The organism is Kitasatospora purpeofusca (assembly GCF_036010405.1).
In the GTDB taxonomy this organism is placed as follows: Bacteria; Actinomycetota; Actinomycetes; order Streptomycetales; family Streptomycetaceae; genus Kitasatospora; species Kitasatospora purpeofusca.
Genome location: NZ_CP108561.1, coordinates 8187408 through 8245078, shown reverse-complemented (window position 1 = coordinate 8245078; position 57671 = coordinate 8187408). Strand labels below are relative to the sequence as shown.

The 57671-nt window shown below is 75.1% G+C and carries 45 protein-coding genes (2 of these 45 cut by a window edge); 24 read left to right on the top strand and 21 right to left on the bottom strand.

The window, feature by feature from the left end:
- Both OG715_RS35940 and OG715_RS35935 read left to right on the top strand, forming a co-directional pair.
- A protein-coding gene (locus OG715_RS35940; protein WP_438268130.1) for a class III lanthionine synthetase LanKC N-terminal domain-containing protein crosses the window boundary here: on the top strand, positions 1-1975 show its 3' portion. 809 nt of this gene lie to the left of the window's left edge; the window shows 1975 of its 2784 coding nt (coding positions 810-2784); its start codon lies off the left edge, out of view; its stop codon occupies positions 1973-1975.
- A gap of 306 nt (positions 1976-2281) precedes the next feature.
- Complete coding sequence (locus OG715_RS35935) at positions 2282-3250, top strand: cytochrome c oxidase assembly protein (RefSeq protein WP_266273092.1); 969 nt, start codon at positions 2282-2284, stop codon at positions 3248-3250.
- Between the two features lie 123 nt (positions 3251-3373).
- On the opposite strand, the gene OG715_RS35930 is transcribed toward OG715_RS35935, so the two are convergent.
- Positions 3374-4081: a TetR/AcrR family transcriptional regulator gene (locus OG715_RS35930; protein WP_266273093.1), complete on the bottom strand. Its 708-nt coding sequence runs from the start codon at positions 4079-4081 to the stop codon at positions 3374-3376.
- A 142-nt stretch (positions 4082-4223) separates the two neighbouring features.
- Here OG715_RS35930 and OG715_RS35925 point away from each other — a divergent pair, with 142 nt between their 5' ends.
- On the top strand, positions 4224-5723 hold the full coding sequence (locus tag OG715_RS35925; protein WP_266273094.1) for an MFS transporter: 1500 nt from the start codon (positions 4224-4226) through the stop codon (positions 5721-5723).
- Positions 5724-5844: 121 nt separating this feature from the next.
- On the opposite strand, the gene OG715_RS35920 is transcribed toward OG715_RS35925, so the two are convergent.
- The 3 genes from OG715_RS35920 to OG715_RS35910 form a co-directional block, all read right to left on the bottom strand.
- The gene (locus tag OG715_RS35920; protein ID WP_266273095.1) at positions 5845-8067 is read right to left on the bottom strand and encodes an NADP-dependent isocitrate dehydrogenase; all 2223 of its coding nucleotides are present in this window, start codon (positions 8065-8067) and stop codon (positions 5845-5847) included.
- Positions 8068-8198: 131 nt separating this feature from the next.
- The gene (locus tag OG715_RS35915; RefSeq protein ID WP_266273096.1) at positions 8199-8624 is read right to left on the bottom strand and encodes a DUF4180 domain-containing protein; all 426 of its coding nucleotides are present in this window, start codon (positions 8622-8624) and stop codon (positions 8199-8201) included.
- The gene (locus OG715_RS35910) at positions 8617-9096 is read right to left on the bottom strand and encodes a helix-turn-helix domain-containing protein (protein WP_266273097.1); all 480 of its coding nucleotides are present in this window, start codon (positions 9094-9096) and stop codon (positions 8617-8619) included. The genes OG715_RS35915 and OG715_RS35910 overlap by 8 nt, the downstream gene beginning before the upstream one ends.
- Before the next feature lie 235 nt (positions 9097-9331).
- Here OG715_RS35910 and OG715_RS35905 point away from each other — a divergent pair, with 235 nt between their 5' ends.
- Complete coding sequence (locus OG715_RS35905; RefSeq protein WP_266273098.1) at positions 9332-9724, top strand: SAV_915 family protein; 393 nt, start codon at positions 9332-9334, stop codon at positions 9722-9724.
- Positions 9721-10032, top strand: a complete 312-nt coding sequence (locus tag OG715_RS35900; RefSeq protein ID WP_030396286.1) for a hypothetical protein — start codon at positions 9721-9723, stop codon at positions 10030-10032. The genes OG715_RS35905 and OG715_RS35900 overlap by 4 nt, the downstream gene beginning before the upstream one ends.
- 88 nt (positions 10033-10120) lie before the next feature.
- Here the strand turns inward: OG715_RS35900 and OG715_RS35895 are convergent, their stop codons facing one another.
- Positions 10121-11437: a DUF2254 domain-containing protein gene (locus OG715_RS35895; RefSeq protein WP_266273099.1), complete on the bottom strand. Its 1317-nt coding sequence runs from the start codon at positions 11435-11437 to the stop codon at positions 10121-10123.
- A gap of 437 nt (positions 11438-11874) precedes the next feature.
- Here OG715_RS35895 and OG715_RS35890 point away from each other — a divergent pair, with 437 nt between their 5' ends.
- Entirely contained in the window at positions 11875-13434 is a 1560-nt protein-coding gene (locus tag OG715_RS35890) for an APC family permease (protein ID WP_266274577.1), read from the top strand.
- 90 nt (positions 13435-13524) lie between these two features.
- On the opposite strand, the gene OG715_RS35885 is transcribed toward OG715_RS35890, so the two are convergent.
- Positions 13525-15150 carry an FAD-dependent oxidoreductase gene (locus OG715_RS35885; RefSeq protein ID WP_266273100.1) on the bottom strand — a complete coding sequence of 542 codons (1626 nt, stop codon included), beginning with the start codon at positions 15148-15150 and terminating at the stop codon, positions 13525-13527.
- 303 nt (positions 15151-15453) lie between these two features.
- On the opposite strand from OG715_RS35885, the gene OG715_RS35880 reads away from it, so the two are divergent.
- The 7 genes from OG715_RS35880 to OG715_RS35850 all read left to right on the top strand — a co-directional run bounded on the left by OG715_RS35880 (position 15454) and on the right by OG715_RS35850 (position 20893).
- Positions 15454-16620: a SchA/CurD-like domain-containing protein gene (locus OG715_RS35880; RefSeq protein WP_266273101.1), complete on the top strand. Its 1167-nt coding sequence runs from the start codon at positions 15454-15456 to the stop codon at positions 16618-16620.
- A 162-nt stretch (positions 16621-16782) separates the two neighbouring features.
- A complete protein-coding gene (locus OG715_RS35875; RefSeq protein ID WP_266273102.1) occupies positions 16783-17217 on the top strand; it encodes a cupin domain-containing protein in 435 nt (144 codons plus the stop codon).
- Positions 17214-18473, top strand: coding sequence for a beta-ketoacyl-[acyl-carrier-protein] synthase family protein (locus OG715_RS35870; protein ID WP_266273103.1), 1260 nt, complete (start codon positions 17214-17216; stop codon positions 18471-18473). The genes OG715_RS35875 and OG715_RS35870 overlap by 4 nt, the downstream gene beginning before the upstream one ends.
- A gap of 5 nt (positions 18474-18478) precedes the next feature.
- Entirely contained in the window at positions 18479-19720 is a 1242-nt protein-coding gene (locus OG715_RS35865; RefSeq protein ID WP_266273104.1) for a beta-ketoacyl synthase N-terminal-like domain-containing protein, read from the top strand.
- Positions 19721-19806: 86 nt separating this feature from the next.
- A complete protein-coding gene (locus tag OG715_RS35860; protein ID WP_266273105.1) occupies positions 19807-20067 on the top strand; it encodes an acyl carrier protein in 261 nt (86 codons plus the stop codon).
- Between the two features lies 1 nt (position 20068).
- Positions 20069-20524, top strand: coding sequence for an SRPBCC family protein (locus tag OG715_RS35855; protein WP_266273106.1), 456 nt, complete (start codon positions 20069-20071; stop codon positions 20522-20524).
- Between the two features lie 39 nt (positions 20525-20563).
- Positions 20564-20893, top strand: coding sequence for a TcmI family type II polyketide cyclase (locus tag OG715_RS35850; protein WP_266274578.1), 330 nt, complete (start codon positions 20564-20566; stop codon positions 20891-20893).
- Positions 20894-21036: 143 nt separating this feature from the next.
- Here the strand turns inward: OG715_RS35850 and OG715_RS35845 are convergent, their stop codons facing one another.
- The 9 genes from OG715_RS35845 to OG715_RS35805 form a co-directional block, all read right to left on the bottom strand.
- Positions 21037-23910 (bottom strand): condensation domain-containing protein, encoded by a 2874-nt coding sequence (locus OG715_RS35845; RefSeq protein WP_266273107.1) that lies wholly within the window; start codon positions 23908-23910, stop codon positions 21037-21039.
- Complete coding sequence (locus tag OG715_RS35840; protein ID WP_266273108.1) at positions 23907-25823, bottom strand: non-ribosomal peptide synthetase; 1917 nt, start codon at positions 25821-25823, stop codon at positions 23907-23909. The genes OG715_RS35845 and OG715_RS35840 overlap by 4 nt, the downstream gene beginning before the upstream one ends.
- 79 nt (positions 25824-25902) lie before the next feature.
- Positions 25903-27789, bottom strand: a complete 1887-nt coding sequence (locus OG715_RS35835; protein WP_266273109.1) for a non-ribosomal peptide synthetase — start codon at positions 27787-27789, stop codon at positions 25903-25905.
- 39 nt (positions 27790-27828) lie between these two features.
- The gene (locus OG715_RS35830; RefSeq protein WP_266273111.1) at positions 27829-29061 is read right to left on the bottom strand and encodes an acyl-CoA dehydrogenase family protein; all 1233 of its coding nucleotides are present in this window, start codon (positions 29059-29061) and stop codon (positions 27829-27831) included.
- Positions 29058-32243: a non-ribosomal peptide synthetase gene (locus tag OG715_RS35825; RefSeq protein ID WP_266273112.1), complete on the bottom strand. Its 3186-nt coding sequence runs from the start codon at positions 32241-32243 to the stop codon at positions 29058-29060. The genes OG715_RS35830 and OG715_RS35825 overlap by 4 nt, the downstream gene beginning before the upstream one ends.
- A gap of 233 nt (positions 32244-32476) precedes the next feature.
- Entirely contained in the window at positions 32477-33835 is a 1359-nt protein-coding gene (locus OG715_RS35820; RefSeq protein WP_266273114.1) for a non-ribosomal peptide synthetase, read from the bottom strand.
- A 71-nt stretch (positions 33836-33906) separates the two neighbouring features.
- The gene (locus tag OG715_RS35815) at positions 33907-35274 is read right to left on the bottom strand and encodes an MFS transporter (protein ID WP_266273115.1); all 1368 of its coding nucleotides are present in this window, start codon (positions 35272-35274) and stop codon (positions 33907-33909) included.
- A gap of 397 nt (positions 35275-35671) precedes the next feature.
- Complete coding sequence (locus OG715_RS35810; protein ID WP_266273117.1) at positions 35672-36610, bottom strand: hypothetical protein; 939 nt, start codon at positions 36608-36610, stop codon at positions 35672-35674.
- Positions 36611-36749: 139 nt separating this feature from the next.
- On the bottom strand, positions 36750-37202 hold the full coding sequence (locus OG715_RS35805; RefSeq protein WP_266273119.1) for a PPOX class F420-dependent oxidoreductase: 453 nt from the start codon (positions 37200-37202) through the stop codon (positions 36750-36752).
- 251 nt (positions 37203-37453) lie between these two features.
- Between OG715_RS35805 and OG715_RS35800 the strand changes: the two genes are divergently transcribed.
- Positions 37454-37879: a hypothetical protein gene (locus OG715_RS35800; protein ID WP_266273120.1), complete on the top strand. Its 426-nt coding sequence runs from the start codon at positions 37454-37456 to the stop codon at positions 37877-37879.
- A 139-nt stretch (positions 37880-38018) separates the two neighbouring features.
- A complete protein-coding gene (locus OG715_RS35795; protein ID WP_266273121.1) occupies positions 38019-38753 on the top strand; it encodes a class F sortase in 735 nt (244 codons plus the stop codon).
- 85 nt (positions 38754-38838) lie between these two features.
- Here the strand turns inward: OG715_RS35795 and OG715_RS35790 are convergent, their stop codons facing one another.
- On the bottom strand, positions 38839-39870 hold the full coding sequence (locus OG715_RS35790) for a methyltransferase (RefSeq protein WP_266273122.1): 1032 nt from the start codon (positions 39868-39870) through the stop codon (positions 38839-38841).
- A gap of 81 nt (positions 39871-39951) precedes the next feature.
- A complete protein-coding gene (locus OG715_RS35785; protein WP_266273123.1) occupies positions 39952-41049 on the bottom strand; it encodes a right-handed parallel beta-helix repeat-containing protein in 1098 nt (365 codons plus the stop codon).
- A gap of 236 nt (positions 41050-41285) precedes the next feature.
- On the opposite strand from OG715_RS35785, the gene OG715_RS35780 reads away from it, so the two are divergent.
- Positions 41286-42254 carry a deoxyribonuclease IV gene (locus OG715_RS35780; RefSeq protein ID WP_266273124.1) on the top strand — a complete coding sequence of 323 codons (969 nt, stop codon included), beginning with the start codon at positions 41286-41288 and terminating at the stop codon, positions 42252-42254.
- Positions 42255-42324: 70 nt separating this feature from the next.
- Here OG715_RS35780 and OG715_RS35775 read toward each other — a convergent pair whose 3' ends face one another.
- Positions 42325-43743, bottom strand: coding sequence for a lamin tail domain-containing protein (locus tag OG715_RS35775; protein WP_266273125.1), 1419 nt, complete (start codon positions 43741-43743; stop codon positions 42325-42327).
- 347 nt (positions 43744-44090) lie between these two features.
- Between OG715_RS35775 and OG715_RS35770 the strand changes: the two genes are divergently transcribed.
- Both OG715_RS35770 and sph read left to right on the top strand, forming a co-directional pair.
- On the top strand, positions 44091-46187 hold the full coding sequence (locus OG715_RS35770) for an MMPL family transporter (protein ID WP_266274579.1): 2097 nt from the start codon (positions 44091-44093) through the stop codon (positions 46185-46187).
- A gap of 72 nt (positions 46188-46259) precedes the next feature.
- A complete protein-coding gene (gene sph / locus OG715_RS35765) occupies positions 46260-47297 on the top strand; it encodes a sphingomyelin phosphodiesterase (RefSeq protein ID WP_266273126.1) in 1038 nt (345 codons plus the stop codon).
- A 25-nt stretch (positions 47298-47322) separates the two neighbouring features.
- On the opposite strand, the gene OG715_RS35760 is transcribed toward sph, so the two are convergent.
- The 3 genes from OG715_RS35760 to OG715_RS35750 form a co-directional block, all read right to left on the bottom strand.
- Positions 47323-47577, bottom strand: coding sequence for a hypothetical protein (locus tag OG715_RS35760; protein ID WP_266273127.1), 255 nt, complete (start codon positions 47575-47577; stop codon positions 47323-47325).
- Positions 47578-47582: 5 nt separating this feature from the next.
- Complete coding sequence (locus tag OG715_RS35755; protein ID WP_266273128.1) at positions 47583-50861, bottom strand: DEAD/DEAH box helicase; 3279 nt, start codon at positions 50859-50861, stop codon at positions 47583-47585.
- 136 nt (positions 50862-50997) lie between these two features.
- On the bottom strand, positions 50998-52635 hold the full coding sequence (locus tag OG715_RS35750) for an FAD-dependent monooxygenase (RefSeq protein WP_266273129.1): 1638 nt from the start codon (positions 52633-52635) through the stop codon (positions 50998-51000).
- A gap of 234 nt (positions 52636-52869) precedes the next feature.
- Between OG715_RS35750 and OG715_RS35745 the strand changes: the two genes are divergently transcribed.
- From OG715_RS35745 to OG715_RS35720, 6 genes are all read left to right on the top strand, one after another.
- The gene (locus OG715_RS35745; RefSeq protein WP_266273130.1) at positions 52870-53052 is read left to right on the top strand and encodes a hypothetical protein; all 183 of its coding nucleotides are present in this window, start codon (positions 52870-52872) and stop codon (positions 53050-53052) included.
- Positions 53053-53199: 147 nt separating this feature from the next.
- A complete protein-coding gene (locus OG715_RS35740) occupies positions 53200-53391 on the top strand; it encodes a YegP family protein (RefSeq protein ID WP_266273131.1) in 192 nt (63 codons plus the stop codon).
- Positions 53392-53536: 145 nt separating this feature from the next.
- Positions 53537-54829 (top strand): glycosyltransferase family 4 protein, encoded by a 1293-nt coding sequence (locus OG715_RS35735; RefSeq protein ID WP_266273132.1) that lies wholly within the window; start codon positions 53537-53539, stop codon positions 54827-54829.
- Positions 54826-55980 carry a glycosyltransferase gene (locus tag OG715_RS35730; protein ID WP_266273133.1) on the top strand — a complete coding sequence of 385 codons (1155 nt, stop codon included), beginning with the start codon at positions 54826-54828 and terminating at the stop codon, positions 55978-55980. Before OG715_RS35735 ends, OG715_RS35730 begins: the two co-directional genes overlap by 4 nt.
- A gap of 104 nt (positions 55981-56084) precedes the next feature.
- On the top strand, positions 56085-57029 hold the full coding sequence (locus OG715_RS35725) for an SGNH/GDSL hydrolase family protein (protein ID WP_266273134.1): 945 nt from the start codon (positions 56085-56087) through the stop codon (positions 57027-57029).
- A 190-nt stretch (positions 57030-57219) separates the two neighbouring features.
- Positions 57220-57671, top strand: the 5' portion of a protein-coding gene (locus OG715_RS35720) for an NUDIX hydrolase (RefSeq protein ID WP_327064182.1). The gene runs 703 nt beyond the window's last position; the window shows 452 of its 1155 coding nt (coding positions 1-452); its start codon is at positions 57220-57222; its stop codon lies off the right edge, out of view.

The following is a 57671-nucleotide window of genomic DNA, read 5'->3' as shown; positions in this document are numbered from 1 at the left end:
GGTGCCGCGCGCACTGGACTACTTCGGGCACGGGGCCGACGAGTACCTGGTGCTGACGGACTGCGGCGATCGGAACCTGCGACGGGACGTCCGGGACGAGGGACCCTACCGGGACCCGGGGCCGCGCCCGGACAGCGGGCCGAACCCGGACAACGAACGCGAGTCGAACGGGCCTCGACGCGACGGGTCCGGCCGGGACGGCGTGCGCCGTCGGGACGGGGATGCCCGACCCCCGCGCGGGCTGGGCGAGTTGGCCCTCGGGCTGCTGTCCGTCCTCGACGAGGTCCACGGACGGGGTGTGGTCGTCCGCGATCTGAAGCCCGACAACGTCGTGCTCGACGCCGCAGGCCGGTGCCGGCTGATCGACTTCGGGATCGGCGAACTGCACGGCGTCGGTCCGGACGGCGCAACACCCGGGTACAGTCGGCCGGTTCGTGCGACCGGACCCGCCGAGGCCGCCGACGACTACTACGCCCTGGGGGCGACCCTGTACTTCGCCGCCACCGGTCTGGATCCGGTGATCGTCGATACGGACGCCGGGGTCAACCGGGAGCGCACCCTGGAGAGCCTGGCATGGGTCCTCCCGGGTGACCAGCACCGGTGGGTCCGTTCGGTGATAGGGGAGTTGACGAGTCTCGACCCCGCCCTGCGCAGGGCCTGCGCCGAGCGACTCCGCGCCGAGAGGAACGAGGCCGCAGTCGGGGCACCCCCCGGGGCGGCGGATGTGCCCAGCGCCCCCGAACCGCCCGCAGCCCCCGCTGTCCGCGCCGCCCGGGAGACGCGCAGGACGCCCGAGGGTCCACGACGCCTGCGGCTCGATGCCGGACTGGTCGAGGAGATCGTCGAGCACACGACGGCGTTCTGCGTCGACGAGGCATTCAGGATCGTTGATCCGGCGCTCGCCGCCCGCGCGGACGTCCCGACACCGATCGACGTCTACGGCGGCAGCTCGGGGCTCGGACTGGAACTGCTGCGCCATGCGGACCGGCCCGCCGTGCGCGAAGCCGTGAACGTGCTGGCGCGGTGGACGGCGCAGCAGACCCGGAGCCCGTCCACGGGCTTCTACACGGGCCGCACCGGCGTCGAGCTGTTCCTCGCGGAAGCGGAGGAAGGCGCGGTCGACAGGGCGCGAGCGCCGCGCGCCGACGAGCCGGCGGACAACGCCACGCTGCCCGCCCGGGGCCCGGACGGCGGACCGCCGGAAGCGGACATGATCGAGGGTGTCGCCGGCATCGGCGTCGGCCGCCTGCTGCTCGCACATCAGGCGCGGGAAGCAGGCGACCCCGGCCTGGCCGACAGGCACCTCGCCGTCGCCGCCGAGTGCGACCGGATGCTGGCCGACGGCCGGGCCCGGCTGACGCCCGCAGGCATTGAGCGGGCCGGTGACGCCGCGCTGCGCGAGGGCCTGGCCCACGGCACGGCGGGTGTCGCGTACTTCCTGGCGGAGTACGCCGGTGCGACCGGGGATCCCGGAGCGACCGACAGAGCCCGGCTGGCGTGCGCACGTCTGGCGGCCGTCACAACGGACATCGTCGCGCTGGCGACCGCGCCGACCGCGACGCGACGCTACGGCTCCTGGTGCCGCGGGCTGGCGGGAATCGGGGCGGTACTGGTCCGGGCCGCCGACCGCCTGGACGAGCCGAAGCACCTCGCCCTCGCCGAGCGGACTGCGCGCACCTGCGCCGTACTGGCGCCGCGGATGCCGTTGGTCACCCAGTGCTGCGGGCTGTCGGGTGTCGGTGACCTGATGGTGGACGTGGCGCTTGCGACCGACTCCGAGGAGTTCTGGGAGTCGGCCGGGACCGTCGCGGCGATCATCCTGAGCCGCAGCGGCGGCACCCGGTCCCGTCCGGTCTTCCCCGACGCGAACCTGGCCGGAGCGAGCGCCGGCTGGGCCGGCGGTTCCGCCGGTGTGCTCGCGTTCCTCCGGCGCCTGCACGAGCAGGGCGGACCGCGGCTCGGGATGATCGGCTGACGCCCCGGAACCGCGCGGCGCCGGCCCACGCGTTCCGGCGGCGGGACGGAGGACCGGGAGCGGGTCCCACGCCGAGTACCCGCGGTGGCGACCGCTCCGGCGGTTCACCGGACTGGCCCTACGGCTTCCACGGCCTCACGGACGAGAACCTCGCCGATTCCACCCACGCGGACGGCTGACCCCGGGGAGAGGCCCCGGGTAAGGCCCGCCTAGGCTGTACGACGAAGCAAAACGGGCGAACCGGACCCACCCAGGGACCGCGAGGACGGAAAGCAGGACCCGCCGATGGGCGACGGAATGTCAGGCATGCACCACCACGGCGGGATGACCGAACTAGGACCGTTCTCGTTCTCCAATGTGCTCACCTGGTCCCCCGACTGGGTGTTCCTGGCCGCCGCCCTGGCCGGGCTCGCGCTGTACCTGCTCGGCGTGGTGCGGCTGCGGCGGCGCGGGGACAGCTGGTCGGTCGGGCGCACGGTGGCCTGGGTACTGGGCGTCGGCTCGGTGATCCTGGTCACCTGCACCGGGCTGAACGACTACGGCATGGTGCTGTTCAGCGCGCACATGATCCAGCACATGGTGCTCTCGATGCTGTCGCCGATCCTGCTGCTGCTCGGCGGGCCGATCACCCTGGCGCTGCGCGCGCTGCGGCCGGCCGGCCGCGGACGTCCGCGCGGGCCGCGCGAGCTGCTGGTGGCGCTGCTGCACTCGACCTATGTGAAGGTGGTCTCGCACCCGGGCTTCACCATCCCGCTGTTCATCGCGAGCCTGTACGGCGTCTACTTCACCCCGCTGTTCGACTTCCTCATGCAGTACCGGCTCGGGCACATCGCCATGATGGTGCACTTCCTGGCGACCGGGCTGGTGTTCTTCTGGCCGATCATGGGCGTGGACCCGGGCCCGCACCGGCCGGGCCATGTCATGCGGATCATCGAGCTGTTCATGGGCATGCCGTTCCACGCCTTCTTCGGCGTCGCGGTGATGATGGCCAACCACCAGCTGGTCAAGACCTTCACCACCGAGGGGGCGCCGCCCGGCACCGACCTGCTGGCCGACCAGAAGCTGGCCGGCGGCATCACCTGGGCGTTCGGCGAGATCCCGACCGCGATCGTGCTGATCGCGCTGGTCTACCAGTGGATGCGCTCGGAGGCGCGGCTCTCGCGCCGCCAGGACCGCGCCGAGGAGCGGAGCGGTGACGCCGAGCTGGCGGCGTACAACGCCTATCTGGCCTCGCTGGACCAGCGCAACCGGCGGCCGGCGGCCGACGCCGGCTGATCCGACCCGACCTGCCGAACCGGCCGAAGACCTTCGACGAGCCCCCGTCCGATCGCGGACGGGGGCTCCGTCGTGTCCGGGAACGGGGACGGGGACGGGGCGGGGACGGGGACGGGGACGGACTCAGGCGCCGCGCGGGGCCTGCCGGGCGAGGCCGGCGACCAGGATGTCCAGGCCGAACTCGAAGCGCTCGTCGCCGACGTTGCGGGTGAGCGCGGCGGCCATCGAGGTGATCATCGGATAGCGCTCGGTCGGGATGGTCGCGAAGTACTCGTGGATCCGCTCGGTGAACTCCTCGGTGTTGCCCCCGCCCCGGGTGGACGCCTCGAAGGCGGTCGCGGTGGTGTACAGGCCCAGCAGGTCGACCCCGTAGGCGGCGGTCTGCTCGTCGAGTCCGCCGGCCCGCAGCACGGCGAGCATGGCCTCGGCGATGTCCATCGCGTGCGGGGTGGTCGGGACGTTGGCGACCACGGCGGCCTTGGCCAGGTCCCGGTGCGAGAGCAGCGCCTCGCGGGAGCGCCGCAGCAGGCCCTTGATCTGCTCCTCCCAGCGGGCCGGGTCGGCTTCCTCCAGCTCGATGTCGGCGTAGGCGAGGTCGAGGACCAGCTCGACCAGCTCCTCCTTGGAGCCGACGTGGGCGTAGAGGCTGGCCGCGCCGGTGCCGAGCTCCTGGCCGACCCGCCGCATGCTCAGGGCGTCCATGCCCTCGGTGTCGACGATCCGCAGCGCCGCCTCGACGATCCGCTCCCGGCTCAGCGGCTGCCGCCGGGGTGCCCGCTCCCTGTCCTGCCAGTGCTCGGGCCAGCCGGAGCGCGGGGCGGCACTGGTCATGGGGGCTCCTTCGTGGTCGGTGACAGGACCCACAGTACTTGACACGAACACCGTTCCATGGGAGAACACTGTTCGTTCAAGAAAACAGTGTTCGTAATGACGAACGCCGTTCGTCACTGGCTCTCGCTCCGGAGACCTCCCCATGACCAGTCAGATCGCCCCGCCCGCGCCCACCGGAACGCCGTCCACCGGCTACCGGCTGCGCTGGGCGGGACTCGCCGTCATCCTCGCCGCCGAGGTGATGGACCTCCTCGACACCACGATCGTCGGCGTCGCCGCGCCCGCCGTCCGGCAGGACCTCGGCGGCAGTGACGCCCAGATCCAGTGGATCACCGCCTCCTACACGCTCGCCTTCGCCGTCCTGCTGATCACCGGCGGCCGGCTCGGCGACCTCTTCGGCCGTAAGCGCCTCTTCGTCCTCGGCGCGGCCGGCTTCACGCTCGCCTCGGTGCTCTGCGCCGCCGCGCCCGGCGCCGGCACCCTGGTCGCCGCCCGTACCGTGCAGGGCCTGTTCGCGGCGCTGCTCATCCCGCAGGGCCTCGGACTGATCAAGGCGATGTTCCCGCCCAAGGAGCTCGGCACCGCCTTCGGCCTGTTCGGCCCGATCCTCGGGCTCTCCTCGGTGCTCGGCCCGACGCTCGGCGGCTACCTCACCGGGGCCGACTGGTTCGGCCTCGGCTGGCGGGCGGTCTTCCTGATCAACCTGCCGGTGGGCCTGCTCGCCGTGTTCGCGGCCGGGCGGATCCTGCCCGCCGACCGCCCCGACCGCGCCGGCCGGAGCACCACCGGCACCGACGCCGGCACCGGTACCGGTACCGGTACCGGACGGATCGACCCGGTCGGCGTGCTCGTGCTCGGCCTGGCCGTCCTGCTGCTGGTCTACCCGCTGGTGCAGGGCCGCGAGCTCGGCTGGCCGCTGTGGACCTTCCTCTCGATGGCCGCCTCGGTGCCGACGGCCTGGCTCTTCACCGTCCAGCAGCGCGGCGTCCTGCGGCGCGGCGGCACCCCGCTGATCGAGCCCTCGCTCTTCGGCAAGCGGGCCTTCGTCTCGGCACTCGCCACCGGGCTGGTGTTCTTCGCCGCCCTCTCCGGCCTGATGCTGGTCTTCACCCTCCACCTCCAGCTCGGCCTGGGCTGGACGCCGCTGCACGCCGGGCTGTCGATGATCCCGCTCTCGATCGGCGTGGTCGTCGGCGCCGTGCTGTCCGGCGCCCTGCTGGCCCCCCGGTACGGCCGCCGGGTGCTGCACCTCGGCATGGTGCTGGCCGCCGCGGGCGCGCTCGGCCTGTGGGCCACCGTGGACGGCGCCGACGGCCTCACCTCCTGGCAGCTGGCACCGGCGCTCGCCCTGGCCGGCCTCGGGCTCGGCCTGATCATGGCTCCGTTCTTCGACATCGCGCTCGCCGGGGTCGAGGAGTCCGAGACCGGCTCCGCCTCCGGTGTCCTCAACGCCCAGCAGCAGCTGGGCGGCTCGATGGGCGTCGCCCTGCTCGGCACCGCGTTCTTCGGGTGGGCCCGGACCGACGGCTTCGGGCACGCGGCCGGCCTGACCTACGGCCTCGTCGCCGCGCTGCTCGCGGCGGCCTTCGTGATCGCCTTCCTGCTCCCCCGGCAGGCCCGCCCGGACGGCGAGGGGCACTGAACCCGCCGCCGGCCCCCCACTCCCCCCGCCGCTCCCGGGCGGCCGGGGGAACGCCGGGAGGCCCCGGGGTCCGTCGTGACGGACCCCGGGGCCTCCCGGGTCGTGCGCGCTGCGGGCGGGATCAGCCGAGGTTGGCGATCGCCTCGTTGAGCGTCTTCGAGGGACGCATCACGGCCGCGGCCTTGGCCGGGTCCGGCTGGAAGTAGCCGCCGAGCTCGACCGCGGAGCCCTGCACGGCGCCGAGCTCCTCGACGATGGCCGCCTCCTGCTCGGTCAGCGTCTTGGCCAGGCCCGCGAAGGCCTCGGCCAGGGCGGCGTCCTCGGTCTGGCCGGCCAGCTCCTGGGCCCAGTACAGGGCCAGGTAGAAGTGGCTGCCGCGGTTGTCGATGCCACCGAGGCGGCGGCTCGGCGACTTGTCCTCGTTGAGGAAGGTGCCGGTGGCGCGGTCCAGGGTGTCGGCCAGCACCTGGGCACCGGCGTTGCCGGTGGTGCGGGCCAGGTGCTCGAAGCTGGCGGCCAGCGCGAAGAACTCGCCCAGGCTGTCCCAGCGCAGGTAGTTCTCCTTGACCAGCTGCTGGACGTGCTTCGGGGCGGAGCCGCCGGCGCCGGTCTCGAACAGGCCGCCGCCGTTCATCAGCGGGACGACCGACAGCATCTTGGCGCTGGTGCCCAGCTCCAGGATCGGGAACAGGTCGGTCAGGTAGTCGCGCAGCACGTTGCCGGTCACCGAGATGGTGTTCTCGCCGCGGCGGATGCGCTCCAGCGAGAACGTGGTGGCCTCGACCGGGGCCAGGATCTCGATCCGCAGACCGGTGGTGTCGTGCTCCGGCAGGTACGCCTTGACCTTCTCGATCAGCACGGCGTCGTGGGCGCGGGTCTCGTCCAGCCAGAACACGGCCGGGTCGCCGCTGACCCGGGCGCGGGTGACGGCCAGCTTCACCCAGTCGCGGATCGGCAGGTCCTTGGTCTGGCAGGCGCGGAAGATGTCGCCCGGCTGGACGGCCTGCTCCAGGACGACCTCGCCGGTGGCGGCGTCGACCAGGCGGACGGTGCCGGCGGCGGCGATCTCGAAGGTCTTGTCGTGGCTGCCGTACTCCTCGGCGGCCTGGGCCATCAGGCCGACGTTCGGGACCGAGCCGATGGTGGCCGGGTCCAGGGCGCCGTTGGCGCGGCAGTCGTCGATGACGGCCTGGTAGACACCGGCGTAGCTGCTGTCCGGCAGCACGGCCAGGGTGTCGGCCTCCTGGCCGTCCGGGCCCCACATGTGGCCGGAGGTGCGGATCATGGCCGGCATCGAGGCGTCGACGATGACGTCGCTCGGCACGTGCAGGTTGGTGATGCCCTTGTCCGAGTCGACCATCGCGAGCGCCGGACCGGCGGCCAGCTCGGCCTCGAAGGAAGCCTTGATCTCGGCGCCGTTCTCCAGCGCGTCGAGACCGGCCAGGATGCCGCCGAGGCCGTTGTTCGGGTTCAGACCGGCGGCGACCAGCGCCTCGCCGTACTGGGCGAAGGTCTGCGGGAAGAACGCCCGGACCACGTGGCCGAAGACGATCGGGTCCGAGACCTTCATCATGGTGGCCTTGAGGTGGACCGAGAACAGCACACCCTCGGCCTTGGCGCGGGCGACCTGCGCGGCCAGGAACTCGTTCAGCGCGGCGGCGCGCAGGACCGAGGCGTCCACGACCTCGCCGGCCAGCACCGGGACGGACTCGCGCAGCACGGTGGTGGTGCCGTCCTCGGCGAGCAGCTCGATGCGCAGCGCACCGGCCTCGGCGATCACGGTCGACTTCTCGGTGGAGCGGAAGTCGTTCACGCCCATGGTGGCGACGTTGGTCTTGGAGTCGGCCGACCAGGCACCCATGCGGTGCGGGTGGGTCTTGGCGTAGTTCTTGACCGACGCGGGGGCGCGGCGGTCGGAGTTGCCCTCACGCAGGACCGGGTTGACGGCGCTGCCCTTGACCTTGTCGTAGCGGGCGCGGACGTCCTTGTCCTCGTCGGTCCGCGGGTCGTCCGGGTAGTCCGGCAGCGCGTAGCCCTGCGCCTGCAGCTCGGCCACGGCGGCCTTGAGCTGCGGGATCGAGGCCGAGATGTTCGGCAGCTTGATGATGTTGGCACCCGGGGTCTTGGCCAGGGCGCCCAGCTCGGCGAGGGCGTCGCCGATCCGCTGGTCCTCGGTCAGACGCTCCGGGAAGCTCGCGATGATCCGCCCGGCGAGGGAGATGTCGCGCGTCTCCACCTTCACGCCCGCGGTCGAGGCGTACGCCTGGACGACCGGCAGGAACGAGTACGTCGCCAGGGCAGGCGCCTCGTCGGTGTGCGTATAGATGATGGTCGAGTCAGTCATCGGTACTCCGCTTCACGTCTCCAACGTCTTGACGTCAAGATATCTCGTGACCGGCCCTCCGCTCCACCTCCCCCCGGCACGGATCAGCTCCACGGTCGACCCGATGTCGCCCGGGGGGCAAGCCGGACGGGTCACGGGGAGGGCCGGAAGGTGCCGTTCCGGGCGTCGTGCAGTGCCTCGATCCGGGCGTCGAACTCGGCCTCGTCGGCGAGGAACCACAGCTGGCGGCCCCGATTGCCCTCCCGGACGAAGTCGCGGAGCGCACCACTGGCCCCGGTGTACGCGGAGAGGTCGCCGACCACGGCGAGGCCGACCCGGTACTGGGCGAACTTCTGGGTGACCTCCCCGGCGAGTCGGGTGCCCAGGATGAAGAACTCCGCCCCGAACCGGGCGGCGGGCACGAGCAGCCACTCGGCGTCCTGGGCGAAGGCCTCGCCGAGCAGGTCCATGCCGTCGGCCGGTGCGCGGACCACCGGGCCGTCGGCGGACAGCCGCACCACGACCGGGGCGGGGGCGGACACGGGAGCGGGGGCGGGCGTCGGGAGCGGCTCAGACATGGCGGTTCTCCGTGGTCAGGGTGTGGACGAGGAGCAGCAGCTCGGCGGCGTCGGCCGGGGCGCCGAGGACGATCACCTTGAGGGTCGAGCGCTCCTCGTTGTGCAGCGTCTCGATCCGCAGTGGCACTCCGCCTCCGCGCGGTCCGGAGACGGCGGCGAGCAGGGTGTTCGACAGCCGCGCGGCCTCCCGGACGCCGATGGCGTCGATCTGCACCACGACGGACGCCTCGGCGTGCAGCGGCCCCGGGGCCGCGGGCGGCGAGTCCTCGGACTCGGCGGTGGCGTCGGCGCCGTCGGAACCGGGGCCGCCGGCGAAGGACTCGAAGTCCCGGCGGGCGATCCGGTACTGCTTGCCGATCCTGGTGGCCCGCAGCCGGCCGTCGCGGACATAGCCGCGGACCGTGCGGACGTGCAGTCCGAGCAGTTCGGCAACCTGCTCGACCGAGAAGTACTCCGGGGGGTGCTCCGGCACCGGCCGCCTCCTTCACCTTGTCGCTTCGTTACGCAAACTACCATGGCACAGGTCACGATAGGGAAGGATAAGGAAGGGCGTCCGGTGAGCGGTGCACCCGACCGTCAGGACTTCGTCAACGCGGCGCTGCATTCGGTCAACGCTGCGTCAGGAAGGTTCTCCGCCCGGCCGCGACGGTCCTAGCGTCGGAGGTGCAGTTCCGGCAGGCCCCTCTCCACCACTCGGGAGCACCCGCATGGCCCGCGTCGTCGTCTGGCACGTCCCGGTCACCGTCATCGGACGGACCACCTCCCTCCGCCTCTTCCGCCTGCGCGACGGGCGCCGCTGCGCCGTCGGCTTCAGCTCCGCGGGCGCGCTCGCCGAGCTGCTCGGCCCGGAGCAGGCCGCCGTCGAACTCGGCGAACCGGCGCTGCGGGCGCTCACCGCGCCGCTCGGCGTCGAGGAGCTCGTCCTGGACCCGCGACTGGTCGCCGCGCCCGTCCTCGCCCCCGCCGTCGCGCCCGCCGCCGCCGACACCGTCGCAGCGGCCGCCGCAGCGGCTCCTGGCGATCCGTCCGCCGACGGCGCCGCCCGCCCGGCCGCCGGGCGTCCCACCACCCGGCCCGGTGCGCGACTGCAGCGCCGGTGAGCGCACTCCATCTGGTCCCCGAGGCACCCCGGCCCGAACCGGCCCGGCCGCTCCAGGCCCTCGCCCGGGTGAGCTTCGGCCCCGTCCCGCTGGACTTCGACCGGCTGGTCGCCGAACTCCCGGCGGTGCAGAGCGGGTTGGCGCTGGCCGGCGGCGCCGACCTGGAACTCCGGCTGGCCTGCACGGGACCGGAGGAGTTGCGCGCCGTCTCGGCCGCCCTGCTCCGGGCCGGTGCGGCCCACGTCCATGTCGATCTGGTGCTCCGCGCCCTCGTACCGGCCCGGCCGACCCTGCGGCCGGTGCCCTGAGGACCCCCCGAGAACCCCCGGGGGCCCGGGCCGGTGCACCCGAGCCCCCGGGCCCCCGGGCCACCCCGCGTCGCGGCGCCCGGGCCGGTCAGCCGATGCCCTGGCGGTCCGGGCGCAGGGCGAAGGCCCGGACCTCCGGGTCGGCCTGCTCCTGGGTCACCGCCCGGACCAACAGGACTTGCTGCTCCAGGAGTTCGGGCCGGCGCCGGTCCGGGGCGATGCGCAGCAGGTCGTCCAGCGCGGCGGTCAGGCGGCGGGTCACCTGGGGGTGCCCCGCGCCGCAGAGCCGGATCTCGGTGAAGGCGAGGTCGACGATGCTCGACCAGCCCGGCACCGGTTCGACCAGCCGGACCGCACCGTGCCGGTCGCGGTGGCAGAGGTCGCCGAAGCTCTCGTGGAGCAGCGTCGCGAGCAGCTGGTGGATCCGGTCGACGGCCTGCACGGCGGTGGTCGGGTCGTTGACGGCGGGCGAGAGCGCGCGGATCGCGATGTCCACGAGCTGGCGGAAGCCGAAGCTCAGGTCCTGGTGCATGGTGCGGTCGACGCCGACATTGAGCGCCTGGGCGATCCGCCGCGAGCGCGGCGGGCGCTCGCCCGCCACCCGGACGATCGGGGTCCCGGGGGCGATGAAGTCCCCGATCCTGGGCACCAGGTGCAGCACCGCGTCGTGCTTGCGGGCGATCCGCAGCAGCCGCCCGATGTTGACGTCCCGCAGCACGCCGGAGCGCCCCTCGTGGAGCAGGGTGTACGCCTCGGGGGGCGCGGGCGGTGCGGGTTCGGCCGGCATCAGCCGGTACTGGAGCAGGACGGCCATCGACTCGTTGGCCACTCGATCAATGACGTGCGGGACGCGCAGCAGCCTCATGGTGGACTGCACGTAGAGCACGAAGAGGCCGAGGCTGAGCACGACCAGGAGGACGGCCACCACGCTGGAGAAGACCGGTACCGAGGTGAGCTTGGCCGGGTCGGTGGAGTCGTCGTAGCTGAACTGGACCAGCAGCGCGAAGAGGAAGGTGGCCAGGCAGACCGAGAAGGCGGCCTTGGTCAGCCGGCTGCGGACGTAGAGCCGCAGCACCCGCGGGCTGAACTGGCTGGCGGCCATCTGCAGGGCCACCAGGGAGATCGAGAACACCACGCCGATGAACGTCAGCATCGCCGAACTCACGGTCGACACCACGGACTTGGCGGCACTGTTGAAGCGCAGCAGCTCGTCCACCGAGCCGGTGTCGGCGACGCTCTGACTCACCACCGCCTCGTCGAGCTCGGCGGTCAGCCCGGCCAGCAGCACGGCGGCGACGCAGGCGAGCAGCGGGGCGAACCAGAACGACTCGCGCAGGTGCTCGCGCAGCGGGGAGAGCGGTCGGTAGCGGACCGGCGGCCGCGGCCCGGTCTGGCGGTCGGTCATCGCCCCAGGCTAGGCGTCCGTGCGCGAGAGCCCCCGGCACGCCACGCGCCGGTATTTCTATGCGCTCCGACCGATTTCTATAAACCGGGATGCCGTCCATATTGCACGAGTACGGACCGAGGCTCAATTCGCGCTCAAATAGCGGAACTACCCGCGAGTCACGTAACGGGCACATGAACACATGGCCTCCTACCTGCGGGAATATCCCGCGAAGTAGGTAAACATTCAGTAATGAAATCTGTGCAGAGGTCTATGAATACGCCTACTGTGTGGCAACTCTCCGCGCTCCGCACCGCCGGAGCTCCCACAGCACAGAGAGATTGCGAATGGCCTCCCTCAACCAGCTCACCCCGCCCGGATCGAGCACCGGCACCGCCGGCGCCACCGGCACCACCACCCACCGGTCGCTCCGGCGCGAGGTCGGCCTCATCGGCCTCATGTGGGCCTCGGTCGGATCGATCATCGGCTCGGGTTGGCTCTACGGAGCCAAGAACGCCGTCGTCGTGGCCGGCCCGGCGGCGATCGTCGCCTGGGGCATCGGCGCGGTCGCGATCGTCCTGCTGGCCTTCGTGCACGCCGAGCTCGGCGGCATGTTCCCGGTCGCCGGCGGCACGGCACGCTACCCGCACTACGCCTTCGGCGGCCTGGCGGGCATGTCGTTCGGCTGGTTCTCCTGGCTCCAGGCCGCCACCGTCGCCCCGATCGAGGTCGAGGCGATGATCGGCTACGCGGGGCACTGGGAGTTCGCGAAGAGCCTCCTCAACGAGAACGGCACCCTCACCGTCAGCGGCTTCGTGGTCGCCGTGCTGCTGATGGGCCTGTTCGTCGCGGTCAACTTCCTCGGTGTCCGGGTGCTCGCCCGCACCAACAGCGCCACCACCTGGCTGAAGATCTTCGTGCCGCTGTTCGCGATCTTCGTGCTCGCCGTGACCAACTTCCACGGCTCCAACTTCAGCTCGCACGGCTTCGCCCCGTTCGGCGTCAAGGGCGTGCTCACCGCGGTCAGCGCCAGCGGCATCATCTTCGCCCTGCTGGGCTTCGAGCAGGCGATCCAGCTGGCCGGCGAGAGCAAGAACCCCAAGCGCGACATCCCGCGCGCGGTGCTCGGCTCGGTCGCCATCGGCACCGTCATCTACGTCCTGCTGCAGGTCGTCTTCATCGCCGCACTGCCCGCCGCCTCCTTCGCCAACGGCTGGGACAAGCTGGACTTCCCCGGCATCGACGGCCCGTTCGCCGGCCTCGCCACCGTGGTCGGCCTGGGCTGGCTGGCCTGGGTGCTGTACTTCGACGCCATCGTCTCCCCCGGCGGCACCGGCCTCATCTACACCACGTCGACCTCGCGCATCGCGTACGGCCTGAGCAAGAACGGCTACGCGCCGCAGCTCTTCGAGCGCGTCGACAAGCGCGGCACCCCGTGGTTCGGCCTGGTCATGTCGTTCGTCACCGGTGTCATCTGCTTCCTGCCCTTCCCGAGCTGGCAGGAGCTGGTCGGCTTCATCGTCTCCGCCAGCGTGCTGATGTACGCCGGCGCCCCGCTGGCCTTCGGCGCGCTGCGCCGCCGGCTGCCGCACCGCGAGCGCTCGTACCGCCTGCCCGGCGGCGCGGTCATCGCCCCGGCCTCCTTCGTGGTCTCCAGCCTGATCATCTACTGGTCCGGCTGGCACACCCTCTCCCGCCTGGGCATCGCCATCGTGGTCGGCTACGGCCTGCTCGGCAGCTACGCCTTCTACGCCACCCGCAAGGGCCTGCCGAACGCCCCCCGCCTGGACCTGCGGGCCGCCCAGTGGCTGCCGGTCTACCTGCTCGGCCTCGGCCTGGTTTCCTGGCAGGGCGGCTTCGGCGACGGCACCGGCCGGATCCCGATGTGGTGGGACATGGCCGCGGTCACGGTGTTCTCGCTGGCGATCTACTTCTGGGCGATCCGGGTCGCCCTGCCCGCCGAGGTCATCGAGCAGAACATCGAGGACGTCGAGGTGGTCGACGCGGGCGGCCACTGACCCCCGCCACCCAGCAGGACGGGCCCGCCGGTACGCACCGGCGGGCCCGTTCCGCTGTCCCGGGCGGACGACGGATCGTCCTGGACCCCGCTACAGGGAGAGCACCTCGCGCAGCGCCCGCTCGACCTCCCCGGCCGGGTCCTCGGCCGGGCCCTCGGCGCGCCAGGCCACGAAGCCGTCCGGGCGGACCAGCAGGGCGCCGTCGGGGCCGATGCCGTGCAGGGCGGCGAAGTCCTCGCCCGGCTCGGGGGCCAGGTCGTCCTCGCCGTCCGAACCGATCCGGAACGCCTCCAGCGGGACGGCCAGCCGGTCCGCCGCGCGGCGGGCGCCCTCCTGCCAGGCGGTGCCCGCCGAACCGGTCAGCAGCACCATCGTCTGCTCGTAGAGGTCGAGGGTGGAGAGCCTGACCCCGGCCCGCCGCAGCCACTGGTGCGGCGCCCGGCTGCCCGGCTCGCCCGCCGACTCGAAGGCCTCCGGGACCACCGGGCCCCCCGGGTCGGTGCCGGTCACCGCGCCCTGCGGGTAGCGGTAGCCGAGCGCCACCGCCAGCACCCCGGCCTGCCGGCCGACCCCCGGCACCACCGCGTAGCCCGGGTGGCTGTGCTCGGCGGAACGCGCCGAGGCCCGCTCGCTGGTCACCCGCGCCACCGGGCGGCGCTCCTGCCCGTAGGTGTCCAGCAGACCGGGACCGGCCCAGCCGCAGAGCACCGCGGCGAGCTTCCAGGCCAGGTTGTGGGCGTCCTGGATGCCGGTGTTCGAGCCGAACGCCCCGGTCGGGGACATCTCGTGGGCGGAGTCCCCGGCCAGGAACACCCGCCCGGAGGAGTAGCTCTCGGCCACCCGCTCGGCCGCGTGCCACGGCGCCCTGCCGGTCACCTCGACGTCGAGCTCCGGCAGGCCGACGGCGGCCCGGATGTGCCGGGCGCAGCGCTCGTCGGTGAACGCCTCCAGCGGCTCGCCGTGCTCCGGGTGCCACGGCGCGTGGAACACCCACTCCTCCCGGTTGTCGACCGGCAGCAGGGCGCCGTCCGCCTCGGGGTTCGTCAGGTAGCAGGCGATGAAGTGGCGGTCGCCGACCACCTCGGCCAGCCGCTTCGCCCGGAAGGTGATGCTGACGTTGTGGAACAGCTCGCCCTGGCCGCTCTGGCCGATGCCCAGCTCGGTGCGGGCCGGGCTGCGCGGGCCGTCCGCCGCGACCAGGTACTGCGCCCGGACGGTCCGCTCCTCCCCGGTCTCCCGGCTGCGCAGCAGCGCCGTCACCCCCTCGTCGTCCTGCTCGAAGGAGAGCAGCTCGGTGCCGAAGCGGATGTCCGCGCCCAGGTCCCGGGCGGCGTGGCGCAGCACCGGCTCCAGGTCGTTCTGGCTGCACAGGCACCAGGAGCTGGGGCTGAAGCGGGCCAGCCGCCCGCCCGGGTCGATCTCGCGGAACAGCCACTCCTGCTCCTCGCCGGTCAGCGAGGGGGCCTGCAGGATGCCGTGGTTCGGGGCCAGGACGGACGCCGCCTCGCGGATCGCCGCCTCGATGCCGGCCACCCGGTACAGCTCCATCGTCCGGACGTTGTTGCCTCGGCCACGCGGGTGACGCGAGGTGTCGGCGTGCTTCTCGACCAGCAGGTGCCTGACACCCAGTCGGCCCAGGAAGAGTGCGGCCGACAGCCCGACCAACGAGCCGCCGACGATCAGGACCGGTACCCGGTCGTCCACCTTCGGATTCATCAATTGCTCCAGCCTGTACGGGAGTTCGGGGCCGAATGCGGGGCTCGGCGCGACCCTCGGAGGGGCCCGCGGACACGGCGGCCCGGTCCTACCGTCCCCCGCGGCGGGGCCGTTCTGGCGCTTCATCGCTCGGATGGCCCGCATGGCTCGCGCCACCCGGGAGCACCGCGCACGATCGACCTCAGACCTGGTGGCCGACGCCACCCCAGCACCCCTCCCCGCCGGAGGCCGACCAGCCCCTCCGGCACCGGAGCCGCCGCACGCGGCCCCCGACGCGTGCGGCCCAGAATCAGAAAGTGGACCATGACGACTCTGTCCGAACCGCCCGCGCGGCAGCACTCCGCCTCCGACACCCGGCTGCGAGTAGTGCTGATGCTGGAGATCCAGGACGGCGCCCAGCAGCGCTTCATGGACGTCTACGAGCAGCTCCGCCACCAGGTCGCCACCGTGCCCGGCCACGTCAGCGACCAGCTCTGCCAGTCCATCAACGACCCCCGCCAGTGGCTCATCACCAGCGAGTGGGAGGACCAGGAGACCTTCCTGGAGTGGGTGGACAGCCCGGCCCACCGCGAGATGGTCAAGCCGATGCACGGCTGCGTCAGCGACACCTTCCGCTCGATGCGCTACACGATCCTCCGCGAGACCTCCGCCGCCGGTGCCACCGGCACCCGGGCCCCGGCCGACGTGCCGGAGGGGCTGCCGCGCACCGCCCCGGCCGGGCAGGTCGGCCCGCCCAAGGCCGACCCCGGCCCGGACGGCGTCGTCCGGCACGCGCTCACCTTCACCGTGAAGCCCGGCACCGAGCCCGAGGTGGCCCGGATCCTGTCCGGCTACGCCTCCCCCCGGGCCGAGGTCGACTCGACCACCCGGCTGCGCCGCACCTCGCTGTTCATGCACGGCAACCGCGTGGTCCGCGCGGTCGAGGTGATCGGCAGCCTCGGCGACGCGCTGCGGCACGTCGCCATGCAGCCCGAGGTGCGGGCCGTCGAGGAGGCGATCAACCCGCACCTGGAGGAGGCCCGCGAGCTGGGCGACCCGCAGGCGGCACGCGCCTTCTTCGCCCGGGCCGCGCTGCCCGCCGAGAACCAGGCCGTGGCCGGCTCCCCGGCCGCCGGACGGCCGCACCGGCACGCCGTGCTGTACCCGGTGAAGCCGGGCCACGGCCAGGCGGTCACCGACCTGCTCGCCGAGTACGACGAGCTCGCCACCGTCGACCCGACCGGCCCGGTCGCGACCAGCACCGTGTTCCACCGGGACGACGTCGTGGTCCGGCTGGTGGACCTGCGGGTGCCGCCGGAGGCGGACCCGGCGGCGGCGCTCGGCATCGCCGGCGAGCGCGAGGCGGCCGTGCTCGGCCGACTGCTCGACCTCGGCGCCGAGGTCGACCTGCGGACCGACGCCGGACTGCGCGCCTTCCTCGCCGCGCGCGCCATGAACCCGGTCACCGACCGCACCTCGCAGGACTCCTGACGTTCCGTCTGATGTCTCCGGACCGGATCTCCGACAGCGGCGGCACCGGCCGGACCCCCGGCAGGACCAGGTAGCACTCGGCAGCACACGGCAGCACCGGCGGCACACCCGGCAGCACCCGGTGGCCCACCCGGTGGAACACCCGGCAAGAAGGAAGAAACCATGTCCACGCAGTACCCACGGATCGTGAACGTCTCCGAGGCCCCGGAGAACCGCCGGCGCGGCGGAGACCTGCGCGCCATGCTCACCCCTGCCACCTGCGGCGCCACCAGCGGGTTCATGGGCCTGGCCATCGTGGAGCCCGGCGAGCGGATCGGCGAGCACTACCACCCGTACTCCGAGGAGTTCGTCTTCGTCGTCACCGGCGACCTGGAGGTGGACCTGGACGGCGAGACCCGGATCCTCAAGCCCGAACAGGGGCTGATGATCCCGATCAACATGCGCCACCGGTTCCGCAACGTCGGCGACAGCGTGGCCAAGATGGTCTTCCACCTCGGCCCGCTGGCACCGCGCCCCGAACTCGGCCACGTCGACACCGAGGAGACCGGGGCGGCGGTCAACGCCGGGCCGCCGGAACACGCCAAGGTGGCCTCGTGAGCCGCCGACGGGTCGCCGTCACCGGAATCGGCGTGGTCGCGCCCGGTGGGGTCGGGGTCCCGGCGTTCTGGGACCTCCTCACCGCCGGGCGGACGGCGACCCGCGGCATCACGCTCTTCGACCCCGCCGGGTTCCGCTCCCGGATCGCCGCCGAGTGCGACTTCGACCCGGCGGCCCACGGGCTCGGCCCGGACGAGGTCCAACGGGCCGACCGCTACGTCCAGTTCGCGATGGTGGCGGCGGACGAGGCGATCAGCGACGCCGGACTCGACCTGGCCGCCGAGGACCCGTGGCGGATCGGCGTCTCGCTCGGCACCGCCGTCGGCGGCACCACCCGGCTGGAGCACGACTACGCCCTGGTCAGCGCCGGCGGCGCCCGCTGGGACGTCGACCACCGGCTCGCCGAACCGCAGCTGCACCGGGCCTTCGCGCCCAGCACGCTCGCCTCGGCGGTCGCCGAGCGGACCGGCGCCCACGGACCGGTGCAGACCGTCTCCACCGGCTGCACCTCCGGCCTGGACGCCATCGGCTACGCCTTCCAGACGGTCGAGGACGGCCGGGCCGACATCTGCATCACCGGGGCCTCGGACTCGCCGATCTCACCGATCACCGTCGCCTGCTTCGACGCCATCAAGGCCACCAGCGAACGCAACGACGACCCGGCACACGCCTCCCGGCCGTTCGACGCCCACCGGGACGGATTCGTGCTCGGCGAGGGCGGCGCCGTCCTGGTGCTGGAGGAACTGGAGCACGCCCGGCGGCGCGGCGCCCGGATCTACGGCGAGATCGGGGGCTTCGCCACCTTCGGCAACGCCTACCACATGACCGGCCTCACCCAGGAGGGGCTGGAGATGTCCAGGGCGATCGACCAGGCGCTCGCCCACGCCCGGATCGACCGCACCGACGTCGACTACGTCAACGCGCACGGCTCGGGCACCAAGCAGAACGACCGGCACGAGACGGCGGCCGTGAAGCGCTCGCTCGGCGAGCACGCCTACCGGACGCCGATGAGCTCGATCAAGTCGATGGTCGGGCACTCGCTCGGCGCGATCGGCGCGATCGAGGTGGTCGCCTGCACCCTCGCACTGGACCGGGGCGTGGTGCCGCCCACCGCCAACTACGAGACACCCGACCCGGAGTGCGACCTGGACTACGTGCCGCGCACCGCCCGGGAGACGCCGCTGCGCCACATCCTCTCGGTCGGCAGCGGCTTCGGCGGATTCCAGTCCGCCGTCGTGCTCACGAGAACGGGGTGAGATCCATGACGTCACGTCAACAGGAACGCCGGGCGGTGATCACCGGCCTGGGTGTGGTGGCACCGAACGGCGTCGGGGCCGATGCCTTCTGGAAGGCCACCAGGCAGGGCGTGAGCGTCCTCGACCGGATATCCCGCGAGGGCTGTGCGGACCTCCCGCTGCGCGTCGCGGGCCAGGTGCGGGACTTCGACCCGCAGGCCGTCATCGACAGCCGCTACCTGGTGCAGACCGACCGGTTCACGCACTACGCGATGGCCGCCGCCGACCAGGCGGTGGCGGACGCCGGATTCGTCGCCGATCCCGAGAACCCCTACGCGGTCGGCGTGGTGACCGCGGCCGGCTCCGGCGGCGGCGAGTTCGGCCAGGGCGAGCTCCAGCAACTGTGGGGCAAGGGGCCGCAGTTCGTCGGCCCCTACCAGTCCATCGCCTGGTTCTACGCGGCCAGCACCGGCCAGGTGTCGATCCGCGGCGGCTACAAGGGCCCGTGCGGGGTGGTGGCCAGCGACGAGGCCGGCGGACTGGACGCGATCGCGCACGGCGCCCGGTCCGTCGCGCACGGCACCGACGCGGTGGTGGTCGGCGCCGCCGAGGCCCCGCTCGCGCCGTACTCGATGGTCTGCCAGCTCGGCTACCCCGAACTGAGCCTGTCCGACCGGCCCGACCGGGCCTACCTGCCGTTCTCCCCCGACGCGGCCGGCTTCGCCCCCGCCGAGGGCGGCGCGATGCTGCTGCTGGAGGACGAGGCCACCGCCCGCCGGCGCGGAGCCGCCGTCCGGGCATACGTCGCCGGGCACGGCGCCACCTTCACCGGCGCCTCCCGCTGGGCGGAGTCCCGCGAGGGCCTGGCGGCGGCGATCCGGATCGCCCTCGACCGGGCCAGGATCTCGCCGGAGGAGGTGGACGTGGTCTTCGCCGACGCCCTCGGCATCCCGGCCGCGGACCGCGCCGAGGCGCTCGCGCTGGCGGACGCGCTCGGCCCCTACGCCGAGCGGGTCCCGGTCACCGCCCCCAAGTCCGGTACCGGGCGGGCCTACTGCGGCGCGCCGCCGCTGGACACGGTGGCCGCCGTGCTCGCCATGGAGGACGGCGTCCTGCCGCCCACCCCGAACGTCACCGAGGTCGCCCACGGCCTGGCCCTGGTGACCGGCCGCGCCCGCCCGGCCGAACTGCGCACCGCCCTGGTGCTCAGCCGCGGGCTGATGGGCTCCAACTCGGCGCTGGTGCTGCGGCGCGGCGAACCGGACTGACCCCGCCGCCGGTCCGCCCTCCCGCGGCACGCCCACGCTCCACGCTCCACCGCTCAAGCACTCGCTCGCTACGAAGGGACACCCCCGTGAGCAACACCCTCAACTATCCCCAACTCGCGGAACTCATCCGGGCCCGGGCCGGCGTCGAGATCGACCCGGTCGAACTGGAGCGGCCCGGCGCCGATTTCGACGAGTTCGGCGTGGACTCCCTCGGCCTGCTCGGCGTGGTCGGCGAGCTGGAGAACCGGCACGGAGTGAAGGTCACCAACGGCGCGGAGTCGGCCAAGACCCCGGCCGAGTTCCTGGCCCTGGTCAACTCCGCCGTGACCGCGAAGGCGGGTGCCTGAGATGCCCGGACACACGGACAACGAGATCGTCATCGCGGCCCCGCTCGACCTGGTCTGGGAGATCACCAACGACCTGGAGAACTGGCCGCAGCTGTTCAGCGAGTACGCCTCGGTCGAGGTGCTGGAGCGGGACGGCGACCGGGTCACCTTCCGGCTGACCATGCACCCGGACGACGACGGCAAGATCTGGAGCTGGGTCTCCGAGCGCACCACCGACCGCTCCGAGCTGGAGGTGCGGGCCCGGCGCGTCGAACCCGGCCCGTTCGAGTACATGGACATCCACTGGGAGTACTCGGAGGTGCCGTCCGGCACCCGGATGCGCTGGGTGCAGGACTTCGCGATGAAGCCCACCGCGCCCGTCGACGACGACGGCATGGTCAACCACATCAACCGCAACTCCCGGATCCAGCTGCAGCTGATCCGCGAGAAGGTCGAGAAGAAGGCCGCGGAGCTCTGAGCCATGACGTCTCCCACGACCGAGAACCGGACCACGGGGATCCACCGTGCCCTGATCGTCGCCCGGATGAAGCCCGACGGGGCCACCGGCATCGCCGAGGCCTTCGCCGACTCCGACAACCGGGGTGAACTCCCCCATCTGATCGGCGTCACCGGGCGCAGCCTGTTCCAGTTCGGCGATGTCTACCTGCACCTCATCGAGGCGGACCGACCGCCGGGACCGGCCGTCGCCCAGGTGGTCGGCCACCCCGAGTTCCGCTCCCTCAGCGACACGCTGACCGCCTACGTCCAGGCGTACGACCCGGCCACCTGGCGGGGGCCGAAGGACGCGATGGCGCGGGAGTTCTACCGCTGGGAGCGCCGCGGCTGAGCACGTACCGGTGACACGACGAGCGGACACCCCGCGGGCCTCGGGCCCCGGGGTGTCCGCTCGTGCGGGCGGCTCGTGCGCCGCCGTCGGAGCGTCCGTGCGTCCCGGCGGGCAGCGCTGTCAGTGCGTCGCGGCGGGCGCGGTCAGTGCGTCCCGGCGGGCAGTGCCGTCATCGCGGCGAGCACGGCGCGCCAGTCCTCGCCGGGCTCGGGGGTCAGCGGTCCGGCGAGCGCGTCGGCCCGGTAGGACCAGGGGCGCAGCAGCTCGGCCTCGGCGTCCGGGCCGTGCGCGACGGTGCTCGACGAGCCGAGCAGCCGGACCAGTTCGGCGCTGAAGTCGGCCCAGGAGACATGGCCGGTGACGGCGTTGACGATCCGGCCGGGCGCGTCGCCGAGGCTCGCCGTCACCGCCCGGGCCAGGGCCGCGGAGTGCACCCAGCTCGCCCCGGCCCACCCGGCCGCGGGATCCGGCAGCAGGATCGGGCGGCCGGCCAGCGCGGCCTGGTAGAGCGCGCCGGTGGCGCCCCAGCGGAGCTGGTCGCGCAGCCGCCGGTGCGGGCCCCAGACGATCGGCGAGCGGACCACCGCGACCGGGCCGGGCGCCGACGGGGCGGCGTCCAGCAGGATCCGCTCGCAGTCGAGCTTGGCCTGCCCGTACGGGGTGAGCGGCCCGGCCGAGGGCCCGCCCTCGGGGACCTCCCCGGGCTCCGGCCGGCCGTAGGCGTCGATGCTGCTGACGAAGACGAACCCGCCGGTGCCGCGCCAGCCCTCGACCAGGATGCGCATGGCGGCGAGGTCGACGGCGTGCTCGGTGAAGGTGCAGGCGGCGTGGATCACGGTCTCCGCGCCCTCGACGGCCCGGCGCAGGCTGTCCGGGTCGGCGAGGTCCCCCTCGGCGACCTCCACTCCGGCCCCGGCCACCAGATGGGCCGACTCGGGGCGGACCAGGGCGCGCACGGGGCGGCCCTGGGCGACGAGCTCCTGGAGCAGGGCGGCACCGACGCCGCCGCTGGCGCCGGTGAGCAGCACCGTCCCGGCCCGGGCGGCGGGGGCGGCCCCGGTGCCGGAGGCGGGGCGGCGGGCGCCGCTGCCGCGTTCGGCGGCGCGTTCGGCCAGCAGGGCGGCCAGGGCGCGGGGGGTCCGCCGCTCCAGCACGTCCAGGCCGGTCAGCGGCAGGCCGAGGCGCGCGCGGAGCCGCTCCGCGAGTTGCACGGCCACCAGTGAGTGGCCGCCCAGGCCGAAGAAGTCGCCCTCGGCGGGCGGCCGGGTGCCGAGCAGCTCGGCGAAGACCTCGCGCACGGTGTCCAGGTGGGCGGTGGGCGCGCCGGGGAGCCGGCCGGGGTCGAGGGCCCCGTCGGATCCGCGCGGGATGCGGTCCAGCAGGGTGACGGAGAGCGGCAGCGCGCCGGGGTCCGCGAGCCGGCGGCGGAGGGCGGCGCGCAGCTCGGCGCCACTGGGGGCGACCGGGCCGCTGACGGTCGCGTAGGCGAGGGCGGGGCCGTGCTCGGCGACGTGCAGGGCGGCGTCGGTGACCCGGGGGTCGGCGAGCAGGGCCGCGACGACGGCGGGGTGGTGGTCGCCGATCGGCTGCTCATCGGTGGGCCGCTCGTCGAGGAGCCGCTCGCCAGGGAGGCGGGACAGCGGGCGGTCGGCGTCGGCGGCGACGGCCGTCAGCAGGTCGGCGAAGACGGCGTGCAACCGGCCGGCGGTGGCCGCGTCCAGGGCGGCCGGGTCGTGCTGGAGCAGGCAGCGCGGCCTCGGACCGTCCTCGACCAGCAGGGTCAGGCCGAACTTGGCAAGCCCGAGGTCGACCTCCACCGCCTCGGCGGTGAGGCCCGGCAGCGTCAGCGGCTCGGCCGGGTGGACCAGGTCGCAGCTGACGGCGAGCAGCGGGGTGCCGTCAGCACCCCGGGCGGCGGCGCCCAGGCGCTCGACGACCAGGTCGAAGGGCACCTCGTGGTGCTCCTGGGCGTCCAGCAGGGCGGTGCGGACGACGGCCAGCAGCTCGGTGAAGGCCGGGTCGCCGTCGGGCTCGGGCAGCCGGGCGCGGACCGGCAGGGTGTTGACCTGGAGGCCGATCAGCCGCCGCAGTTCGGGCCGGGCCCGGTGGCCGCCGGCGCAGCCGAGCACCAGGTCGGAGCCGCCGGTGGCGGCGCGCAGGGCCGCGAAGGCGGCGGTCAGGACGACGGTGAACGCGGTCGCGCCGTGCCGGGCGCCGAGCCGGCGCAGTCCGTCCAGGGTGTCGGCGGTGAGCGGCGCGCTGTGCAGGACGGCGCGGCGTTCTGGGGTGCCGGGCGGGACGGGGCGCAGCAGCGGCAGCGGTCCGGCGCCGGTGAGCCGGGCGGCCCGGGCGGCGGCCGCTTCGGCGAGCCGGTCGTCGCGGGCGCGTTCCCAGCGGGCGTAGTCGGCGTACTGGAGTTCCGGTTCGGGCAGCTCGGCCGCGCGGCCCTCGGCGGCGGCCGCGTACAGGGCGCCGAGTTCCTCGGCGAGGACGGGCAGCGAGCCGCCGTCCACCGCGATGTGATGGATCGTCAGCAGCAGGGTGTGCTCGTCCGGGGCGTGCCGCAGCAGCAGCGCGTGCAGGGCGGGGCCGGTGGCGAGGTCGAACGGGCGGGCCGCCTCGGCCCGCAGCAGGGCGGCGGCCTCCTCGGGGGTGGCGTCCCGGACCGGGAGCGGGACCGGGGCGGGCGGGGCGGGCTCCTGGTGCGGCCGGTCGTCCTGGTGGCCGTAGCGGGTGCGCAGGATGTGGTGGCGGGCGGTGAGGCCGGTCAGGGCGGTGGCGAGGGCGTCCCGGTCCAGCGGGCCGGTCAGCCGGGTGGCGAGGGGGACGTGGTAGCGGGGGCCGCCCTGGCCGAGGCGGTCCATCAGCCACATCCGCTGCTGGGCGTGGGAGAGCGGGGCCGGGCCGGGGGCGGTGCCGCGCGGGACGGGGCCGGCGGCCGGGGTGCCGGGCGCGGGCGTCCTGGTGCGGCCCCGGGCCCGGCGGAGCAGTTCGGCCTGGTCGATCGGGGCGGTCATCGGGTGGGCTCCTGGGAGTGGGCACCGGCGGTCACGAGGTCGGGGTCGACCGCGGTCGCACCGGAGGAATCGGCCGCGAGCAGGGCGCGTTCGATCAGGGCGGCCTGACCGGCCACCGTGGGCCGGCTCAGGAAGTCGCCGAGCGGCAGCTCGACGCCCAGGTCCTCGCGGAGGTCGTCGACCACCCACATGGCGAGCAGCGAGTGGCCGCCCAGGGCGAAGAACTCCGCCTCGGGGGTGGTCACTTCGGTCTCCAGGGCGCGCGACCAGGCGGCCGCGACGACCTGCTCGATCGGGCCGAGGGAGGCGGGCCCGGCGACGAGGCCGACGCGGCCGACGGGACCAGCAGGATCGGCGACGGGCGCGGCGTCCTGGGCCGGCTCCTCCTCGGCGGCCAGCGCGCGGCGGTCGACCTTGCCGCTGCCGGTGAGCGGGAGGGTGTCCAGCACCGTCCAGGCGGTGGGCACCAGATGGGCCGGGAGGCGCTCGGCGAGCTGTCGGCGCAGCGACTCGGCTGCCGGGCGGACGCCCTCGGCGGGGACCACGAAGGCGGTGAGCGCGGCGTCCTCGCGCCCCGCGCGGCGCACCACCACGGCGGCCTCGGCGACCTCGGGCAGGCCGCACAGCGCGTGCTCGACCTCGCCGGGCTCGATCCGGTAACCGCGGACCTTCACCTGGTCGTCCAGGCGGCCGTGGAAGTCCAGGGTGCCGTCGGGCCGCCGGGAGACCAGGTCACCGGTGGCGTACGCCCTTCCCAGGCCGGGGAGTTCGACGAAGCGCTCGGCCGTCAGCGCGGGCCGGCCGAGGTAGCCGAGCGCCAGCCGCCCGGTCAGCCAGAGTTCGCCGCGGGTGCCGTCCGGGACGGGCCGGCGGTCCTGGTCGAGGACGGCGGCGCCGGTGCCGCCGAAGGGGCGGCCGATCGGCACCGGGCCCGCGCAGTCGGCGGGCCGGACGCGGTGCAGGGTGGCGAAGGTGGTGGCCTCGGTCGGGCCGTAGCCGTTGACCAGTTCGAGCCACGGGTAGGTCCGCAGCACGGCCCCGGCGTGCTCGGCCGCGAGCGCCTCGCCGCCGACCACGATGTGCCGCAGCACACCGAAGATCCGTGAGCCGCGCGCGGCGAGCTGGTGGAACAGGGCGGTGGCGAGCACGGCGTGGGTGACGCCGAACCGCTCGACGTCGCGGGCGAGTTCCTCCGCGCTGGGGCGTTCGGCGGTCGGCACGGCGAGCGCGGCGCCGTTGGCCAGCGGGCCCCAGAGCTCCAGGGTGGAGAGGTCGAACCCGGCGGAGGTGCGGACCAGCATCCGGTCGCCGGGCCGCAGCACGACCCCGTCGGTGGCGGTGACCAGCTCGGCGACGGCGTGGTGCGGCACCAGTACGCCCTTGGGGCGCCCGGTGGAGCCGGAGGTGAAGTAGACGACGGCGGCGGCGGCCGGGTCGGGGTCGACCGGGGCGGGCCCGTGCCCGTCGTCACCGGTCCCGGTGGGTCCGGTCTCGGTGAGCACCAGCGAGCGGTCCTCGGTCAGGTCGAGTTCGGCGAGCAGCGCCTTGTCGCCGAGGGTGAGCCGGACGGCGGCGTCGTCGAGCATCGCGGTGAGGCGCGCGGCCGGGTAGGCCGGGTCGAGCGGCAGCACGTGGCCGCCGGCCCACCAGACGGCGAGGTGGGCGACGGCGATCCGGCTGCCGCGGGCGCAGAGCACGCCGACGGCGCTGCCGGGGGCAACCCCGCGGGCGGTCAGCTCGGCGGCCAACCGCCGGGCGTTGTCGACGAGTTCGCGGTAGGTCAGGGTGGTGGTGCCGTCGGTGACGGCGAGCGCCTCGGGGCGCTCGGCGGCCTGCCGGGCGACCAGCGCCGGGACGGTGGCGGGCGCGGCGGCCAGGTCGGCGGGACCGGCGGCGGAGCGGGAGGGAGTCATAGGAGGTCAGCCTTCCGGGCGCCCCGGCGGTGGGCCGGGGCGCCGTGCGACGGTGGGCGGGAGAGGGGGCGGCGGCCGGTCAGCCCGCGGCGGCGCCCGGACGGCGCTCGTCGACCAGCCGGGCCACCGCGCGCAGGTCGGGCTGGCGCAGCAGCACCGGAGCCTTCAGCCGGACCCCGAACTCCTCCTCCAGGGCGGCGAGCAGCCGCGCGGCGGTGACCGACGTCCCTCCCGCGTCCAGGAAGTTGTCCGAGGGGTCGAGGTCGCTCCGGCCGAGCAGGCCGGCGCAGATCCGGAGCAGCGTCCGCTCGGTCGGCGTGGCGGCCCCGTCGGCCCCGGACCCGACGGAGCGCTCGGCGCCCTGCTGGGCCTCGGCCTCCTCCGCCTTGAGCAGCGCGGCCCGGTCGATCTTGCCGTTGGCGTCCAGCGGGAAGCCGTCGACCAGCCGGAGCACGCTCGGCACCGCCTGCTCGGGCAGCCAGGGCCGCACCGCCGCCAGCAGTTCGGCGCCGTCCACCGGGCCGCCCTCGGTCACGGGCTGGGCGAAGGCGAGCAGTTGGGCGCCGCCGACCGGGGCCGGGCGGGCGATCACGGCGGCGCGCCGCACCCGGGGGTCGCGCTCCAGGGCGGCCTCGACCTCGGCCGGTTCGATCCGCACCCCGCTGACCTTGACCTGGTCGTCCAGCCGGCCGAGGAACTCCAGCACGCCGTCCGCGCGCATCAGCACCCGGTCGCCGGTGCGGTAGACCCGGTCGGTGCCGTCGAGGTCGTCGGGCGCGGAGACGAAGCGCTCGGCGGTCAGGCCCGCGTCGAGGTAGCCGATGGCCAGGCCCTGGCCGCCGATCCGCAGTTCACCGGCCTCGCCGCGCGGCAGCGGGCGGCCGTTCTCGTCCGCGACCAGGACGATCGCGCCGGGGACTGGCCGGCCGATCGGCGGCGCCCCGGCGCCGTGCTCGGCGCCCGGGGCCATGCTGTGCACGGTGGTGGTGACGGTCGCCTCGGCCGGGCCGTAGGCGTTGTGGACGGTCGCGGTGACGTCCGGGCCGGGGGTGCGGCGCAGCCGGTCGCCGCCGACGGTGAGATGGCGCAGCGGCAGGTCGGCGGGCCACGGCCGGTCGAGGACGGGCTCGGCGAGCGGGGTGGGCAGCACGCCGACGGTGATGCCGGCGGTGCGCCACCAGTCGGTGAGCGCGGCCGGGTCCCAGCGGACGGCCTCGGGAGCGACGCAGAGCGCCGCGCCGGAGGTGAGACCGGCCCACAGCTCCATCAGGTGCGGGTCGAAGGAGACGCCGATGAGCAGGCTGTGCCGGTCGCCCGGGCCGAGGCCGGTCAGTTCGCGGTACCAGGTGAGCAGGGCGCCGAGCGCGGTCTGGCCGACGGCGACGGCCTTCGGCAGGCCGGTGGAGCCGGAGGTGAGCACGGTGTACTGGGTGCCTCTGGGGGCGCGGACGGCCTCCGCGCCGTCCGTGCCCGCGCCGTCGGCGGACTCGGCGAAGGCGGCCACGATCCCGGTCGCGCCCGGGGCGGTCACCGGGTGGTGCCGGCCGTCCCGGTGGGCGGGCGGCAGCAGCGCCGGGTCCCCGATCAGGCAGGCGGGGCGCAGCTGTTCGGCGACGGCCCGGAGCCGGCGCTCGCCGGGGCGCGGGCCGAGCGGCAGGTGGACGGCACCGATCCGGGCGACGGCCACGGTGGCGGCGACCAGGGCGGCGGAGTGGTCGAGGCAGAGGCCGACCAGGTCGCCGGGGCGGACCCGCCCGGCCAGCTGCCCGGCGATCCCGTCGGCGAGGCGGTCGAGTTCGGCGTAGCTCAGGGTGAGCCCGCCGTCGATCAGCGCGGGCGCGTCCGGGGTGCGGCGGGCCCAGCTGGTGAAGAGGTCGAGCACGGCGCCGTCGCGGTGCGGGCGGCCGTAGGCGACGGAGAGGCCGGGCAGAAGGCCGGACAGGGGCCGGTCCTGGATGGTGGTCATGACGGGGTCCTCCGGACGTCGATGGATGGTCGGTACGGGTCAGCCCAGGCCCATGGCCCGGGCCACGATCACCTTCTGGACCTCGGAGGTCCCTTCGATGATGGTGGTCATCCGGACGTAGCGGTAGAGGTACTCCAGCGGGTGGCCCCGCACCCAGCCCGTGGCGCCGTGCACCTGGAGCGCGCGGTCGACGGCCCGGACGGCGGTCTCGGAGGAGGTCAGCTTGGCGAGCGCGGCGTTCTCGGGCGCCTCGGTGCCCTCGTCGACGAGCCGGGCACAGGCGAGGGTGAGCAGCTTGGCGGCCTCGACCTCGGCGCGGGTGCGCACCAGGTGGTCCTGGATGTGCTGGTAGTCGCCGATCGGCTGCCCGAAGGCCTGCCGCTCGCGGGCGTACTCGACGCCGAGCCGCAGCGCGTACTCGGCGATGCCGTCGCACATCGCGGCGACCACCAGCCGGCCCCGGGAGAGGCTGTCCATGGCGAGCCCGGTGGCGGCGCCGATGCCGTCCTCGCCGCCGATCACCGAGGCCGCCGGGGCGTGCAGCCGGTCGAGCACCAGCTCGAACAGCGGCTCCCCGGACATGCCCTCGTAGCGCTGGCCGATGCGCAGCCCCGGGTGGTCCATCGGGAGGACGAAGGCGGTGGCGCCGGCGGTCGGCCCGGCGCCGTCGCCGAGGTCGGTGGCGGCGACCACGAGCGCGAGGTCGGCGCGGTCGGCGTTGCTGACGAAGGTCTTGCGGCCGTTCAGCAGCCAGCCGTCGCCGTCGCGGACGGCGGTGGTGGTGAGCCGGAACGCGTCGGAACCGGCCTGCGGTTCGGTGAGCGCGAGGCAGCGGGTGCGCTCGCCGCGGACCAGCGGGAGCAGGTGGCGCTCGATCTGCTCGGGGGTGCCGTGCCGCAGCAGCGGGCTGGGCCCGTCGGAGCCGGCCAGCGCGTAGGGGGCGAGCGGGCAGCCGCTGCGCCCGGCGGCGTGGTGGAGCAGCACCACGGCGGTGAACGGCATGCCGGAGCCGCCGAGTTCCTCCGGGTAGTCGCCGGCGTAGAAGCCGAGGGCGGCGGAGCGCTTGCGGACATAGGTCCGCAGGTCGACCGGCGGCTGTTCGGCGGACTCCGCCAACTCGGCGGCGAGCGGTTCGAGTTCGCGGCGCACGAAACTCTCGAAGGCGGCCACGAGTTCGCGGTGCTCGGCCTCCAGGACGGCGGACGGCGCGGAGAGGCCGGTGCCGGTGGCGGGGCGGGCGGCGGCGGTGGGGCCGGGGGCGGTGAGGGTCACTGCTGGGCTCCGGTGAGGGCGCGGGCCTGGTCGGCCAGGACGGGGTGCTGGAAGAGGGTGCGCAGCGGGGGCCGGTTGCCGAGGCGCGGCTCCAGCCAGGCGGCGAGCCGGGCGGCGAGCAGCGAGTGGCCGCCGACCTCGAAGAAGTGCGAGTCCGGGGCGAACCGGTCGTGGCCGAGCACCTCCCGCCAGGCTTCGGCGATCATCTGCTGGGCGGGGTCGGTGAAGGCCGACGGGGCCGCCTCGGGCGGGGCGCCCACGGGTGCCTCGGCGGCCAGCCGGGCGAGGGCCGTCCGGTCCGGCTTGCCGCCGGGCAGCAGCGGCATGGCGTCGAGCGCGGTCCAGCTCGCCGGGACCAGTCCGGCGGGCAGCCGGCGGGCCAGGGCCGCGTGCAGGGCGGCCTGGTCGGGCTGCGGGCCGCCGTCGAGGAAGCCGAGCAGGCGCGGTCCGGCGCTGTCGTCCCGGTGCAGCAGGACGGCGCAGGAGCGGCCGCCGAGTTCGGCGGAGGCGGCGGCCTCGATCTCCTCCAGCTCGATCCGGAAGCCGCGCAGCTTGACCTGGTTGTCCTGGCGGCCGAGGAAGCGCAGCTGTCCGTCGAGGTCGCGGTAGCCGCGGTCGCCGGTGCGGTAGACGCGCTCGCCGCCGAGGGCCGGGACGGCCGGGAAGCGGGCCCCGGTGACGTCCGGCAGGCCGAGGTAGCCGTCGGCCAGGGCCGCTCCCCCGACGGCGAGTTCGCCGACGGCGCCGGGCGGCAGCGGCTGGCCGCCGGTGTCCAGGACGTACATCCGGACGCCGGGGAGTTCGGTGCCGAGCGGGATCTCGGCGCTGTCGTCGGTCCCTTCGGTCCCGTCGGCTGCCGTACCGGCGGCGGCCGGGGCCAGCTCGGCCGCGGTGAGCTCGTGCACGGTGGAGGTGACGGTGGCCTCGGTGACGCCGTAGGCGTTGAGGACGGTGACGGCGGTGCCCTCGGTCAGCCCTCGCAGGGCGCGGGCCGGCAGCCGTTCGCCGCCGAGCACGAGCAGGCGCGGCGCCCAGCGGCCGTCCGCCAGCGCCTCGCGCAGGTCCTCGCGGACGGCGAGCGCGTAGCTGGTCGGCAGGTTGGCGACGGTGACACCGCGGGCGGCCAGGACGGCGACCAGCTCGGGCCCGGTCGGGACCTCGCGCTGCGGCAGCACCAGGGCGGCGCCGGCCACCAGCGAGGGCAGCACCTCCTCCAGTGCCACGTCGAAGGACGGCCGGGCGAACAGCAGCACCCGGTCGGTCGGGCCCAGGCCGTAACGGGCGGTCACGGCGGTCAGGTACCGGGCCAGCGCGGTGCGGCCGACCAGGACCGGCTTGGGCACACCGGTGGAGCCGGAGGTGTGGATCACATAGGCGGCGCCGTCGAGCACGGCGGCCGGGCGGGCCTCCGGGAAGGCCGGGCCGTCCAGCAGGGCCGGGACGGTGTCGGCGGGCAGGGCGAGGGCGCTCTGCCGGCTGGCCAGCACCAGGGCCGGGGCGAGCCGTTCCAGCAGCAGGGCCAGCCTGGCCTGCGGGTCCTCGGCGGAGAGCGGGGCGTACACCGCGCCGAGGCGCAGGCAGGCGAGCAGGGCGACGACGCTGTCGACGCCGCGCGGCAGCACGGTGGCGACCGGCTGCCCGGGGGTCACCCCCGCGGCGCGCAGGCGCTCGACCAGCTCGCCGACCCGGCGGTCGAGGTCGCCGTAGCTCAGCCGCTCGGAACCGGCGAGCAGGGCGAGCGCGGTGGGGTCGTGGACGGCGGCCGGGTCGAGGCCGGCCGGCTCGGGCAGCGCGTCGGCACCGGCGTCCGCGACGGCGCCGGTCGTGACGCCGGCCGTGGCGGGCGTCGTCGCGAGGTCGGCGAGCAGGGCGTCCGGGCCGTCGAGGTAGCCGCGCAGCAGGTCGAGCAGCCGCTCGGAGAGCAGGGTGGCGATCTTCTCGCCGAACAGGTCGGCGTCGTAGTCCCAGACCAGGGTCATCCCGGCCGCGCCGTGCTTCTCGCCGACCACCCGGCGGTCGTCGGGCAGCAGGACGAGGTCGAGGTCGAAGCGGGTGGTGCCGGTGTTGAAGCCCTCGTAGAGCGAGACCTCCAGGCCGGGGGCCTGCACATCGGGCAGCGGCGCGTCGTGCGCGCTGAACATCACGCTGAACAGCGGGTTGTCGGCGCCGCTGGTGTGCCGGCCGAGCGCGCGGGTCAACTCCTGGACCGGCACGTCCTGGTGGGGCAGCGCGCGGAACAGCACATCGGTCACGTCGTCCACCGCCTCGGTGCCCGGCGCGGCCGGGTCCAGCCGCAGGCGCAGCGGCACGGTGTTGACGAACATCCCGACGGTGCCCTCGAAGCCGGGCGGCCGGTTGCCGACGGCGGTGCCGACCATCAGTTCCCGGTGGCCGCTGTGCCGGCGCAGCAGTTCGGCGAAGAGGGTGAGCAGGGTGGAGAACGGGGTGTGGCCGTCGGCCTTGGCCCGCTCGCGCAGCCGCTCGGCGAGGTCGGCGCCGATCGACTGGCGCAGCTGGCCGCCGCGGTGGCGGCGGCCCGCACCGGGGCGGGCCAGGCCCGGCAGCGCGAGGTCGAGCGGGGCATCCGCCAACTCCTGCTTCCAGAAGGCGAGTCCGCGCTCGCGGCCCGCCTCCCGGACGGCTTCGGCGGCGTGCACGTGCTCCTCGTAGGAGGGCGCGGCGGGCAGGGTCACGGCGTCGGACTCGCCGAGGACGTGGGCGCGGTAGACGGTGAAGAGGTCGCGCAGCAGGATCGCGAACGAGTGGCCGTCGTGGATGAGATGGTGCTCGACGTGGATCAGCCGGTGGTGGTCGTCGCCGATCCGGACCAGGTGCCAGCGCAGCAGCGGGGCGTCGGTGGTGTCCAGCGGCTCCTCGGCCTCGGCGGCCAGCAGGGTCCGGAACGCCGCTTCGGGGTCGGCCCCGGTGCTGAGGTCGCTGGTGCGCAGCCGCGGCTCGGTCCGGGCGCCGACCCGCTGGAGCGGCAACCCCTCGGTGCGGGTGACCAGTTCCAGCCGCAGGCCGGGGTGGTGGGCGAGCACGGCGGTGAGGCCGGCCCGGAGCGCGTCGGTGTCGAGCGGCCCCCAGAGATCGAGGGCGGCGGTGAAGTTGTAGGCGCGACTGCCGGGCTGCATCTGCTCGTGCAGCCAGACGATCTCCTGCGAAGAGGAGAGTGCGAACATGGGCAACTCCCAGGTGGTGTCGGGTTGTTGATTCGGTTCGACAGCTCGGGGCGGGCACTGTGGGGCCTGCCCCGGGGCCGGGACCCGCCGGGGGTCGGTGGCGGGCCCGGCGGGGTGGTCGGGGTCAGTCGAGTGTGGTCGGGGTCAGTCGGGGGTGGTCGCGCCGGACCGGCCGACCGGCAGGTGCGGCAGTCGGCGAGTGCGGCGGTCCGGGGCAGGAACGGCCCGGTGGGTCAGGCCCCGGCGCCGAGGTGGTGGCGCAGGGTCGCGAGCAGCGCCGCGAAGGCCGCCTCCGCTGCGGTGTCCGAGTAGCGCTCGCGGTCCCAGGCCAGCCGGACCAGGAGGTCCTCGCCATGGGAGGCGGAGACCGCGATCGGCGCGGCGAGCGGACGGCCCGCGAGATGGACCTCGCGCCCGGCGGTCCCGCCCAGCACCAGCGGCGGCCGGCGGTGCAGGTCCTCGAAGGTGAGCAGTCCGTCGAGCGCGCCGGACCAGCTCGCCCCGGCGGAGCGGGCCGCCCGCACCACCTCGTCGTACGGGGTGTCCGCGTGGTCGAGGTCGTCCCACCACTCGGCGCCGAGCGCGTCGAGCGGGCGGGGCGGGCCGGGCGGCGCGGGGTGGACCAGGGTGTTGAGGAAGCAGCCGAGCACGGGCGCGGTGTCGGCGGGCCGACCGCCCCACGGGTAGCCGAGCGCGAGCACCCGGTCGCCGCCGTCGAGCCGGTGCGCGGCGGCGGCCACGGCGTCCAGCAGGGCCGGGAAGACACCGCTCCGGGCGGCGCCGGTCACGGCGGGCAGCCGGTCCACGGCCATACCGGTCGACCGGGCCGCCCCGTCCGGACCGGTCCCCTCCGGGGCGTCGGCGAGAGCGCCGAGCCGGGCGGCCCAGTGGCGCTGGGCGGCCTCGCTCGCGGCCCGCGCCTCGGCGTCCAACTGGCCCTCCACCGCGGCGCGGTAGGTATCGACGGCCTCGGCCTGCCCCGCGCCGGGGGCGTGCTCGCCGCCGTCGGGGTCGGCGTAGGCGGCGCCGAGCCCCTCGGTGACCAGGCCGAGCGACTGCTCGTCGCAGGCGGCGTGGTCCAGGGCGACGGCGAGCAGTTCCTCCTCGTCCTGCGGTCCGGCCGCCAGCAGCAGCCGCAGCGCCGGTCCGTCGGTCGGCCAGTCCAGCAGCGCCCGCAGCAGCGCGGCCCGGGCCGGCCCGTCCGGCAGCGCGGCCCCGGCGGCCTCGTCGGCGGTGCCGGCTCCGGGACCGGACGGGTCCACCGGCACCCGGACCACCTCGACGGAGGGCTCGCCGAGCCGCAGCACCGGCGTACCGCGCAGCACCGTGAACTCGCCGCACAGCGCCGGGTGCTGGTGGGCCAGTCGCAACGCTGCGCGGCGCAGCCGGGGCAGGTCGACGGTGCCGCGGGGGAAGGCGAAGAACAGCGGGACGATGTCCGTCCGGGCCAGCCGGTCCCGGTGCCGGGTGATCAGGAAGCGGCGCTGGGCGCCGGTGAGCGGGAGCAGCGGCGCCGGGTCGGGGCCGGTCCCGGCGGCGGAGGCGAGGGACCGGTAGCGGGTGAGGTAGGCGGCCGTGATGCTGGAGTGCACGGGAGGGTCTCCGCTTTCAGGTCGGGGCGTCGGTGGATCGGAGTGGTTCCGGGCCCGGTCGGGCGGCGCGCTCAGCGGGCCCTTCCGGCGTCGGCGGCGTCGCGCCCGGCGACACCTTCGGCGGCCGGGTCCCCGTCCGCGTCGGGCGGCGCGTCCGCCGTCGGGCCGTCGTCCGCGGCCCCGTCCTCCGGCGGCGCGGACGGCAGGTCCCGCATCCCGCGCAGCGGCGAGAACAGCAGCGGCACCGGCACCACCAGAAAGCCCGCCGCGCAGAGCCAGAGCGCGGTGCGCGGACCGGCCTGCTCCGCGACGGCGCCGCCGAGCAGGGCGCCGAGCGGCAGGGTGCCCCAGACCAGGAACCGCATGGTGGCGTTCATCCGGCCGAGCAGCCGGGGCGGGCAGAGGCCCTGCCGGAAGCTCACCTGGGCGACGTTGTAGACCACGGCGCCGAACAGCACCGCCACCCCGCCGACGGCGAACAGCACCGCCCCGGCGGCGCCGTCCGCGAGCGGCCAGAGCAGCGCGAACGGGCCGGTGACCAGCGGGGCGAGCCAGATCAGCCGGGCCTGCCCGATCCGTGCGGCAAGCCGGCCCGCGCACAGCGCACCGGCGAGCCCGCCGACCGCCGAGACCGAGAGCAGTACCCCGATCGCGGCCGGCGAGAGGTCCAGCACCCGTACCCAGAAGACGGTCTGCACGGCCATCAGCACCGCGCTGAACAGGTTGGACGCCGCGGTGGTGGCGGCGATCACCCGCAGCAGCGGGTGACCCAGCACGAACCGCAGGCCCTCGGCGACCTCGGCGCGCAGCGAACGCCCGGGCTCGGGCTCGGGCAGCCGCTCCTCGGCCCGGATCCGGGAGAGCAGGGCCGCCGAGGCGAGGAAGCCGAACGCGTCGGCGACGATCGCCAGCGGGGCGCCGAGCAGTTGGACCAGCCCCCCGCCCAGGCCGGGTCCGGCGATCTGCGCCGAGGAGCGCACCGTCTCGATCGCCCCGTTCCCCGCCACCAGGCGGTCGCGCGGCAGCAGCACCGGCAGGAAGGACTGGTGGGCGACGTCGAAGAAGACCGTCGCCACCCCGGTGACCAGGGCCACCAGGTAGAGCTGGAGCAGGCCGAGCACGTCGAGCGCGGCGGCCACCGGGACAGAGCCGACGGCGAGGCAGCGCAGCACGTCGGCGCGGACCAGGACGGGAAGCTTGCGCATCCGGTCCAGCCAGGCGCCGGCGGGCAGGCCGACCAGGAGGAAGGCGGCGGTCTCGGCGGCGGTCAGCAGGCCGACCTGGAAGGGCGTGGCATCGAGTTCCACCACTGCCACCAGGGGCAGTGCGACCAGGGTGACCTGACTTCCCGCCTGCGCCGCGACGGCCCCCGAGAGCAGGAGGCGGAAGTCGCGGCGGGCCGACGGACCGGTACTGGGCAGGTGAGGCGTTTCGTTCATCAGTACGACCCTCGGTTACCGATTCGCTACAGGGCAACCGGCTGGCCGGATTCCGGCCCCCGCCCGAATCGACCGGATACCGCCGCTCGCTCAGCCTTCCCTCACCTGCCTCTTATCCGGCCGCCAGGGGCCGGAACGGCCACCCGCGGGCACGACCAGCGGTGTCGCGCCGACCGGTCTTCCCGTTCGGGATGTCCACTCGGGTGTCCGCTATTCGGACCGTGGATTTCAGCCAGCGGACGGCCGCACTCAACTTGGCCGGAACGCAGGGAGTGCTGACTTTCTGTCACCTGGCGGTGGTGCGGCCGTGATATCGGCACACGCGCGCGGCCCCCGGACCGCCCCTGGAACTCAAGGGGTCGGTCCGGGGGCCGCGGGGCCTGCCGAGGGGCGGGCGCTAGCCGAGGACGGCGTCCGGGGTGCGGCCCGCCTGGGCCTGCTCGATCCGGGTGACCAGCATCGCGGCCAGCCGCCGGGTGCCCGCCTGGTCCACCGGACCGCCCTCGGTGGTCACGGTGGCGACCACCGTGCCGGCGCGCAGCACGATCGCCACGCCGTCCCGGCCCGCCAGCTGGCCCTGGTACGCGCGGCTCTCCGTCCCCAGCAGGCCGATGTCGGCCGGGCCGTACTTGGTGGCGTCGGCGTAGGCGCCGTACGCCTCCTTGTACCGGTCCTGGGCCTGCGCCCGGCCGGGCAGGGTGTCGACGCCGAAGCGCACGACCACCTCGCCGGAGGCGAACCTCGCGCTGCCGCTCAGCGGCTTGCCCTTGCAGGGCGCGGCGGCCGTGCAGGTGGTGGCGTGGTCGGCGGTGTCGACCCGCCGCTTCTCCTCCTCCCAGCCGGTCATCGCCTTCTGGTCGGGCAGCAGCAGGGCGAGCAGCGCGGAGTCGAGCAGGGCGGTGTCCGAGTCGGGCCCGGTGGCCGGCTGTCCGGCCCCACCGGCCCCGCCCGTGGTCGCGGCCCCGGTCGTCGCCCCGGCGGCACCGGAACCGGTACCCGCCGTACCCGCCGCGCCGCCGGACGAGCCGCCCGCCGCCGCCCCCGGCGTGGCCGCGCCCGCACCGGCCGTACCGGCCGCCGGGGTACCGCCGGCCGCCGCACCGCCGCCGGCCGCGTCGCCCGACGGCGTCGCGGTCCCGGTCCCGGCCGCCGCCGAGGGCGCGCCGGTGCCTCCGGCGGCCGCGTCGGCCGTCGTCCCGGGGCTCGCCGACGCGCCCGCCGTGCCCTTCGCCGCGTTCTCGGAGCTCGTCGAGCTCCCGGAACCGCAGGCGGCCAATGCCGCCAGCAGCGCGCCCGTCGCCGCCGCGGCGGCCACCTTCCGACCGGCCGTGCCCATGTGCGCCCCTCTCGTGTCCGTGGCCCCTCAAGATAGACGCGGCCCCGACCGAACGGTTCCCCGGGGCCGCCACCTCGGCGCCGCCACCTCGGGGAACGGCCGCTCCGGCAAGGCGGACCGGGCGGACCGGGCGGACGGCTCAGCCGAGACCGGCCGGGTCGCTCCCGGGGGCGCCCGGCGGCAGCGGCTCGACGCCCACCACCCGGCTGATCCTGGTCGGCTCGACCAGCACCACCACCCGCCGCTCCCCCGGGATGCCCCAGCCGTACCGCTCCACGCCGAGGTACGTGTGCGCCAGCCGGTCCATGTTCCGGACGGCCTCCTCGCCCTCCACGAACCGCACCGCCCGCCCCCGGATCTGCACCCGGTCGTACGGGTCCCCGGGGTCGGCGAGCGAGAGGCAGACCCGCGGGTCCCGCCGCAGATTGCGCTCCTTGACCCGCCCCACGGAGGTGTTGAACAGCAGCAGGTCCCCCTCCATCCCCACCCACATCGGGCTCACATGCGGCGAACCGTCGGCGTTGACCGTGCCGACGTACCAGATGTGCCCCGCCTCGACCCGCTCACGGACGTCCTTCGAGATCTCGACCATGTGCCGAGTCTGCCCGCGCGCCCGGGCGCCAGTCCCGCCGCTCGTACACACACCTCACCCGGATCGCCCAGGGCACTCGGGTGAACACGCCCGGGACTCCACTCGAAGGGGTCACCCGCCGGGCCGGGGCTGCCGCCCTCCGGTGGCAGCGGGCGCCAGGGTGGTTGACGGTGAATCAGGCGCCCACTCCGCGAGTCCCCCGCCCGATGATGTGTCGGCGATCGCGGTACCGCGCCGGAAGGATCATCATCATGCGTTCTGCACGCACCCTGCTCGCCGGAGCAGCCGTCGCCGCCGTCCTCACCGTCGGTGCCCCGCTCGCCTACGCCGACGGGGCCGCCGACCAGGGCAAGAACCTCACCTGGCAGGAGAAGCAGGACAAGGCCGCCTCCCCCGACGGCCAGAAGACCTGGGACGAGAAGCAGAAGGGCTCCTCCGCCACCGAGGAGAGCAAGGGCTCCGAGGGCAAGGGCTCGGAGAGCAAGGGATCCGAGGGCAAGAGCTACGAGAGCAAGGGCGAGGAGAAGACCCCGCACGGCGGCGTGCACACCGGTGGCGGCGGGCTCGCGCTCTCCGGCGGCGGCCTCGCCTCCGGCGCGGTCCTGCTGCTCGGCGGCCTCGGGGCGGGCGCGCTCGCCCTGCGCCGCGGCCGCCGCACCGCCGACGCCGCCATCTGACCGCGCGCCGTTCCCGCCGCCCCCCTGTCGTGGCCCGCGCCCCGCGCGCCGGTCACGACGGGGGCGTGCGGGGCGGCGCTCCGCCGTGTCCGGCCCGCGGCACCCCGAGCCCGGGCCGCCGAGAGGAGTACGAGCGACGATGGCCGGTCTGATCCCGGGTACGTCCCGGCTGCTGCGCGCGGGGATGGGCGCGGCCGCGGTCGGTCTGCTGCTGATCTACAACTCGGTGGACAGCGTCCCGGCGGACGACGCGGCGGCCGCCGCGGCCGCACCCCCGGCCGCTGCCGCGTCCGCCGCTCCGGGACCGGCCACGGGGGCGGCCACCGACCCCGCCGCCCCGGCCCCCGGCGCACCCGCGGGGGCCGCCGGGGCCGCACCCGCCGCACCGGTCAAGGCGGCGGCGCCGCTGAAGCGCTCCAAGCCGACCGGGCTGCGGATCCCGCAGCTCAACGTGGACGCCCCCTTCACCGAGCTCACCCTGAGCCCCGCCGGCCAGCTCAACGCCCCGCCGCCGGACGACAAGAACCTGGTCGGCTGGTACCGCGACGGCGTCACCCCCGGCGAGCGCGGTGCCGCCGTGGTCGCCGGACACGTCGACACCACCAAGGGCCCGGCCGTGTTCCTGCTGCTCAGCCTGATGCTGCCGGGCAACAAGGTGGAGGTCCGGCGGGCGGACGGCACGGTCGCGGTGTTCTCGGTGGACGCCGTCGAGACCTTCGCCAAGGACGCCTTCCCCGACCAGAAGGTCTACGGGAAGACGCCCGACGCCCAGCTCCGGCTGATCACCTGCGGCGGCACCTACGACAAGAAGCGCCGCGACTACCTGGACAACGTGGTGGTCTTCGCGCACCTGGAGTCCAGCCGCAAGGCCTGAACCCCGCTCCACGAGTCACGCACGACGCGGCCGCCGGTCCCCCCTCGGAAGGGGACCGGCGGCCGTGTCGTGCCGGCGGACCGGGTCAGCCGCGCACCACGGCCTCGAAGGCGTGCAGGTACGGGTTGACCGGGCACACCTCCCGGACCTCCAGCCCGGCCTCCGTCATCAGCCGGACCATGCTCGCCTCGGAGTGCTTGGCACCGCCGACGTTGAGCATCAGCAGGAGGTCCATGGCGGTGGTGAAGCGCATCGAGGGACTGTCGTCGACGAGGTTCTCGACCACCACGACCCGGGCGCCCGGGCGGGCCGCAGCGACCACGTTCGCCAGCGTCCGGCGGGTGCTCGCGTCGTCCCACTCCAGGATGTTCTTGATGATGTAGAGGTCCGCGACGACCGGGATCGCCTCCCGGCAGTCACCGGGGACCAGCCGGGCCCGGTCGGCGAACGCGCCGCCCTCGCGCAGCCGGGCGTCGGCGCCCGCGACCACCTTGGGCAGGTCCAGCAGGGTGCCGTGCAGCGCCGGGTGCTTCTCCAGCAGGCTGGCGAGGACATGGCCCTGGCCGCCGCCGATGTCGACCACCGAGTCGATCCCGGTGAGGTCGAGGTAGGCCGCGAAGTCGGCGGCGGACTGCCGGCTGGAGGTGGTCATCGCCCTGTCGAAGACCTTGGCGGACTCGCCGCCGTCGCTGTGCAGGTAGTCGAAGAACTCCTTGCCGAACAGCTCGGGGAAGACGTTGCGGCCGGAGCGCACCGCCTCGTCCAGCTTCGGCCAGGCCTCCCACGTCCACGGCTCGGTGCACCACAGGGTGATGTAGCGGAGGCTGTTCGGCGCGTCCTCGCGCAGCAGCCGGGACATGTCGGTGTGGGTGAAGCGGTCGTCGTCGAGCTCCTCGAAGATGCCGTAGCAGGTGAGGGCGCGCAGCAGGCGGCGCAGCTGGCGGGGCTCGGTGCCGAGCTCGGCGGCGAGGTCGGAGACGGGGGTGGGGGTGTCGCCGAGCGCGTCGGCGACACCGAGCCGGGCGGCCGCGCGGACGGCGGCGGCGCAGGCGGCGCCGAAGACGAGCTCCCGCAAGCGCATGGCTGCCTGCGGGGTGGTGGCGGGTGCGGTGGTCATGGGGCCGGGTCTCTGCTTTCTGCGGGGGGCGGGGGGCGTGGGTTCGAGGACGCGTCCTGGGCGCGCGGGCCCGGGAGCCGGTCAGCAGTGGCCGGCCGGCTCGGAGACCGCGCACTGGTTGCGGGCGAAGGAGTTGTCGGTGCCGGTGTCGCGGTCGGCGAGGTCGGCCGGCCCGTTGCCGAGCACGAGGTTGTCGGCGACGGTGTTGCGGGCGTTCGCCACCCCGACCACGCTGTGGACGAGCACGATGCCGCCGGAGAACGGCGAGGCGCCGACGTTGTCGCGGACCTCGTTCTCCGTCACCGAGGTCTCCTCGGCCCCGGTGAGCACGATCCCGGCGCCCTGGATGTGGTCGAGCCGGGGGTTCGGCGGGCAGTAGCGGTTGTTGGCGACGACCTGGTTGCGGGTGACGGTGAGTGCGCCGGCCCGGGGCACGCCCTCGTCGCCGACGACGAACACCCCGCCGCAGTTGCCGCGGATCCGATTCCGCTCGACGTTCAGGTCGCGCAGCCGCCGGACGGTGACGCCGACCCGGTTGTCGGTCAGCAGGTTGGCGCTGACCAGGGTGCCGTCCGCGGAGAGGGCACCGCCCTCGCTGTCGACCGAGTTGGCCAGGAAGACACCGGACTGGCCGTTGCGGGTGGACTCGTTGGCGGTGATCACGCCCCGGGTCGACTTCTCCTGGCTGATGCCCTGCTGGCCGTTGTCGTGCACGAAGGTGGCGCGCACGGTCAGCCCGGTGGTGCCGGAGGCGCTGATGCCGTTCTTGCGGAAGCCGGTGACGGCGAGCGCCTCGACGGTGACCCCGTCGAGCGACCGGTCGTCGGTGCCGGCCACGCAGAGGCCGTGGCCGGCGGCCGCGCAGACGGCGGCCCCGTCGGCGGGCACGGGGGCGGATGCGTCGGCGGGCAGCAGCACGCTGTCCCGGCCCGCGCCGCGCAGGGTCAGGCCGGGCGTGGTGATCCGGACGCTGCCCCGGTACTCGCCGGGCAGCAGCTGCACGGTGTCGCCGGGCAGTGCCGCGTCGACGGCCTGCTGAATCGATTCGCCGGGCCGGACCAGGTGCAGGTCGCCGGCGGCGCGGGCGGGTGCGGCGCCGACGGCGGTCAGCACGGTGGTCAGGGCGGTCGTGGCGGCGGCGGTGGCCGCGGCGAGGTGGTGGACCCGTCGCGTGGGCATGAGTGGTGACCTGCTTTCTGACGCGCCGACGGCGGGGGCGCGCTCGCGGGGACGTCGGCACGATGACGCGGGGTGGTCGGGAGGTGACGGCCGGTGGGTGTCGGCCGAACCGACGCTAGGGGCGGGCGGCAGGCCCCGCCACCAGGGTTGGGCTGCCGGGCTGACGGGGCGTCGGCCGGTCGGGGGCACCGGCCCGGCCGACGGCGGGCCGCCGTCGGCGTGCCATGCTCGGAGCCATGAGCACCAGTACCGCCGAAGCCGCCGAGACCGCCGCCGAGACCGCCGCCGGCCTCCGCAACCCGATCGGCGCCCATGTGCCGGTGGCCGGCCGGGGCCTGGCCGGGACCGGCCTCGCGTACGCCGGGCGGGTGGGCGCCGAGACGGTGCAGGTGTTCGTCGCGAACCCGCGCGGCTGGGCGACACCGACCGGCAACCCGGCCCAGGACGCGGAGTTCCGCGCGGCCTGCGCGGAACGGGCGGTCCCCGCGTACGTGCACGCGCCGTACCTGATCAACTTCGGCTCGGACAACCCGGTGACCAGGGAGCGTTCGGCAGACTCGCTGCGCCACTCGCTGCGGCGCGGGCACGCGATCGGCGCGCTCGGCGTGGTGCTGCACACCGGGTCGGCGGTCGGCTCGGCCCCGGGCGGCGGCTCGCGGCGGGCCGAGGCGATGTCCCAGGTCCGCGAGGACGTGCGGCGGCTGCTGGACGAGCTGGACGGGCTCGGCGAGGACGCACCGTGGCTGCTGCTGGAGCCCACGGCCGGCCAGGGGAGCTCGCTCTGCGCGCGGATGGAGGACCTCGCCGGGTACATGGAGGCGCTGGACGGGCACCCGAAGGTCGGGGTCTGCCTGGACACCTGCCACGCCTTCGCGGCCGGCCACGACCTGGCGGCGCCGGGCGGCGTCCGGGCGACCCTGGACGCACTGGTCGAGGCCGCCGGGCCGGGCCGGCTGCGGCTGATCCACGCCAACGACTCCGAGGACGCGGTCGGCGCCCGCAAGGACCGGCACGCCAACATCGGCGCCGGCCTGATCGGCGCCGAACCGTTCCGCGAGCTCTTCGAGCACCCGGCCACGGCCGGCGTCCCCCTGGTCGTGGAGACCCCGGACCGCAAGCACGGCGGCGAGGGCGCCGGTCACACCCTCGACATCACCGCCCTGAAGCGGCTCCGCTCCCGCGCGGCCTCCGCGCTGCCGGTGTGAGCGCCCGCGCCTCCCGCGGCAGCGGCCCCGGGCCGTCGACCCGGGGCCGCTGCGCGCGGTGGAGCGGGAATCAGCAGGTGACGGTGCCCCTGCGGAGGGTGTGGCCCCCGGTGTTGCTGTCGTCGGACCAGTAGACGGGCTTGCTGCCGCCCACGCACTCGGCGGCGCCGGCGATCGCGAAGCCCTCGTTGTTGAGGTTGGGCATGCCGGTCGGGCGGTTGAAGACCGCGGTGGTGGCGAACACCCCGGAGGCGTTGACCTTCAGGGTGCGGTGCTGGCCGTTGCAGGTGTCGTCGCAGACCACCCACAGGCGCGAGGTCTGCGGCTCCCACTGGACCTCCATCACCCCGGCCAGGCCGGTGCTGATCGAGGCGACCTTGGTGAAGCTGCCGCTGTCCTGGAGGACGAAGCCGTGCACGGTGCCGGTGCCCTCGACCCCGACGAAGAACACCCCGCCGGTGTGGGCGGCGTACCCGGCCGGGTCGTAGGCCGCGCCGGTCGACTCGTCCTTGAACCCGGCGGCGGTCAGCGCGCTGTCCGGCACCCAGGTGATGCCCTCCAGGCCGAGGTTGGAGCCGACTGCGGGCAGGCTCGCGGTGAGGTTCCACTCCTTGCCGGCGGTCAGCGTGCTGCCGGTGCCGCTCACGTCGTAGCGCAGCACGGACAGCCGGCTGGTGCCGGACGCGTCGCCGTTGCGCTCGCTGGAGACGAAGACGCCGCCCGCCGCCCCGGCGGAGGTGGCGGTCACGCCCTCACTGTCGGGGCTGCCGGTGCCGCCCGGGAAGCGCAGCGTCTTGCCGCTGCTCCAGCCGGAGGCCGTGTCGGGGGTCCAGCCGCCGGAGCCGTCGGGGAGCAGGCGCCAGAGCTTGCCGGAGTTCTGCGCGCCCCACAGCACGCCGCCGTCCTGGTAGAGGCCGCTGAGGTCGCTCCCGAAGACGTTCGAGGCGTCGGCGGTGGCGATGCCGCTGCTACCGGGCCAGGCCACCGGGGTACCGCCGCCGGAGCCGCAGCTGTTGGCCGCGCCCAGGGTGAGCTGGGCCTGGGCGAAGGCGCCGGTGCCGTCGGGACAGCGCGACCAGGACGGCGCGGAGTGGGTGCTCCAGGTGAAGCTGTCGACCAGGGTGCTGCCGTTCGGCAGGTACAGCCGGGCCTTGTCCGCGGAGCCGAGGCCGAAGGCGTTGTGGACGTCGAAGGCCTTGAACGCGCCGGCGGCGAGGGTGGTGCCGGCGGCGACCTTGTAGCTGGAGCTGTTGTTGTCGTCCTTGAGGACCCAGCCCGAGATGTCGACGGCGGCGGTGCCCTTGTTGACGAGCTCGATCGAGTCGTTGACGGATCCGGTGGTCACCACCTCGTTGATCCGGATGTCGTCGGCCGGCGCGGCCGCGGCCGGGGACGCCCCGAGCACGCCGGTGGCCAGCACGGGGCCGAGGGCGGTGGCGAGGAGGAGGGCGAGGCTGCGGCGCCGACGCGGTGCGCGCGATGCGGTCACGATGTCCGTCCTGGGGTGAGGGGGGAAGCGCTGACAGGGCGCCACCACCGTCCCGGTGGCCCGCCAACGCAGCGACGCCGGGAGGCGAGCGCGGTATGAACGACGGAAGAACCACGGCACGCCGGGACCACCCTCGCACCGTGCGCGCGCACCCGCCCCACCCGACCCACCGGGCCCGGGTCCGCAGCGGCTCCGGGGACCGGTCGACACACGGTCGCCACACGGTCGGCCGCCCGCCGGTGCCGCTCGGGCTGCCGGGTCGGGGGGCCGGTGCCAGGCTGGAGCGGACGATGCCGACGCACGGTGCCGACCCGCGCCGCCGCAGCCCCGAGAACGGTGGTCCCCCGATGAGCCCGACCCGGAGACTGGCCGAGCTGCCGTGCGGACGCCGCAGCAAGTGGGTGGTACTGGCCCTGTGGCTGGTCCTGCTGGTGGTGGCGGGCCCGCTGGCGGGCAAGCTCACCGACGTCGAGGACAACCAGGCGTCCAGCTGGCTGCCCGGCAACGCCGAGTCCACCCAGGTGCTCGACGAGCAGCGCGCCTTCCAACCCGTGGACACCGCCCAGGCGGTGGTGGTCTACGTCCGGGACGGCGGCATCACGGCGGCCGACAAGGTCGAGGCGGCCAGGGACGCCCAGGCGTTCGCCTCCGCCCCGCACGTCGTCGGCCCGGTGACCGGGCCGGTGGAGTCCGCCGACGGCCAGGCGCTGCAGACCATCGTGTCGGTGGACATCGGCACCGGCGGCTGGCAGGACCTCCGCCCGGCGGTCGACAGCCTGCGCGCCACCGCCGCCGAGAACAGCCTCGGCATGACCACCCATGTCACCGGACCGGCCGGAGTCGGCGCCGACCAGGCCGAGGCCTTCGCCGGGATCGACTCCACGCTGCTCGCCGCCACCGTCGCCGTGGTGATCGTCCTGCTGCTGCTCACCTACCGCAGCCCGGTGCTGTGGATGCTGCCGCTGTTCTCTGCGGCCGGGGCGCTGGTGGTCGCCCAGGCGGTGATCTACCTGCTGGCCGACCACGCCGGACTGACCGTCAACGCGCAGAGCGCCGGCATCCTCATCGTGCTGGTGCTCGGCGCGGGGACGGACTACGCCCTGCTGCTGACCGCCCGCTACCGGGAGGAGCTGCGCCGGCACGGGGACCGGCACGAGGCGATGGCCTTCGCCCTGCACCGGGCCGGTCCGGCGATCCTCGCCTCCTCCGCGACCGTGGTCGCCTCGATGCTCTGCCTGCTGGTCGCGGAGATGAACTCGACCAGCGGCCTCGGCCCGGTCTGCGCGATCGGCGTGCTGGTGGCGCTGGTCGCGATGCTGACCCTGCTGCCCGCGCTGCTGGTGATCCTCGGGCGCTGGGTGTTCTGGCCGGTGAAGCCCGCCTTCGGTACGCCGGAGCCGACCCGTTCCGGACGCTGGGCCCACGTCGGCGAGTGGATCGCGCGGCGGCCGCGCAAGGTGTGGGTCGGCACCGCGCTGGCGCTGGCGGCCTGCTGCGTCGGGCTGGTCTCGCTGAACGCCACCGGGCTCAGCACGGCCGGCAGCTTCACCGGGACGCCGGACTCCGTGGTCGGCCAGCAGGCCCTGGAGGCGCACTTCCCGGCCGGCACCGGCGCGCCGCTGAGCGTCGTCTCGGCGGCCGCCGAGAGCGGCGCGGTCCGCGAGGCGACCCGGGCCACGCCCGGGATCGCGAGCACCACGGAGCCGACGTTCCACGAGGGGCGGGCGCTGTTCCGGGCGACCCTCACCGACCCGCCGGACAGCCAGGCCGCCAAGGACACCGTGGACCGGCTGCGGACCGCCGTGCACGCCGTGCCGAACGCCGACGCCCAGGTGGGCGGTTCGACGGCGGTGATCCTGGACGCCGGCCGGGCCGCGACCTCCGACAACCGGACCATCATCCCGCTGGTGCTGGGCGTCGTCCTGGTGATCCTCGCCCTGCTGCTGCGCGCGGTCACCGCGCCGCTGGTGCTGATCGCCACCGTCGTCCTCTCCTACGCGGCGGCGCTGGGCATCAGCGTGTTCTTCTTCGAGCACGTCTTCCACTTCGAGGGGCAGGACAACTCCTTCCCGCTGTTCGTCTTCGTGTTCCTGGTGGCGCTGGGGATCGACTACAACATCTTCCTGATGACCCGGGTGCGCGAGGAGGCCGTGCAGCAGGGCACCCGGCGGGGGGCGGTGGCCGGACTGGCCGCGACCGGCGGGGTGATCACCTCGGCCGGCCTGATCCTGGCCAGCACCTTCGCCGTGCTGGGCACCCTGCCGGTGGTGGGCTTCGCCGAGATCGGCTTCGCGGTGGCCCTCGGCGTGCTGCTGGACACCCTGGTGGTGCGCTCCGTCCTGGTGACCGCGCTGACCGTCGACCTGGACCGGCACATGTGGTGGCCGAGCGCGTTGTCCGGACAAGTTCCTCCGTCCGAGAAGGAGTTGGCCAGACAGCTTTAAGTTACCAATGAGTTCATATGGTTATCGTTCACTGTCTGGACGAGCGCCGCCCGGTCTCGCTTCACTGCGCACATGCCAACTCCCTCCACGCGCCGCCCCGGCGCGCGCCTCGCCGCGGTGTGCACCGCTGCCGCCGCCCTGCTCGCCCCGCTCGCCGCCGCGCCGAGCGCCCTCGCCGCCCCCGCGGCGGGCGGCACCACCGCCGCTTCGCAGGGCACCGCCGCCGCGCTGCCGACGGTCGCGCCGCTCAAGGTGCTGACGTACAACATCTTCCTGATGAGCAAGAACCTCTACCCCAACTGGGGCCAGGACTACCGGGCCAAGGCCATCCCGGCCGCCGACGTGTTCCAGGGCCAGGACGTCGTGGTGCTCCAGGAGGCCTTCGACAACGCCGCCTCCGACGCCCTGGTGGCCCAGGCCTCGGCGCAGTACCCGTACCACACCCCCGTGGTCGGCCGCTCGACCGGCGGCTGGGACGCCACCTACGGCAGCTACAGCTCCGCCACGCCCGAGGACGGCGGGGTCACCCTGCTCAGCAAGTGGCCGGTCCTGCGCAAGGAGCAGTACATCTTCAAGGACGCCTGCGGGGCGGACTGGTGGTCCAACAAGGGCTTCGTCTACGCCGTGCTGAACGTCAACGGCGTGCGCACCCACGTGATCGGCACCCACCTCCAGTCCACCGACTCCGGCTGCTCGGCCGGCCAGCCGGCCACCGTCCGGGCCGCCCAGCTCAAGGCGATGAAGGCGTTCGTCGACGCCAAGAACATCCCGGCCGCCGAGCCGATCGTGCTCGCCGGAGACCTCAACATCGACTCGCACGGCAGCGAGTACCCGTCGCTGCTGGCCAACGCGGGCGTGGCACCGGCCACCACCCGCGACGGCTGGGTCAACTCCTTCGACACCGCGGACAACTCGATCGCGGCGTACCGCTACCCCGGCGAGCCGAAGGAGGACCTCGACCACGTCCTCTACCGCGCCGACCACGCGCGCCCGGCCGCCTACACCAACTCGGTGGTCCGCTTCCACAGCGCGCCCTGGACGGTGAGCAGCTGGGGCACCAGCTACACCTACAACGACCTCTCCGACCACTACCCGGTCACGGCGGGCTGAGCCTCCGCGCGGCGGTCCACCGGGGTCAGCCGGCCCCGGTGAACCGCCGGTAGGCGGCGGCCAGTCCGGCCTCCAGCGGGCGGCCGCGCACCGTGATGCCGGAGGGTCCCAACTCGTCCAGGGCGGTGGGCGTTCCGGCCCGCTCGGGGTCGACCGGGGTCGGCACCCGGCCGCGCCAGTAGACGTCGAGCAGCTCGGCGAGCGGCCGGTCGGCGCTGCGGTCCGGACGGCTGCCCGAGCGGTACTCCGGCGGGCGTTCCGAAGGGGTCGGAGGGGTCACCGGGTTCACGCTCCGATCGAGTCGGCGGACAGGGTGAGCAGCTCCCGCAGCCGCTCGGCCGGGAGTTCGGCCAGCCACTGCTCGTCGGCGCCGAGCGCCGCCTCGGCCAGGGTCCGCTTGGCGGTGAGGAGTTCGTCGATCCGCTCCTCGACCGTGCCCGCGCAGACCAGCCGCCGCACCTGCACGTCACGGCGCTGCCCGATCCGGTGCGCGCGGTCGGTGGCCTGGTCCTCGACCGCCGGATTCCACCAACGGTCCAGGTGCACCACCTGGTTGGCCGCCGTCAGATTGAGCCCGGTGCCGCCCGCCCGGAGCGACAGCAGGAACACCCTCGGCCCGTCCGGCGACTGGAAGCGCTCGACCATGTCGTCCCGGCGCCCGCGCGGCACACCGCCGTGCAGGTAGAGCACCTCCTCGCCCAACTTCCGCCGCAGGTAGGGCCGGAGCATCGCGCCGAACTCGGCGTACTGGGTGAACACCAGCGCCCGGTCCCCCTCGGCCAGCGCCTCCGTCAGCAGTTCGACCAGCCGCTCCACCTTGCCCGAACGGCCCGCCATCGCCGTGCCGTCGTGCAGCAGCTGGGCCGGGTGGTTGCACACCTGCTTGAGCCGGCCGATCGCCGCCAGCACCGCGCCCTTGCGCTCCACCCCGCGCAGCCCGCCCAGCCGCTCCAGCAGATCGGTCACCACCGCGCGGTAGAGCCCGGCCTGCTCGGCGGTCAGCGAGCAGCTGACGGTGAACTCCTGCTTGGCGGGCAGGTCCTGGACGATCTGCGGATCGGTCTTGCGGCGGCGCAGCAGGAACGGGCCGGTGACCCGCCGCAGCCGGGCCGCCGCGTCCACGCTGCCGGCCTGCTCCACCGGGTTGGCGAACCGCTCCCGGAACGACTCCGGGCTGCCGAACAGCCCGGGATTGGCGAAGTCCAGGACGGCGTGCAGATCGGCCAGCCGGTTCTCCACCGGCGTGCCGGTGAGCGCGATCCGCGGGCCGGAGTGCAGCGAGCGCAGCGCCCTGGACTGCCGGGCCGAACGGTTCTTGATGTGCTGCGCCTCGTCGGCGACGATCCGCCGCCAGTGGATCCGGCGCAGTTCGGCGGCGTCCCGCTGGACCACGCCGTAGGTGGTGATGACCAGGTCGGGGAGGTCGGCGGGGTCGGCGGAGCCATCGGAGTCTTCGAGGTCGAGGCCGGTGCCGGGCGCGGCCGGGGCGAGCGCGGCCGGGGCGGGCGCGGTGCGGTCCGGGCCGTGGTGGACGTGCACCCGCAGACCGGGCGCGAAGACGGCGGCCTCCCGGCGCCAGTTGCCGACCAGCGACATCGGGCAGACCAGCAGCACCGGGCCGCGGGCCCCGCGTTCCCGCTCCAGGGCGAGCAGGGCCAGCGTCTGCACCGTCTTGCCGAGGCCCATGTCGTCGGCCAGGACGGCGCCGAGGCCGAGCCGGCCGAGCGCGTCCAGCCAGGCCAACCCGCGCCGCTGGTAAGGGCGGAGGGTGCCGGCGAAGCCCTCGGGCAGCTCCGGGACCCGGTCCGCCGGGCCCGGCCGGCCGGCCAGCAGGTCGCCGATCGGCCCGGCCGCCCGCACCTCGGTGACCGGCAGGCCGTCCACCACCGCGCCGTCGTCCACGGCCAGCCGCAGCAGTTCGACCGGCGCCATGGTGCCGGTGCCGTGCTCGGCCAGGAACCTCACCGCGACGGCGAGTTGGGACTGGTCCACCTCGACCCAGCGGCCCCGCAGCCGGACCAGCCCCTGCTGGGCGGCGGCAAGGTCGCCCAACTCCCGCTCGGTCAGGGTGATGTCGCCCAGGGCGAGCCGCCACTCGAAGGCCAGCACGGCGTCCCGGTCGACCTGCGCGGTGCGCCGCACGGCAGCCGGGCCGTCGGCGGGCGCGCCCGCCGTCAGGACCAGACCGAGCCGGGGGCGGCGCTGCCACCACGCGGGCAGCAGTACGCCGAAGCCGGCGGCGGTGAGCGCGGGCGCGTCCTCGCGCAGGAAGCGCAGGGCGCCGGCCCGGCCGAGCCGGGCCTCGGTGGGGAAGGTACCGGTGAACAGGGCGCGCAGCTCCGGGGCGACCCGGACGGCGCGGGCGAGCTCCTCGTGGAACGCCTCGGCCGGATCGCCGGCCCCGGCGGGGACGGCGTCGGCCAGGGCCTCCCGGGCCGGGTCGCGGGCGCCGGGGCGCAGGGCGGCGGCCGGGACCACCAGGGACGGGCGGTCGACGGCGCAGACCAGCAGGTCGAGGCGCCAGGAGTCGGCGGCGTCCGGGTCCGTACCGTCGTCGACCGCCGGGCCGCCGTTGATCGCCGGGTCGGCGACGTCCGGGTCGGCGTCGTGGCCGAGCGGCTCGGTGAGGCGGAAGTCGAGCCGCAGCGGCCCGTCCGCCGGGCGGGCCGTCTGCCAGACCGCGAGCCGTTCGGGCAGTCCGGCGGGCGGCGCCTGGCCGAGCCGGCCGTCCGGGGAGTGCAGGGCGGCGAGGAACGGTTCGGCGGGCGGGTCGAGATCGGCCAGGGCGACCCGGGCCTCCTGGTCGACCAGGGCGTCGAGCACCCCGGTGAACAGCGCGGCGGCGGTCGGCGGCGCGGTCCGGTCGGACGCGCCGGGCGGGCGGAGCGGGCCGGGCCTGTCGGGCGTGCCGTCGGCGGAGGCCGGCGGCGGGTGCTCGGCCCGGCACACCGGCGGACAGCCCGCGACCAGCGCGGCCGACTCCCGGCGGGCCGGCGCGTCCGGCGCGGGCCGCCAGCGGGCGTACCACTCCCCCGCCTCCTCGACCGGCACCGGCAGCAGCCGCCCCCGCCCGACCAGCCGCCAGGCCAGATCGTGCACGGCGGCCAGCCAGCGCACCGAGGCGCCGTACACCAGCTCGGCCGGTGTGCCGTCCGGCAGCTGGACGGTGGCGCCCGGCCAGTGCGGATCGTGCAGCGCGCCGAGCAGCTGGGCGGCCTGGGACCGGTCGAAGAGCAGCGCGGGCACCCGCCACGGGCTCAGCCCCACCCCGCGCGAGACGGCCCCGACCGGCAGGTCGGGCGACGGCACCGGCCGCCCGCCGAGACCGGGCAGCAGCAACCCCGTCCACCGCTCGACGGCCTGGTCGGCCAGCCACCCCAGCCCCGGCCCGACCGTCCCCAGCAGCCGCGCCACCTCCCCGGCCGGACACGCGAACGGGTGCGCCGTCCCACCCCGGTCGGCCCGGTCGCCGGGCTCGTACGCATCGCCCCGGTGGACCGCCGCGTCCTCCGCCCAGACGGCGAGCCGGCCGTCGGCTCGCCAGAGCGCGTGCAGGGCGTACATCGGCGGGCGGCACCTCTCCACGGGACGGGTCTCCCACCTTAGGCGGTGCCTCCGACAGTGCCCGGTGGGGGCGCCTGACCTGCGACGCGGCAGCCGTGGGACCACCGGCCACCGGCTGCTGGCTACCGGCTACCGGCTACCGGAAGGTGCGGCGCAGGTGACCGGTCAGGGCGGCGGGGGTCGGGTCGGGCAGCCGGGTGCCCAGGTAGCCGTCCGGGCGAACGAGGAACGCCTCGCCGTCGGCCGGTGCGCAGGCGGCGCGGAACGAGCCGGCGGCGTCCCGCGCGTACGGCAGCAGCAGCCCCTCCGGCGGCGCCGCTACGCCCCCGGCCAGCAGCACCTGGATGTCCAGCAGGCCGTGCGCCGCCGCGCGGGCCGCGTCGGCGAGCGCGTGCAGGCGCTCCGCCCGCGCCTCGCCGTCGGCCCCGGCTCCCGCGTACAGCAGCAGCACGTGGTTCGGACCGGCCCGCAGCAGGTCGAACAGCCGCTGGGGGAAGGCGGTGAGCGGCCGCTCCAGCCCGGCACAGTCCGGCACGCGGTCCCCCGCCCGCGGTCCGGCGCCGGTCGCGTCGCCCTCGTCACCGAGCGGTCCGCCCCGGTAGTTCACCAGCAGCTGGGCCTGGCGCAGCAGCACCGTGGTGAGGTCCTCGGTGTCCGCCTCGCCCCGGGCGTGCCGCACGGTGCGGCCGACCACCTCCGCCCCGACCGGGTGGCGCTCGGCGTGGTAGCTGTCGAGCAGCCCGTCGGCGGCGGCCCCGCGCAGCGCGAGCGCGAGCTTCCAGGCCAGGTTGTAGGCGTCCTGCACACCGGTGTCGAGGCCCTGGGCCCCGGTGGGCGGGTGGATGTGCGCGGCGTCGCCGGCCAGGAACACCCGCCCGACCCGGTACCGGTCGGCCAGCCGGTGGCTGATCCGGAAGACCGAGGACCAGCGCAGCGCCCCCGCCGTGGCGGGCCGGGGCGAGAGCCGGTCCAGCACCGCCTGGATGTCCGCCAGCCCGGGCCCCTGTCCGCCCGCCGGACCGTGAACGACCTCCCCGGCCGCGACGCCGTCCGCCGCGTCCTCCGGCCCCGGCGGGACCAGCATCGACATCCGGTAGCGCCGGTGCCCCGGCAGCGGGATGCAGACGAGCACGTCGTCGGGCGTGCCGTCCCCGGAGCGGCGCAGGCAGCGCACGCCGTAGCCCCCGGGCAGGTCCCAGTCGACCTCGACGTCCCCGAGCATGTACCGCTCCGGGAAGGCGTCGCCCGCGAAGTCGACGCCGATCGCGCGGCGCACCCGGCTGTGCGCGCCGTCGCAGCCCAGCACGTACCGCGCGGACAGCTCCGCCGGGCCGTCCGGGGTGTCGAGCGAGGCCCGGACACGGTCGTCGCCCTGCTCCAGGCCGAGCAGCTCGGTGCCGCGCTCGACCCGCGTCCCGAAGCCGGCCAGGTACTCGGTGAGCAGCCGCTCGGTGGTGTCCTGCGGGAGCGCGGCGAACCGGTAGGGCACCTCGGCGGGCAGCTCCAGCTCCAGCCCCGGGCCGGGCCGGCCGTCGACGAAGGTGAGCTGGCCGAGCAGCGGCACGGCCTCGTCGAGGACCCGGCCGACCAGCCCCATCGCCTCCCACACCTCCAGGGTGCGGGGCTGGAGGCCGACGGCCTTGGCGTACGGCTGCGGCCGGTCCAGCCGGTCGACGATCCGGCACCCGACGCCTCGGCGGCGCAGTTCGGCGGCGGCCGTCAGCCCGACCGGTCCGGCGCCCACCACCAGGACCTCCGTCTCGGTGTCGTCCATGAACCGCGCTCCTCGGTCCCCGAGCCGTCCCCCTCCCAGCCTGCGCCGGGCGTCCGGGGCCCCGCCAGTCGTGCCGCCCGCGCGGCGGCCCCGGCGGCGGTGCGTTCCGACCGGTCCCGACCGGACTCGCCGCTTTCCCTCAGCTGACCGAGTCCCGCTCGCGGTCGGGTGATTCGCTCGACACCGACGGCGCGGGGGACCGACCGCGCCGGAGGACCGATCGAGGGAGCAGTCATGGGCAGGGAGTTGTCGAAGAACGACATCGTTCGCCAGGTGCGGAGCGACTCGCGGATCCGGGTGCAGGTGGAGGCGGAGGTGTCCCTGGACGACGTGGTGCGTCTGCTGCGTCGGCTCTTCCTGGGGGACGCCGCGGCCGACGCCGTCGAGGCCGCGGCCTACACCCTCTACCGCGACTGACCGACGTAGGGCGCGGGACCGGCCGAGCCGTCGGCGGCCGGGACCCGTTCGGCGTAACCCCCCGATGCCTCATCTGACATGCGCGGCAAGGGATTTGCCCCTACGTTGCGTTGCGAGGGGGTCACCGTAAGGAAAGGCGAACACTTCATGGCCGGCAAGTTCGAGCTGTACACCGACGACACTGGCATGCACCGGTTCCGACTCAAGTCGAGCAACGGGACGATCGTGGTGACCGGCGACCCGCAGGAGAACCGGGACGACTGCCTCAAGAGCATCGAGTCGATCCGCAAGCTCGCGCCCTACGCGGAGCTGAAGGAGGCGGCCGCCGGAGCGGCCTGAGCGGCTCGTCGACGTCTCGGTGACGTCTCGCTGATGCCCCGGGGAGGGCGGGACGCGGGTCGGTGGCACAATTCGCCGACCCGCGTTCGTTTGTACGACAGATCCCTTTGGCCGCCTGCACGCCGGCCCCGGACAGAACACTGGCATGCGTGTCGTCATCGTCACCGAATCCTTTCCCCCCGAGGTCAACGGCGTCGCCCACAGCGTGCTGCGGACCGCCGAGCACCTGCTCCGCCGGGGACACCAGCCGCTCGTCGTCACCCCGGCGCCCGCGCGCGGCGCGCAGAGCCCCTCGCACACCTTCGGCGCCGGCGGCGTGCCGGACGAGCTGCCGGTGGTGCGGGTGCCCTCCGTCCCGCTGCCCGGCTATCCGCAGGTCAGGATCGCGCTGCCGAGCCGCCAGTTGGCCGCCGCGATCCAGGGCCACCGGCCCGACCTGGTCCACCTGGCCAGCCCGTTCGTGCTCGGCGCGCGCGGCGCGCAGGTCGCCACCCGGCTCGGCCTGCCGGTCGTCGCCGTCTACCAGACCGACCTCGCCGGGTACGCGCACGCCTACCGGGCCGGGCGAGGGCTCGGCGAGGCCGCCGCCTGGCACCGGATCCGCACCGTCCACGGTCTCGCCGCCCGGACCCTCGCGCCGTCCACCCCCGCCGCCCAGGACCTCACCGCGCACGGGGTGTCCCGGGTGCAGCTGTGGCCGCGCGGCGTGGACTCGGCCCGCTTCCACCCCCGCCACCGCGACGAGGCGCTGCACCGGGCGCTCGCCCCCGGCGGCGAGGTGCTGGTCGGGTACGTCGGACGGCTCGCGCCGGAGAAGCGGGTGGACCTGCTGGCCGAGACCGCGACCCTGCCCGGCGTCCGGGTGGTGGTCATCGGTGACGGGCCCTCCGCGCCCGGGCTGAAGGCCGCCATGCCGGGCGCGGTCTTCCTCGGCCGGCGCACCGGCGAGGAACTGGCCCGATGTTTCGCGACCCTGGACGTGTTCGTGCACACCGGACCGCTGGAGACCTTCTGCCAGACCATCCAGGAGGCGATGGCCAGCGGGGTCCCGGTGATCGGCCCGGCCGCCGGCGGACCGCTCGACCTGGTGGCGCACCACCGCACCGGCCTGCTCGTCCCGCCCCGCGACGGCACGGCGGTGGCCCGGGCGGTGACGGCCCTGGCCGGGGACGCGGAACTGCGGGCCGCGTACGGGCGCGCCGGGCGGGCGGAGGTGACGGCGCGCACCTGGGAGGCGGTCGGGGACCTGCTGCTGCGGCACTACGCCGAGGTGCTGGCGGAGCACCGCGGGGTGGCGGTCGCGGACCTGGCGGGGGCGGACGTCGCGGGGGCCGCCGTGGCGGACACCCTCCCGGCCCCGGGCCCCGTCCCGCCGCCGGTCGTCCTCCCGACCCCGCCGCCGCCGACCGTCCCGCTGACGGAGGAACTGCCCGCATGACCACCGGCCCGCTCCGGATCGTCCGGGTGGCCAACTTCGTCACCCCGGTCTCCGGCGGACTGCGGACCGCCCTGCGCCACCTCGGCGCGGGCTACCGCGCCGCCGGGCACACCCCCGTACTCGTCGTGCCCGGGGAGCGCCGCGCCGTCGAGGAGGACGAGCAGGGCCTGGTCGTCACCCTGCCCGGCCCCGTGCTCCCCGGCAGCGGCGGCTACCGACTGCTCACCGACCGCCGGGCGGTGGCCGCCGAACTCGAACGGCTCGCCCCCGACCGGCTGGAGGTCTCCGACCGCACCACCCTGCGGTGGACGGGCGCCTGGGCCCGGCGGCACGGTGTGCGCGCCGCGATGGTCTCGCACGAGAGCGCCGTCGGACTGCTGCGCACCTGGGGCCTGCCCGGCCCGGTCGCGGGATCCGTCGCGAACCGGCTCAACGGCCGGACCGCCCGGTCCTACGACACGGTGATCTGCACGACGGACTGGGCCGCCGCCGAATTCCGCCGCCTGGGCGTGCGGAACCTCGCCCGCGCCCCGCTCGGAGTCGACCTCGCCGCCCTCCGCCCGCCGGACGACGACACCCGGGCCGCCGAACGCGCCCGGTACGCGGAACCGGACCAGGTGCTGCTGGTGCTCTGTTCCCGGCTCTCCACCGAGAAACACCCCGAGCTCGCGCTCGACGCCCTGGAAGCGCTCCGGTCCACCGAACCCGGACCCGGGGCCGTGCTGGCGGTGGCCGGCACCGGGCCGCTGCGCTCCCGGCTCGCGGCCTCGGCCGCCCGGCGCCGACTGCCCGTGCACTTCCTCGGCCACCTGGCCGGGCGGGCGGCCGTCGCCCGACTGCTCGGCTGCGCGGACGTGGTGCTCGCGCCGGGACCGGTGGAGACCTTCGGCCTGGCCGCGCTGGAGGCCCTCGCCTGCGGCACCCCGGTCGCCGTCAACCGGGGCGCGGCCCTGCCCGAACTGGTCGGCACCGCCGGCGTGGCCGCCGAGCCGACCGGCGCGGGCTTCGCGGAGGCGGTGCGCGAACTCCTCGCCCGCCCCGAACCGGACCGCCGCGCCGCCGCCCGTGACCAGGCCGAACGCTACGGCTGGCCGACGGCGGTCACGGCCTTCCTCGCCGCCCACGGCACGGCCCCGGTCACAACGGGCTGAGGCACCGGGCGGGCAGCGGGGCGACAGGACAGCAGGACAGCAATTCCGCACGACAGCGACAGGGAACGGCCGGGCCGGAGCGTCCGGGAACGGTAGGAGGTGCGATGAACACGATCGCGGCGGTGGACGGGGACGGCGGAGGCGACACCCTACCCGGTGCCGCACGGGGAGCGGCCCGCCCGGGCGGGCGGGCGACCGGCGAAGCGGTGCGGTTCGTCGCCCTCGGCGACTCCCTCACCCAGGGCATCGGCGACCCGATCGCCGACGGATGGCGCGGCTGGGCGGCCCTGCTCGCCCGGTCGCTGGCCCCGCCGCAGACCGGGGTCGAGTTCACCAACCTCGCGCGCAGCGGCGCACTCACCACCGACCTCACCGCGGAGCAGCTGCCGGCGGCCCTCGCGCTGCGCCCGCAGTTCGCCGCCGTGGTGGCGGGCGGCAACGACACCCTGCGGTCCGGCTTCGACGTGGAACGCACCGCCCTGGCCCTCGACACCGTCCTCGGCCGGCTCACCGACAGCGGCGCCGTGGTGCTGACGGCCTGCCTGCCGGATCCGGGCACCCTGCTGCGGCTGCCCCGCCCGCTCGCCCGACCGCTGGCCCGGCGGATGCGCGCGGTGAACACCGTGGTGCACGCACTCGCCGTCCGCCACCGGGCCGTCCACCTGCACCTCGCCGAGCTGCCGTGGACGGCGGAGCGCCGACTGCTCAGCGTCGACCGCCTGCACCCGAGCGCCGAGGGCCACCACCTGATCGCCCGCGGGTTCCACGACCTGCTCGCCACCACCGCCCACCCGCTCGGCCCCGCCCCCACCCCGGAACCGGCCGAGCCCGCACCCGGCACCCTGGCCGACCTCTGGTGGATGGCCACCCGCGGCACCCGCTGGGTCCTCGACCGCAGCACCGACCTCCTCCCCGGCCTGCTGGCCCTCGCCGCCGTCGAGGGCTGCGCCCGCCTGCGCGGCACCACCGACCGCCAGGACCACCGCATGACCCAGGCCACCACCACCGCCCTCGCCGCCCTCCCCGGGCCCCGGCCTGACGTGACCTGACCTGGGGCGGTCGCAGAAGCCCCCGGGAGACGCGACAGCTCCCTACCGATGACGAGGTCTTCCACCGGCCCAGGTGGTCATGGTGGCGGCGGCGTGTTGGACGACGAGGTCCGAGGTCGAACAGCAGGCCCTGCGCTCGGGATCTCGGGACGGTGGGGAACCGGGGCGGTGGGGCGGGGTGTCGTGACACGTGACCGGACAAACGGAGGGGGTACGGATGGTGGCGGAGGCTTCGAGGGCTTCGGGGCAGGAGTTGCTGGCGGCGGCGGGGGTGCTGTTCCCGGACGGGCGGGGGCGGGTGCTGGTGGTGCGGTTGCCGTACGACCGGAGGCACCCGGTGGCGGTGCCGGGCGGGGGTTGGGACCCGCAGGACGGCTCGCCGCGGCGGACGGCGGTGCGCGAGATCGAGGAGGAGCTCGGTTTCACACCTCGGCTGGGGCCGCTGGCCTGCCTGGACTGGACCCTGGACGACCACCGACCGCCGATCGCAGCCCACCTGTACTGGGCCGAGCCGCTGACGCCGGAGCAGGCGGCGGCGTTCACCCCGGACCGGGCCGAGGTGGGCGGCTGGGCCTGGCTGACGCCGGAGCAGGCGGGCCGCGCGCTGCCGCCCCGGCTCTCCCGGCGGGTGACGGCCTGTCT

Excerpts from the sequence above, each read along its gene's own strand:
- OG715_RS35935 (WP_266273092.1), top strand. The coding sequence starts at position 2,282 with ATGCACCACCACGGCGGGATGACCGAACTAGGACCGTTCTCGTTCTCC.
- OG715_RS35930 (WP_266273093.1), bottom strand. The coding sequence starts at position 4,081 with ATGACCAGTGCCGCCCCGCGCTCCGGCTGGCCCGAGCACTGGCAGGAC.
- OG715_RS35925 (WP_266273094.1), top strand. The coding sequence starts at position 4,224 with ATGACCAGTCAGATCGCCCCGCCCGCGCCCACCGGAACGCCGTCCACC.
- OG715_RS35920 (WP_266273095.1), bottom strand. The coding sequence starts at position 8,067 with ATGACTGACTCGACCATCATCTATACGCACACCGACGAGGCGCCTGCC.
- OG715_RS35915 (WP_266273096.1), bottom strand. The coding sequence starts at position 8,624 with ATGTCTGAGCCGCTCCCGACGCCCGCCCCCGCTCCCGTGTCCGCCCCC.
- OG715_RS35905 (WP_266273098.1), top strand. The coding sequence starts at position 9,332 with ATGGCCCGCGTCGTCGTCTGGCACGTCCCGGTCACCGTCATCGGACGG.
- OG715_RS35895 (WP_266273099.1), bottom strand. The coding sequence starts at position 11,437 with ATGACCGACCGCCAGACCGGGCCGCGGCCGCCGGTCCGCTACCGACCG.
- OG715_RS35890 (WP_266274577.1), top strand. The coding sequence starts at position 11,875 with ATGTGGGCCTCGGTCGGATCGATCATCGGCTCGGGTTGGCTCTACGGA.
- OG715_RS35885 (WP_266273100.1), bottom strand. The coding sequence starts at position 15,150 with ATGAATCCGAAGGTGGACGACCGGGTACCGGTCCTGATCGTCGGCGGC.
- OG715_RS35880 (WP_266273101.1), top strand. The coding sequence starts at position 15,454 with ATGACGACTCTGTCCGAACCGCCCGCGCGGCAGCACTCCGCCTCCGAC.
- OG715_RS35875 (WP_266273102.1), top strand. The coding sequence starts at position 16,783 with ATGTCCACGCAGTACCCACGGATCGTGAACGTCTCCGAGGCCCCGGAG.
- OG715_RS35865 (WP_266273104.1), top strand. The coding sequence starts at position 18,479 with ATGACGTCACGTCAACAGGAACGCCGGGCGGTGATCACCGGCCTGGGT.
- OG715_RS35855 (WP_266273106.1), top strand. The coding sequence starts at position 20,069 with ATGCCCGGACACACGGACAACGAGATCGTCATCGCGGCCCCGCTCGAC.
- OG715_RS35845 (WP_266273107.1), bottom strand. The coding sequence starts at position 23,910 with ATGACCGCCCCGATCGACCAGGCCGAACTGCTCCGCCGGGCCCGGGGC.
- OG715_RS35840 (WP_266273108.1), bottom strand. The coding sequence starts at position 25,823 with ATGACTCCCTCCCGCTCCGCCGCCGGTCCCGCCGACCTGGCCGCCGCG.
- OG715_RS35835 (WP_266273109.1), bottom strand. The coding sequence starts at position 27,789 with ATGACCACCATCCAGGACCGGCCCCTGTCCGGCCTTCTGCCCGGCCTC.
- OG715_RS35825 (WP_266273112.1), bottom strand. The coding sequence starts at position 32,243 with ATGTTCGCACTCTCCTCTTCGCAGGAGATCGTCTGGCTGCACGAGCAG.
- OG715_RS35815 (WP_266273115.1), bottom strand. The coding sequence starts at position 35,274 with ATGAACGAAACGCCTCACCTGCCCAGTACCGGTCCGTCGGCCCGCCGC.
- OG715_RS35810 (WP_266273117.1), bottom strand. The coding sequence starts at position 36,610 with ATGGGCACGGCCGGTCGGAAGGTGGCCGCCGCGGCGGCGACGGGCGCG.
- OG715_RS35805 (WP_266273119.1), bottom strand. The coding sequence starts at position 37,202 with ATGGTCGAGATCTCGAAGGACGTCCGTGAGCGGGTCGAGGCGGGGCAC.
- OG715_RS35800 (WP_266273120.1), top strand. The coding sequence starts at position 37,454 with ATGCGTTCTGCACGCACCCTGCTCGCCGGAGCAGCCGTCGCCGCCGTC.
- OG715_RS35795 (WP_266273121.1), top strand. The coding sequence starts at position 38,019 with ATGGCCGGTCTGATCCCGGGTACGTCCCGGCTGCTGCGCGCGGGGATG.
- OG715_RS35790 (WP_266273122.1), bottom strand. The coding sequence starts at position 39,870 with ATGACCACCGCACCCGCCACCACCCCGCAGGCAGCCATGCGCTTGCGG.
- OG715_RS35785 (WP_266273123.1), bottom strand. The coding sequence starts at position 41,049 with ATGCCCACGCGACGGGTCCACCACCTCGCCGCGGCCACCGCCGCCGCC.
- OG715_RS35780 (WP_266273124.1), top strand. The coding sequence starts at position 41,286 with ATGAGCACCAGTACCGCCGAAGCCGCCGAGACCGCCGCCGAGACCGCC.
- OG715_RS35770 (WP_266274579.1), top strand. The coding sequence starts at position 44,091 with ATGAGCCCGACCCGGAGACTGGCCGAGCTGCCGTGCGGACGCCGCAGC.
- sph (WP_266273126.1), top strand. The coding sequence starts at position 46,260 with ATGCCAACTCCCTCCACGCGCCGCCCCGGCGCGCGCCTCGCCGCGGTG.
- OG715_RS35755 (WP_266273128.1), bottom strand. The coding sequence starts at position 50,861 with ATGTACGCCCTGCACGCGCTCTGGCGAGCCGACGGCCGGCTCGCCGTC.
- OG715_RS35750 (WP_266273129.1), bottom strand. The coding sequence starts at position 52,635 with ATGGACGACACCGAGACGGAGGTCCTGGTGGTGGGCGCCGGACCGGTC.
- OG715_RS35745 (WP_266273130.1), top strand. The coding sequence starts at position 52,870 with ATGGGCAGGGAGTTGTCGAAGAACGACATCGTTCGCCAGGTGCGGAGC.
- OG715_RS35740 (WP_266273131.1), top strand. The coding sequence starts at position 53,200 with ATGGCCGGCAAGTTCGAGCTGTACACCGACGACACTGGCATGCACCGG.
- OG715_RS35735 (WP_266273132.1), top strand. The coding sequence starts at position 53,537 with ATGCGTGTCGTCATCGTCACCGAATCCTTTCCCCCCGAGGTCAACGGC.
- OG715_RS35730 (WP_266273133.1), top strand. The coding sequence starts at position 54,826 with ATGACCACCGGCCCGCTCCGGATCGTCCGGGTGGCCAACTTCGTCACC.
- OG715_RS35725 (WP_266273134.1), top strand. The coding sequence starts at position 56,085 with ATGAACACGATCGCGGCGGTGGACGGGGACGGCGGAGGCGACACCCTA.